Here is a 43,934-nt window from a genome sequence, read left to right on the forward strand (position 1 = left end):
GGGTCGGGCTCCCCACCGTGCGCGTCCCTACCCTTCCCTATCGCGAGAGGCTGACATGGCCAGGGCCCCCCTGTCCCGCTCCGTCACGCCCGCCTCCCCACCAGGGGGCCGGGTGGCCGTATCTCTCCTGCATATCTCGGCCGAGTAGCTCTCTTGTTCCACGCTCAGGGAACCAAGCGAAAAGAGGAGCCGCATCGTGAGAACCGGCTCGTCATGACGGTGCCTCACGGGTTTCATTGTCGCACCAGGACACGCGACGTACGTTGGATGGAATCGGACCAGAGGTTCCGGGTGGTTCGGCTCGCCTGGGACGGCAGCGGCGAGACGGCGGCTCGGTCGACGTCTTGGGAGAAGGCATGGATACGCTGACCCCTCAGGAGCGCAGCGAGCGCATGTCTCGCGTGAAGGGACGGAACACAAAGCCCGAACTTGTCGTCCGCCGCATGGTGACCGCGCTCGGACACCGTTACCGCCTCCACTACGGCAAGGTGCCAGGGAAGCCCGACCTCGCGTTTCCCGGTCGACGCAAGGCCATCTTCGTGCACGGTTGCTTCTGGCACCGGCATCCAGATCCCACATGCCCCCTCGCACGCCTTCCCAAGTCCCGCCTTGATTTCTGGCTCCCCAAGCTAGAAGCGAACCGGGAACGCGATCTGGCGAAGCGCGCGCAGCTCGAGGCCCTGGGATGGTCGGTCCTGGAAATCTGGGAGTGTGAGCTCACCCGCGCTCCACTGCGGTTGACCGAACGGATCATGGACTTCCTGGGACCCGCCCCGCGCACCGCGAAGCACGTTCCCCCGGATCAAGCTGAAGCTCCCGCGGCTGGTGCGTGATCCCGGGCTGTAGCACCACGAGCTGGATCACGGCGTGAACACGGGTGCATCAACTGGTGCGCGGAGCGCACTAGTTAATGGCGTGACCTGGGATTTCGCGGTACCACGCCTCATGCATCGCGGGCTTCTTCGTCAGCCCGACCTTGTATGGACCCACGCATGGACTCGATTGAACTGTTCACGGGCGCGGGTGGCCTGGCATTGGGAACGCACCTGGCGGGCTTCCACCATCGTGGTCTGATGGAATGGAACGACGATGCGTGCGACACCCTCAGACGCAACGCGAAGCTGAACGCCCTGCCCGGCATCAGCGGTTGGCGGGTGCATCAGACCGACGTGCGGATGATGTCCTTCGACCTCTTCGGCGAAGTGGACCTCGTCGCGGGTGGCCCGCCGTGTCAGCCCTTCAGCCTTGGCGGTAAGCACCGCGCCCAGGACGACAGCCGCAACATGTTCCCCGAGTTCGTCCGTGCCGTGCGCGAATTGCAGCCTCGCGCGTTCATCCTGGAGAACGTGAAGGGCCTGCTGCGGCAGAGCTTCAGCAACTACTTCGAGTACATCAAGCTTCAGTTGGAGTACCCGACCATCACCAAGCGGCGCGATGAGGAGTGGACCGACCATCGCAACCGCCTGGAAGAGGTGCGGACGAAAGGTCGCAAGCCGGAGTTGAAGTACAACGTGGTCTCCGAATTGCTGAACGCGGCCGACTACGGGATTCCGCAGACCCGCGAACGCGTCTTCGTCGTGGGCTTCCGTGCCGACACCGAGTTGGAGTGGCATTTCCCCGAACCAACCCACAGCCTAGATGCTCTGAAGTGGGAGCAGTTCGTTACCCAGGAGTACTGGAAGCGTCATCGACTCCGCGCGCCACGTAACGAGCCAGTCGCGTTGAAGCTGAAGCTGAAAGACCTAGAAAAGGATGGTCCCCTAAAGACCAAGCCTTGGCGGACGATTCGTGATGCCATCGTTGGGCTCCCCGAGCCGATCGTGGGACGTGATGCCAAAGACTTCAGCAACCACCGCCTTAATCCTGGTGCCAAGGTCTATCCAGGGCACACAGGCAGCCCCATTGATCTTCCATCGAAGACATTGAAGGCCGGCGTTCATGGCGTGCCTGGCGGCGAAAATATAGTGGCGTACCCTGACGGTTTGGTCCGCTACCTCACGGTGAGAGAAGCCGCACGCGTCCAAACCTTCCCTGACACTTGGCTATTCGAAGGCTCCTGGTCAGAAGCGATGCGACAGTTGGGTAACGCAGTTCCCGTCGATCTGGCAGCGGTAATAGCTAGAAGTGTAGCAGCAAAGCTCGCTGCAAAATCTGAACACTTAAAGCTACGTTCAGCTCCTTGACCGCAAGGTTACTCCTACCCCAGCCCCCACCCTGAGCACTCGTCTCAGGTTAAAGCCAGGGTCATTCGCCAAAGAAAAGCATCGGCGCCCCATGGGCGAGCCCTGTCTCCCAACGAGCAGCGCTCGTCGCTAGCAAGCTTTGAAAAGCGCTGCGCCGTCTCATGCCGCAATCGCGTTGGAAGTACGAGACCTTGCGCTGGGTTCTGGGTCACGACTTCCGATGCGCAGTCTTGTACGCTGCGTAATGAGCACGTGACCCTACGGAAGACACTTCACCGGCGACAACCGCATTCATCGAGTCTTGGTGATGGTTTCGCGGCTGCTTCCACTTCAACACGGCCGGTCCCAGCCCTAGCAAGCCAACGCGATTACTATCGGGTCTGCTAGCAGCGCTCCACCACCGCCAAACAAGCGAATCGCGAAAAACATGAATATACCAACGACGTGCAGGACTCCTCCAACAGGGGTATTTTGCCATCGCCGCGAAAGTGGCAATCTACCATTCTCCCTTAAGTTTCCTACGTTCTAGTTCGTTGGAGGCAAAGATGACGACAGCTCCCGTCGAGCCGCGCCTAGCGAAGTTCAATCTCCAGCCGCACCCACGAATTCTTCCAATGCTCGGGGAAATCAATCTTCCTCAGTGGAGATGCATCGCGGAGCTAATTGATAATTCCATCGATGGATTTCTCCGAGCGCAGCGTGAAGGCGCCCCCATTGCTACGCCTGAAATTCACGTCAGCCTTCCAACAGCCAATGCAGCAGGCTCGAAAGTATCAATCCGGGATAACGGCCCCGGCATGTCAGCCACTACTCTTGAAAACGCCGTGAAGGCCGGCTGGACCAGCAACGACCCAATAAACAATCTCGGCCTATTTGGGATGGGATTCAACATCGCAACCGCCAAACTGGGGCGTGTCACCACAGTTTGGACATCGAGACGTACGGACGGCGAGTGGACAGGCCTCCGCATTGATTTCGACGCACTCTCTCGGAACGGGAATTACATCACTGACGCGCTGACGCGCCCAAAGGTCGACCCGCTAGAGCACGGCACCGAGGTGACAATTGAGTCACTAAAGGTCGACCAAAGACAATGGTTCGCAAAGGCAGCAAATCGTTCACAGCTCGTGAAACACCTGGCCGAAGCATATTCAGCAATGCTCCGGCCCGACGGAAAACCCCTTGAGTTTTCTCTTTCCGTCAATTCAGTCAAAGCACTGGGCCATCAACACTGCGTATGGGGCTCAAACGGCAGTCAACTACGGGAGGCAATCCTGCCGCCGCCGCTCGGCACCGTAGCTGCATTTCAGGCAATTAACGTCACCCTGCCATCGCGGCCTTTTTGCCAATCGTGCTGGCAATGGCTAGCCGCAGCGCTGACCGAGTGCCCCGCTTGTGGCACAACAGGTTCAGTCGTCGACCGGACACGACGGGTCCATGGATGGCTCGGTGTTCAACGCTACTTACACGAGACCGAGTTTGGCATCGACTTCCTCCGCAATGGCAGAAAAATCGAAGTACGCAGCAAAGAACTCTTTGACTGGAACGACATCGATGGATCCCCAGTGAAAGAATATCCTATCGATGACCATCGTCGTCTTGGTCGTCTGGTCGGAGAAATTCACATTGATCACTGCCGAGTAAGCTACATGAAGGATCGGTTTGAGCGAACCGATCCTGCCTGGGAGGAGATGACACTACTTGTTAGAGGACAAGGGCCTCTCCGCCCGGAAGTAGCCAGGGACAAAGGCTATGACCCGACGCTCAACACGTCTCCGCTCTTCAAGCTATATCAAGCATTTAGACGTTCCACCCCTTATAAGAAAGTCCCTGGCTGTTACAAAAAACTGCTCCTCGTCCCACCCGATCTCAATGGCCAAGCCATCAAAATGGGGGAGCAGTTCCGCAGCGGAGACCCTGCTTTCGCAACCGATATGAAGTGGTGGGAGCTTGTGGAAGAGGCAGACAATGCCCTACTCAAAGGCGCAACTCCGCCTGCCCTGCCTCCAGATACAACATCCCCCCCTCCAGATGGTTCCCCGGCAAACCCAACTCCACTTCCAGGCTTCGGCGGACCCGCTCCTTCACCAGGAAAAAACGAGCCTCCTCAAGCCCCTCCCAAGGCCCCGCCACCTGCTCCTCGGTTAGCGATTCATGCTCTTTCACAAGAGTACAGAGAGCCCTCCACTGGTCAAACATTCAAAGTTAGCGCATTCGAGGTAACTTCTGCGGATCCAGATCTCATCAACCCCAAACGGCCTTGGAGATTAAAAGCGGATCCGTCCGGCATATTCCTTTTCCTAGTGAACCCAGCTCACAACGTTTTCCAGTCAGCGACCATGACGCCGCTGGATGCATTGCTAACTCAGCTTGCCCAGGCCGTCATGGACCATCAACGCAGCATCAAAGCGGCCGCTGACTTTGATTTAATACTCGCGAATCTGCGTGAAGCCTATGGCTCACCCAATAGGCTTGATCCGGTCGCGCTGTCCCTGAACGCGGTCAATATCCTCGCCACTATCGGTGGCAAAGTATCCAAAGGCCTTGACGCATCGGAGGGTTCGGCTCTCTTCAATGAGCTTTCTGAATCGGACCGGAGCGAAATCATCGCCAAGATGGTTACGCGCCAAGTGAATTCCCCTAAGACCCTTATTGGCGAGGGACGATTCCTTGAGTTCGCCTCGCGGCAAACTCTAATCAAAATTTTCGGTCGATTCCCGGAACTATTTTTTGACGGCCGATGCTGGGACGCGTCGTTTAGTGAACTTGATTTGCCGACAACCGCAGCGACTGAACAAGCTAAAGGTGAGCGGGTACGTTATTACTCGGGCCTTCTCTTAGATGCACTTTGGCTTGCAGAGTGCGATCCTCTGTCGCTGGCGGAAGCGTCGCGGCCACGTTTGCTCCGAAGCGCGCTTGCACTAGAGCTGCTTGCTCCCGATGAGGATTAGATGCTGGACTTATCCAAGGGCTTCCTTGATGAACGCCGGCTGATCAATGGGCCGTGGCAAATGCTCGAACGAGACGTTGCCCGGCTCATGCTCGCGAACGGATTCGACGATGTTCGCATTGTAGCCGGGAGCGGCGATCAAGGTGGCGACGTCTTAGGCATTAAAGCTGAACAGCTATGGGTATTTCAATGCAAACACACCACTACTCAGGCTCCACCCAAGGCGGCACTTACTGAAGTCGCCAACGCTGCACGTCATTACGGCGCTCAAAGGATGGTAGTCGCGGCCTCGCGGCAACCAGGTGATGCATTCCGCGAGGAGCAAGAGCGCTACCGCCAGCTCGGCCTTAACATTGAGGTGGTGGGCCCACGAGAATTGCTGCAGCTTATGGCGGCGACGCCTGAATATGCGTTTCACCAACGGCACCTCAGGAAGTATCAGGAATCTGCGACTGACCTCCTAAGGACAGCCCTGGTTGACCGTGGCAGAGGCCAGCTCGTCATGGCGACTGGCCTGGGTAAGACCATCGTCATGGCGGAGGTGACCGCAGGGCTTCTGAGAGATGGATTGGTTGAGAATGACCGCGTACTTGTTCTCGCGCACACTCGAGATTTAGTTGAGCAACTTCACCGAAGCTTTTGGCTACAACTGCCTCGGTGGGTCCCAACCCATCACTTAAGTGATGGCGAAAAGCCAGCGTTTTGGGAGGGAATCACCTTCGCTACGGTACAGAGCGTAGTCCCACGCCTTGAGAACTTACCGAGGTTCGGCCTTGTAATTATCGACGAGGCGCATCACATAGGAGCTGAGATGTTCCAACGAACTCTCGCCTGTCTTGCCCCGCCAATGATTGGAGGAGCAACAGCAACGCCCTGGCGCGGGGACTCCTATGATCTCGACCAATTGCTCGGCGAGCCCGTTTTTCGCATGGGCATAGCGGAAGGACTCGCAAAGGGTTTTCTCGCGGAAGTAGACTATCGCCTACTCGCGGACAATATTGACTGGAATTTCGTTCAAACACAGTCAAAATATCGATATTCCCTCGCACAGCTCAACCGACGCTTAATCATTCCGACACGAGACGAAGAAGCTGCGCGTCAGATCCGTGCGGCATTTGATCTTGAACGCCGCCGAGCCGGAATCGTCTTCTGTCCAACGATTGAGCATGCTAATAATTTCGTGGCAGCCTTGAGGAAATACGAATTCAAAAGCGAGGTCATCTCCTCCGAAACTCCAGCAAGAGAACGAGATGTTCTCATGTCAAAGTTTCGCACTGGGAAAATCGAAATCCTCGCCACCGTGGACCTTTTCAACGAAGGAGTCGACGTTCCCGATGTAGACTTGGTGGTCTTCATGCGAGCGACTCACAGTCGGCGTATTTTTGTTCAACAGCTAGGCCGTGGACTCCGCATAAGCAAGACCAAGGACAAGGTCATCGTCCTAGACTTCGTGACGGATCTCCGACGTATAGCAGAAGTCTTAGAACTTGACCGCGCAACACGACGTGAGTCGATTGAGCGGCTTAGTCTGGGTGCTCAGTTAATCAATTTCAATGACTACTCAGCTGGCAGTTTCCTACGCGAGTGGGTCCTTGATCAAGCAAACCTACTGAGCCGCGAAGGGAATGCTACGCTTGAACTTCCTGAATTCGATTTTCCAAATCCACTTCCTCCAGGAGGAATCCAGTGACAATTCCTCTCGACGTTAAGACTGAAGTACGCAATCGCGTTTGGGCGCGAGCCGACGAGCTCGATTGGGCTGTACTCCCCATGCCACAACGGGCGGCACAATACGCACTATGGACCGACGATCCTGAAATTGGAGGGATCTTAAGCAGGTACATCGCAAAAGGGAAAGTTCGCGTCTACATTAAAGACACGCTACTCAAATCCTATATTCGGACGCATCATGGTGACGCCAAACGGCCGCTGCGAATCCTCCGAATAAATCCGGACACCCCTATCGTTGAAGAGTTCATCAAGCCTCATGGGCTGGTTCTCGACAATGGATTGACAGTTTGCTGGGCTCGGGCGGCTGACTGGCGTCATGTCTTGATGTCACTCCACGAGCGAACTTTCAACCGCCCCGGGCGAATTGCCCACGGGGCCGTGCTCCTTCAGTCAACCGGGAAATTCGCGGGCCCTGAATTCCGAGCAATGGTTCTCGACGCAGCTCAGAAACTAGGCATTAAGAACCTAGTCTGGGTCTAGTTATTGGTATTCTTGCCTCAGTGCACCGGAGCGGGCTGTGACGTCGGCAGCTCCGGGCGCGCGGGAGGAGGAGGCAGGGCGGGTGCCTGGCGGGGTGCCCTCAGGGCGGGCATGCGCTTGGAGACGTTGTTGGTGATGAGCCGCATGTTCCGGCCGCCCTGGGTGAAGAACGTGTAGCCCCAGTTGAGCATCACGAAGAGGCGGTTGCGGAAGCCGATGAGGTAGGCGATGTGCACTCCCGCCCAGACACACCACGCGGGCAGCCCCTTCATGCGCCACTTGTCGTAGAGCACGCCCACCGCGTAGCCGCGGCCAATCACCGCGAAGCTGCCCTTGTCATGATAGCGGAAGGGCCGCAGCGGCTTGTTCGCCAGGCGGTCACGGAGGGTCTTCGCCACGTGCCGCCCCATCTGCATCGCCGCCGGCGCGATGCCCGGCACGGGCTTGCCGTCCTGCGTCGCCGCCGCCACGTCGCCAATCACATACACGTCGTCCAGGCCCGGCGCCGTCAACTGAGGCGTCACCTGCACACGGCCCGCGCGGTCCAGCGGCACCTCCAGCGAGCGCACCAGCGGAGACGCCGCCACGCCCGCGCCCCACAGCACCGTGCGCGTGGCGATGTGCTCGTCCCCGAACGTGACGCCCGCTTCGTCGATGGCCGTCACCAGCGCGCCGGTGCGCACCTCGACGTGCAGCTTCTCCAGGTCGCGCCTCGCCGCCTCCGACAGCTCCTCCGGGTACGCGCTCAGCACGCGCGGCAGACCCTCCAGCAGGACCACCCGCGCCTGGCGCGTGTCGATGTTCCGGAAGTCCTTGGGCAGCGAGTGCCGCGTCATGTACGCGAGCGCCCCCGCCAGCTCCACGCCCGTGGGCCCCGCGCCGATGATGACGAAGGTCATCCACTCGCGCTGGCGCACCGGGTCCGGCTCGCGCTCCGCCGCCTCGAAGGCCGTGAGGATGCGCTCGCGGATGCGGACCGCGTCCTCCAGCGTCTTCAGGCCCGGCGCCACCTGCGCCCACTCCGGGTGCTTGAAGTACGAGTGCGTCGCGCCCGTGGCCACCACCAGCGAGTCGTAGGCAATCTCCCCGCCCTCCACGACGAGCACCTTGCGGCGCGCGTCCACCGACTTCGCCTCCGCCAGCAGCACCTCCGTGTTGCGCGAGTGCAGCACGCTGCGGATGGGCGCGGAGATGTCCGCGGTGTTCAGCACCGACGTCGCCACCTGGTAGAGCAGCGGCTGGAAGAGGTGGTGGTTGTAGCGGTCCACCACCGTCACCCGCACGTTGTCCGCCTTGCCCAGCGCCTTCGCGGCCTCGAGCCCGCCGAAGCCCGCCCCCACGATGACCACGTGATGCCTGCTGTCCTGATCGCGTTCCATGGCGGGAAGGTGCGGACGCATGACGCGCCCGGCCAGCGCTTGCCTTCCCCCGCCTGCCCGAGGGCCCCCCCGGACGCCCGGCTACCCCACGGGCAGGCCCGCGGGGTCCAGGACACGGGCGCCTCTAGCCCGCCTTCGCGGTGCCCTTCGCCTGGTGCCAGGCCGCGAGCACCTCCTTCTCCCTCTCAGGAGACAGGCCCGAGCGCAGCTGGGCCTGACGGTCCGCCGGCAGCCCGTGGAACCAGGTCAGCGTGTCGCGCACGGTGTCCGCGAGCGGCCGGGTGACGAGCCCCGCCTGCGTGGCGCGCGCGATGCTCACCGCGCCAATGCCGCTCTCCGGCCCGGTGCGCGGCACCCACGCGGGCATGTCCGCGAAGGCCGTCACCTTCTGCGCATCCAGGAAGGCCGTGTCCACCCAGGTGAAGCGCGCGTCGCTCCCGGTGGCCTTCTGGATGTCCTCCAGCATGCCCTTCATGTTCATGGGCTTCAGCGGGCCGGTGACGTTGAAGATGCCCGCGGTGCGGTGCTCCACGTTGCGGATGATGAACGCGGCCAGGTCGCGCGCGTCGATGATCTGCACCGGGTCCTCGCCGTCGCCGGGGGCCAGCACCTCGCCGCCCTTCGCCACGCGCAGCGGCCAGTAGGTGAAGCGGTCGGAGCCGTCATCCGGGCCCACGATGAGGCCGGGGCGGACGTTGAGCGTGCGGCCGGGCAGCGCGGCCTCGGCGGCCTTCTCACAGAGCGCCTTGAGCGGGCCGTAGCTCGTCTCGCCCACCTCCTCCGTCGTCTCGTCCGGAATCGTGCCCACGGCGTCGGACTCGTTGAGGTCCTTCTTCGTCATGTCCTTGTAGACGGACACGCTGGAGACGAAGACGTACTGGCCCACGTTGGGCGCGAGCAGCTCCGCGGACGCCTTCACGATGCGCGGCACGTAGCCGGACGTGTCGATGACCGCGTCCCACTTGCGGCCCTGCAGCGCCTTCAGGCCCTCGCCCTTGTTGGGGTCGCGGTCGCCCTGCAGCTTCTCCACGTCCGGGAAGAGGCCGGGGTTGGACTTGCCGCGGTTGAAGAGCGTGAGCGTGTGGCCGCGCGCCTGCGCCACCTGCACCAGCGCGGGGCCCAGGAACCGGGTGCCGCCCAGGATGAGGATGTTCAGCGGCTTGCCCGGGGCCTCCCCCTTGTCATCACCGGTGGCGGGGCCCGCCTTGGGAGACGATGCACAGCCCAGCACCTGGACCGCGCTCAACGCGGCCGCCGCTTGAATCACGCCTCTTCGGGTCAGCTTCATGCCGTGGTTCCTCCAGGAAGGGTCGTCTGCGTCTGCGGAATGCTTTCAGCGGCGCGCGTGCGCTGCTGGCGCGCCAGGTACAGGGCCACCGCCAGCCACAGCGCGGCCACGGGCACGGCCGCCAAGGACAGGCCCGTCATGCCCAGGCCCAATGCCGTCAAGCCGCCCTGCAGCCACGCGCTCAGCGTGTCGCTGCCGCGGTACACCACCGTGTCGATGAAGCTCTTGGACTTGTAGCGGGCCTCGCGGTCCACCGTGGTGAACAGGATTTCGCGCGACGGGCGCTCCAGCGCGTAGTGGCTCGCGCCCCGCAGCGACTTGACGGCGATGAGCACCGCCAGCACCGGCGCGAACGCCAGCACGCCAAAGCCCACCAGCGTGAGCACCGGCGCCACCGCCATGGCCACGCCCAATCCCAGACGGGAGATGACCCGCCCGGTGACGAGCGTCTGGATGGCCAGCGTCAGCACCTGCACCCAGAAGTCGATGTCCGCGAACGCCGCCGTGCGCGCCGCCGCGTCCTTCGCCAGCGACGCGACCAGCTGCACCTCCTGGTAGTACAGGAACGTGGAGGTCGCCGCGTACAGCAGCACTTGCAGCCCCAGCGCGAGCAGGAACGGCGACGTCACCAGGAGCCGCAGGCCCGCGAGCATCCCGCCGCCCACCGGCCCCTCGCGCGTCGCGGGCTGGTGCTGCACGTCCCTGGCCCAGTGGCCCAGGCGGCCCACGCACTGCGCGCTCACCTCCAGCATCACCGCGGACACGAGGATGAGGTTCACCGGCCCCACCGGCTCGGCGAGTCTGCCCACCAGGAACGGGCCGACAATCATGCCCGTGGTGCCGCCCGCGGCGATGAAGCCGAAGAGCCGCTTGCCCTGGTCGCTGGCGAACACGTCCGCCATGAAGCTCCAGAAGATGGAGACGACGAACAGGTTGTAGACGCTCAGCCAGACGTAGAAGGCGCGCGCCACGGTCTCCTTCGCCACGCCCCACTTGAGCAGCGCGAAGAAGGCCAGCAGGTTCAAGAGGAAGAAGCGGTAGACGCGCGGCACCACCACGCGCCGGGGGTAGCGCGCCACCAGCGCGGAGAAGGCCGGCACCGCCAACAGCATCACCACGAAGGTGACGGTGAAGAGCCAGGGCAGGTGCTTCACGTCGCCCGCGGTGCCCATCTCGTTGCGGATGGGCCGCAGGATGGCGTAGCCGCACATCAGCGTGAAGAAGTAGACGAACGCCCCGAGGACCGCCCCCACCTCCTCGTCCCGGACGTCCACGAAGCGCTTGAGCATGATGGCGGCGCCCTCAACGCCACGGCTGGCAGGCTATTCCCTGCCTGCCAGCCTGTGGAGGAAAGTGGCTACCGGGCCGCGAGGATTTCCCGCACGGTGGCCTCCACGCGGGGCAGCGCCTCTTCGATTTCGGCCACGGAGGTGGCGCCCACGGAGAGGCGGAACCAGCCGGTGTCCTCGGCCAGGCCGAACGCCTGGAAGGGCACCACGGCGAAGCGGGCCTTCTCCAGCAGGCGCTTGCGGATGGCGTCGTTGGTGGCGAGCCCGTCCTTGCCCACCACGTCGAAGCGCACCGTGAGGTAGATGGCGCCCTGCGGCGCGATGGCCTCCACCGGCAGGCCCGCGTCCTTCATGCGCTGGAAGCCCTTGTAGAGGGCCTCCAGGCGCACGTCGACGCGCTGGCGCATCGTCGTCAGGAAGGACTCGGTGGCCTGGGTGTCGTCCAGGTAGCGCGCGGTGGCCAGCTGTTCAGCCTTGGGGGCCCAGGCGCCCACGTGGCCCAGCACGTCGCGCATGCGGGAGATAATGGTGGGCGCGCCCACGCCCCAGCCCACGCGCACGCCGGTGGCGGCGAAGGCCTTGCTGATGCCGTCCACGAACACGGTGTACGGCGCCATCTCCGGCACCAGCGCCACGGGCGTGACGTGCTTCTTGCCGAAGCTCAGCACCCAGTAGATGTGGTCGTACATCAGGATGAGGGGCTTCTGGCCGCGGCCCTCGCGCGCGCGGTTCTCCTCCACGATGCGCTGGCAGATGGCGCGCAGGGCCTCCGGGTCGATCATCGTGCCGGTGGGGTTGAGCGGGCTGCACAGGCACAACAGGCGCGCGGTGGACAGGTGCGGCTCCAGCTGCGCCAGCGTGGGCATGAAGCCCGCTGCCGCGTCCGTCGTGACGACCACGCTCTTCGCGCCCAGCATGTGGGCGTAGTGGTTGTTGTTCCACGACGGGACCGGGTAGATGACGACGTCCCCCGGGTCGAGCACCGCGCGGAAGATGGCGTAGATGACCGGCCGCGCGCCGCCCGCGATGGTGATGCCCTCCAGCGGGTACTTCAGCCCCAGGGAGCGCTCGTAGAAGCGCTGCACGGCCTGGCGCAGGTCCAGCACGCCGTCGGACGGCGGGTAGTTCGTCTCACCGGCCTGGAGCGCGGCGCCAATCTGGTCGCGCAGGCCGTCCGGGATGGGGAACTCCTTCGGGCTGAAGTCCCCCACGGTGAGGTTGCACACCTTGTTGCCCTTGGCCACGAGCTCGCGGATCTCCGCCGCGATGCGGAGGATTTCGCTGCCCACGAGCCCACGCGCCATGGTGCTCACGGTGGTGTCGTCGCGAGAGGGACGCGGGAGGGAGGTCAGGTCGATGGCCATGGTGCGGATCTCTCCAGTGCACGAAGGGGGGCCAGGGGACTGTGGCCGGGCGGACGCTATACGCAACGGCGCGGGTAAGGCGCATCTTCCATGGTCCCGGACCGCTGGGTGTGCAAGGACACGGGGAGTCCCCGGGTGACGGGGTTTGATGGGAGGAACCGGATGCGCCTGCGACAAGGGATGTACGCGCTGGGAATGGCGTTGGGACTGCTGGGCCAGGGCTGCCAGAAGCAGGAGCCCCAGACCGTCCCCATGGACGTGCCGGCCGTGGCCCCGCCGCCCAGCACCGTGCCGCGCGAGGGCCCGGCGGCCACCGCCCCCGTGGTCCATCAGGTGCTGGACGTGAAGCCGGATGCGGGTGGGAACCCCGGGGTCGTGGACGCGGCGTGGAACACCGCGACGGTCCAGAAGCCTCGCAACGAGCCCCCGTCCATCACGCTGCGCTCGGTGCGCACCGGGACGCACGCGGACTACGACCGGACGGTGTTCGAGTTCGAGGGGCCGCGCCTGCCGGGCTACCAGCTGGGATACGTGAAGGCGCCGGTGCAGCAGTGCGGCTCCGGTGACGACGTGAAGATGCCGGGCGAGGCCGTGCTGGAGGTGCGCTTCACGCTGGCTCGGGCCCATGACGACCAGGGGCAGGCCACGGTGGCGCAGCGCTCGCTCAAGCCCGCGCTGCCGTCCGTGCTGGCGCTGGAGCGCGTGTGCGACTTCGAGGGCGAGGTGACGTGGGTGCTGGGCACCGCCCGCCGTGCCCCGTTCCGCGTGCTGGAGCTGTCCAACCCCACGCGCCTCGTGCTGGACGTCCAGCACTGAGGCGCGAGGGAAGCGGCTACGACTTCTTCGGCGGCTGGAGGCGCTTCTTCGCGATGAGCTCGCGCGCCTCCTTCTCCGAGTCCGCGAAGTCCACGTCCACCGTCCACTTGCCGGTGAAGTAGAGCGCGAGCATCAGCGCCTTGGCGCCCGCGCGCTGGAGCGGGCCGGTGCCCAGGTAGACGTGGCCGCGGAACCACTCGGCCTTCGCCTGCGCCACCAGCAGCTCGCGCGATTCCTTCTCGATGCTGGAGGTGGACACGTCGGAGATGACGAAGATGGGTCCGTTCTTCGCCGCCTCCTGGCAGATCTCCAGCACCTTCTTCGAATCCTCCAGCTTCGAGGGCCCGTTGAACTTCAGCACCAACAGGTCCGGCTCCTCGAAGTACGCGCGATGCGCCCCGAACTCCCACTCACGATGTTTCGCCACGCGGTCGTGCCTCGTCCTGATCAAGAATTGCGCAGACCCGATAGCACCGCGAACGGGGATTTCCAAGGAGACTCAGGAGACCCGCTCTGTCCTCACTGACCCGGGTCGAGCACGCGCGCGCCAGGCGGAAGGGGTGACGCCGAAGCGGGTGCGGAAGCGGCGCACGAACTCGGACAGGTCTCCGAAGCCGCATGCGAAGGCGACGTCCGCGATGCGCTGCGTCCCGTCCGTCCGCAGGTGCTCGGCGGCGAGTGTCAGGCGGCGGCCCAGGATGTAGCTGTAGGGACTCTCTCCCACCACCTTGCGGAAGGTGCGCAGCAGGTGGTGGCGGCCCATGCCCAGCTCGCTGGCGAGCGCGCCCAGGGACAGGGGCTCCACGAGCCGGGCCTCCAGCCAGCGCACGGCGTCCGCCATGCGGCGCTCTTCCGTGGCGGTGACGGGGCGGGCGCTGCCTTCATGGATGCCGCTCAGCGCGGCACCCGCCATCCGCAGCGCCAGCTCCTCCGCGCCGCGCGAGCCTGGCTGCTCCGCCAGCGCCTGCACGTCCGCGATGAGCGGTGCGAGCCGCTGGAGGGGAGGCAACCGATGCGTGGGGAAGTCCGTCCGAGTCACCCCGGACAGGTCCCGGGCCACCTCTTCCATGAGCGCGGGCTCGAACGAGAAGGCGACGCAGCGGTCGCCCACGCCGTGCTCATGGCCACAGCAGAAGGACGCCTGCCGTTCCCCGAGCAGCACCGAGCCGGGCGTCAGCAGCACGCGTCCGTTCCGGGAGCGATAGGTGAAGCTGCCGGAGAGCACGGCGGAGACGGACACCGCGGCGTGCTGTTCCTCGAAAATGGGGTCCTTCGGGCCGGAGCGGCAGAGGATCTCCCGCACGCGCCACCCGTCCCCGGAAGCGAGCAGGCGCGCCGAGGTCAGGTCCACTTTCCCCAAGCCGGCCACGGTGCACACCTTCCATCCTGCCCGCATGTCCAAACGGGGTGACGGCATCATGGCGACGGAGGCAACGACAGTCACGCGGGAGCTCATCTGGCGGCGCGTGATGGATGAACTGAGCTTCGAGCATGCACGCATGCGGCGCGGCCCGGAGGGCGTGGAGCTCTCCGGACTGATTCTCGTCGTGGAGGAGGGAGCACCGCTGCGGGCGGAGTACGCCATCGTCTGCGATGGTGCATGGCGCACGCGCCGGGTGCGCGTGACGCAGGCGTGGCGCGGCGAGCACCGGACGCTCACGCTGGAGCATGACGGGGAAGGCCTCTGGCGGAAGAACGGGCAGGTCGCGGAGGAACTGAAGGGCTGCACGGACGTGGACCTGGGCCTGACTCCCGCCACCAACGCGCTGCCCATCCAGCGGCTGCGGATCCAAGAAGGCAGCAGCGTGGAGCTCCGCGCGGCCTGGGTGAAGTTTCCCGCGCTGGAGGTCGTGCCCGCGAGACAGGGCTACACGCGCGTGGGCCCCGCGCGCTACCGCTACGAGAGCCTGGAGAGCGGCTTCAACGCGATGCTGGACGTGGACGCGGACGGGCTGCCCATCGACTACGCCGGCATCTGGCGCAGGGTCGCGGACGGCCCCGCCGCACCGGGGTCCGTGACCCAGGCGTTCGTGGAGGCCCTGGTGAGCCCGGGCCCGTCGAGCGAACTGGGCGACGCGGCGGCCACCTTCGGGTGGTTGGTGGGCGGCTGGGCCGGGACCATCCAGGACCATGACGCGGACGGAAGCGTCCGTGAGAGTCAGGGCGAGTGGTGGTTCCACTGGGTGCTGGACGGACGGGCCCTGCAGGACGTGTTCATCGTGCCTTCGAGGCACGCGCCTCCGCAGTCAGGTCCCGGTGCGAACCAGCGCTACGGCACCACGGTGCGCACGTTCGACCGGGCCGCGGACAAGTGGCAGATCACCTGGGTCAGTCCCACGGGCGGCGCCATCAACCGGCTCGCGGGAGGACGCGACGGGGACCGGCTCGTCCTGCTGGGCGAGCACCACGGGAAGCCCATCCGCTGGAGCTTCTCCGACGTCAGACCGGACCGCTTCACCTGGCGCGGCGAGGTGCAGGAAGCCGACGGTCACTGGAAGCTCCAGTCGCGCTTCGACATGCGGCGCATCGCCTGAGCCTCCAGCCACGAGCGTTCAAAACCTGTCCGACTGTCGGACAGGTTTTTCGGCACGCTGCACCGGAGGTCATTCACTTCGCAGCCGGGCAGCGGCGGCGTCCAGCCGGGTCAGCAGGTCCGCGTGGCGGGTTCGTGACTCGGATCCGCCCGCGCGCAGCGCCATGGCCAAGACTTGCGGCAGGTTGAGCGCGGCCCCCGAGCGCAGCCGCTGCTGGTAGTGCGCGGCCCAGTCCGTGGGGATGCGCAGCGACCAGTTGCGCGCGTCCACGGAGCCCGGCGCGTTGTACGTGTCCGGCATGCCCAGCAGGTCCGCGAAGAACACCATCACGCTGCGCGCCCGGCTGGCGAACAGGTCCGCGAACTTCGCCTGCGCGAGCAGCCCCGGGTCCTCCGCCAGCTCCCGTGCGAACGCCTCGCGTCCCTCCACTTCGGGATGCAGGCGCTCGGCGAGGTAATCCGCCTGGGCGCGCAGGCCGTGCTTCCACTGCCACTCGGACACGAGCCGCCAGAGCGACTTCGTGTCGTGGTTGCCCACCATCACCCAGTCCTCGGGGGCCACGTTCTCGCTGCGGTACACGTCCGCCGGGTTCTTCAGGTCCGCCTTCTGCGTGACGCGGAAGCGGCCCAGGCCATCGCGCGCCATCACCCGTGACAGCTCGTACGGCAGCGTGCTCAGCACCTCGCACAGCACGTCCTCGCGGGCCCGGCCGTGCGCGCGCGCCGTGCGCACCACGGAGTCGAAGAGGATGGCGTACCGGGCCACCTGCGCCTCCGTGAGTCCCCTCACCCAGCCATCCGCGTGGCGCGGCACGGACCGGTCCAACTGCTCCGGCGCAACGATGGAGTACCGCGCCAGCTCCGGGTGGTCCGGCAGGTCCGGCGAGGAGAACAGCCGCGCCCCACCCTGCACCGCCCGCAGCGGATCCACCGAGCCCGCGCGGTACACCCACGGGCACACCAGCCCGTGCGGATGGTCGATGCGCAGCCCGTCGTACTCGGACAGCATCTTGCCCAGCCGCGCGTCCAGGTAGCGCAGCACGGGCCCGGGACCGGAGCCGTCCGGCGCGACGTACTGCTCGGGGTCCAGCACCGGGTAGTTCCACGGCTGGCCCTCCGGGTTGGTGCGGCTGGGAGGCGCGCCCATGAGGTACGCCCCCAGGAACAGCCCCTGCCGCGCCCACGTGTCCTGGGGCGAGAAGCCAATCTGGAGGTCCCCGTACAACTTGAGGCCCCAGGCCCCCGCGCGCTCGCGAAGCAGCCCGTGCTGCTCGTGCACGAGGAACTGGCGGAAGGCGTACTGCTCCACCGCGTCGGCTTCGGAGAGGAGCAGCTCGCGGATGCGCGCCTCCGCCTGCATGACCTCACCGGCACGCGGCGCGAACAGGCGCCCGTCCAACGAATCCGCCCAACCTCGCCAGTCATCCGGCGTGTGATGCCGGGCGGCGAGCACATCGAAGAGCGCATCCCGCTCCAGCCACTCGCGGTGCTCCAGGCGGAAGTCCGCGAAGCGGCGGATGAGCGCGAGGATGGACGCGGGAGCATCCACGCGGTCCCGCTCACGCCGGAAGGTGTCCCACGCCTCCTGGAGCGCAAGCGTCTGGCCCCGGCACGCGGCGGAGTAGCGGGCCTCCGGTCCCTTGTCCCCGGGCATTTCGGAGACGAGCCGCGCCAGGGTGTCCGTGGACAGCAGCGCGCCCCACGGCCCGTGCGGATCCGTGAGCGGCGCGAGCGCCACGTTCAGCGTGTTGCGAGAGAACAGCGTGCCGTCATACGGCGACGGGTTGTGCGCGGTGGTCTGCCCCTGCGGCCCCAACTGGATGCCGGTGAAGCCCAGGTCCCGAGCGAAGGCGAGGAAGCGAGCGGCCCCCTCGGAGTACGGCGAGCCCCGCCCCAGGTCCTCTCCGGGGAGCCCGGGGAAGCTGGGGTCATGGATGCTCAGGACCCAGCGGGTGACCCCCAGCGCCTCCAGGGCTTCGGTGATGAGCGAGCGGTGCGAATCGGGCAGCGGTGACAGGAGCTCCACACTCCCGACCCTATGGCCCCGAGCCCCATGCGCCAACCGTTCCTTGAGGGTGACGCGAGCATCCGGTCCGCGTCAGTCCTGCCGGGCCTGCGGCTGGGGCCGGGGCTCGCCGCCACCGTGCGACGCGCCGTGTGTCTGCCCGTTCCCCTTGAACACTCGGCGCAGCTTGCCGCCCATCCACGCACGGGCATCCGACAGGATTTCATACACCGTCGGAATCACCAGCAGCGTGAGCAGCGTGGACGTGATGACGCCGCCAATCACCGCGCGGCCCAGCGGCGCGCGGAAGTCACCGCCCTCGCCGTGTCCCAGCGCCACCGGCACCATGCCCGCGATGAGCGCGAAGGTCGTCATGATGATGGGCCGCAAGCGGATGCGTCCCGCTTCAATCAGCGCCTCGCGCAACGGCATGCCCTTCTCGTGCTGCCACTTGGCGAAGTCGATGAGCAGGATGGCGTTCTTCGCCACGATGCCCATCAGCAGGATGACGCCGATGAGGCTCATGATGTTCAGCGTGTCCCCTGTCACCACCAATGCCAGCACCACGCCAATCAGCGACAGCGGCAGCGACACCAGGATGGCCAGCGGATCCAGGAACGAACCGAACTGGATGACGAGGATGAGGTACATCAGCATCACCGCCACGCCCAGCGCCAGGAACACCCGGCCGAACACCTCCTGCTGATCCGCGGACTCGCCGCCGGTGGACAGCTCGTAGCCCGGCGGCAGCTTCACCGCCTTGAGCCGCGTCTGGATGTCGTTCGTCACCTCCGACAGCGACCGCCCCGCCACGTTCGCCTGCACGTTGATGACCTTCTCGCGGTTGAGGTGGTCAATCTGCGCCGGGCCCACGGTCTGCTTCACGGACGCCACCTGTCCCAGCGGCACCGTCACCGGCGTGCCCGTGGGACTCGTGCCCACCACCAGGGGCAGCTGCGCCAGCTGGGACGGGTTCTCCCGGAACTGCGGCGCCAGGCGCACCATCACGTCGCGCGTCTCGCCAATGGGGTCCACCCAGTCACCGGAGTCCAGGCCCGCGAAGGCCGGCCGCAGGGACTGCGCCACCTGCCCCACCGTCACGTTGAGCTGGCCCGCGACGCCCCGGTTGAGCTCCACCTCCAGCTCCGGCTTCTCACCGCGCGTGGACAGCCCCACGTCCACCGCGCCCGGCACCTGCTTCACCTCCTTCATCACCTGCTGCGCCAGCTGGTTGAGCCCCTTGGACTCCGGCCCGCGCAGCTCCAGCTGGATGGACTTGATGGCCCCGCCAAAGCCGCTGGTGAACACGGACGTGTTCGCGCCGCCCACCGCGAGCAGCTCCTGGCGCAGCGTCTTGCCCAGCACCTCCTGGCTCGCCTTGCGCTCCGTCTTGGGCTTGAGCCGCACGTACACCAGCGCCTGGTCCACGCCCGGCGAGCGCAAGGGCAGCGGCACGCCAATGGTCGTGTACGTGTACGCGACCTCCGGGTGCTGCCGCGTGATGCGGGACACCTCCTCCACCTTGCGCCGCGTGTAGTCCAGGCTGGAGCCCGCGGGCGTCTCCACCAGCATCTCAATCTCCGCGCGGTCGCTCACCGGCACGAAGCCCGCGCCGCCGAAGAGGCCCTGCAGCGCCACCGCGCCCACCAGCGAGCCCACCGCCAGCAGCACCATCGCGAGCCGGTGGTCCAGCGCCCAGGCGATGATGCCCTTGTAGCGGTCCGCCTGCCGGTCGAACCAGTGGTTGAAGCGCTCCAGCCCGCGCGAGATGAAGTTGCGCCGCTCGCCCTTCTCCACCTGCGGGTCGGGCCAGTACGCGCTGAGCATGGGGTCCAGCGAGAAGCTCACGAACAGCGACACCAGCACCGAGCACGCGATGGTGAGCGCGAACGGCTTGAACCACTGCCCGGCCACGCCGTACATGAACGCCACCGGGACGAACACCGCCACGATGGAGAACGTCGTCGCCGCCACCGCGAGGCCAATCTCGCTGGTGCCCTCACGAGACGCCGTGTAGTGGTCCTTCCCCATCTCCACGTGCCGCACGATGTTCTCGCGCACCACGATGGCGTCGTCGATGAGGATGCCAATGGCCAGCGTCAGGCCCAACAGCGACATCGTGTTGAGCGTGAAGCCGAACGCCCACACGCTCACGAACGACGCCAGCACGGACACCGGCAGCGCCAGGCCGGTGATGACCGTGGAGCGCCACGAGTTGAGGAACAGGAACACCACCAGCACCGTGAGCAGCGCGCCCTCAATCAGCGCCTGCTGCACGTTGACCACCGAGTTCTCCACGCGCGTGCCCGCGTCGCGGACAATCTCCAGCTTCGCGTTGGCGGGCAGCCGCTGCTGGAGCATCTTCACCCGCTCGCGCACGCCGTCCGCGACCTCCGTGGTGCTGTAGCCCTTGGTCTTGATGACCTCGATGCCCACCGCCTGCGCGCCGTTGTAGAGCGACAGGGTGCGAGGCTCCTCCGTGCCCGCGAACACGTCCGCCACTTCACCCAGCCGCAGCGCGCGGCCGTTGCGCTCCGCGATGGGCACCTGCGCGAAGTCCTCCGGCGTCTCCAGGCGGCCCTTGAGCCGGATGGTCTTCTCCTGCAGCTCGGTGTTGAGCCGGCCCACCGGCGCCGCCAGGTTCTGCGCCTGGAGCGCGGCCACCACCTGCGCCACCGACAGGCCCGCCGCCTGGAGCGACGCGGGCCGCACCTGCACCGTCATCTCGCGGTCCACGCCGCCCACCACCGTGGCCTGCGCCACGCCGGGCACCGAGCGCAAATCCCCCACCACCATGGGGTCCGCGATGAGCGTCAGCGCGGGCACGTCCAGCGCGTCCGACGTCAGCACCAGCGACACGATGGGCTGATCCGCCGGGTCGAAGCGCGTGAGGATGGGCTCCTCCATCTCCTGCGGCAGGTCCGCGCGCTTGCTGGAGATGGCGTCGCGGATGTCCTGGGACGCCTCCTGGATGTCCTTCTCGAAGTCGAAGAAGACCGTGAAGTTCGCCAGGCTGTCCGTGGAGCTGGACGTGGTCTTCTTCCCGTCCACGCCGGAGATGGCGAAGATGGCGTCCTCGATGGGCTCCACGATTTCGCGCTCCACCGTGTCGGGTGATGCGCCCGGGTACGCGATGGTGACGTTGATGACCGGCTGCTGAACGTCCGGGAACTCGTCCGTCTCCAGGTTGATGAGCGCGACGATGCCGAACACGACGAGCGCCACCATCGCCGTGATGGTGATGATGGGGCGCTTGATGGCGAAGTCGGAGATGAACACGGACGACTCCTGCGGTGCTGCTTCAAGAAGTGGAGACGCCTCGCGGCTACTTCGCGGGAGCCTGTGCGGGAGGCGTGGCCGTCCCCGCCGCCGCCGGAGCCTTCACCGGAGCCTGGGGCCCACTGCCGCCCACGCCCTGCTGGGCCTCCGGAGGTGAGACGGACCGGGGCTGCTTCTTCGGCGCTTGCGGCGCGGCGGTGAGCTTCACGGGCGTGCCGGCCGTCAGGTCGCGCGCGGAGCCGAGCAGCACCACGTCCCCGGCCTTCAGCCCCGACCTCACCTCCACCGCCTGCGCCACGTCGTCGCGCAGGCCCAGTGTCACCGCCACCTGCTCCACCTTGCCGTTGGAGACGCGCTGCACGGTGGGCGGCTCCTGGCGCGTGTCCAGCGCGTCCACCGGCACGGCCAGCGCCTCCTTCGCCTGGGACGCCACGCGCCCCTCCGCGAAGAGTCCGGCCAGCAGCGCCTGTTCGGTGTTGGGGATGTTCACGTAGATGCGCACCTGGCCCGTGGCGGGGTCCACCGCCGGGTTGATGCGCTCCACCTGCCCCTTGAAGGCGCGGTCCGCGAAGCCGTTCACGCGGAAGTCCACGGACGTGCCCACCTGCACCTGGCCCAGCTGCGCCGCGGGCACGGAGGCCTCCAGCCGCAGCGTGGCGGGGTCCACCACCGTGAAGAGCGGCGCGCCCGGCTGGACGATGTCGCCCGCGTGCACCTGCCGCTCGCTCACCACGCCCGCGAAGGGCGCCGTCACCTTCGTGCGCCCCAGCTGGTCCTGCGCCAGCTTCAGCCGAGCCTGCGCGTCCGCCAGCTGTCCCTCCGCCTGCGTCCGGGCCAGCTGCGCGCGCTCGAAGTCGCGGCGGGTGATGACGCCCTGCCGGACGAGGATTTGATTGCGCCGCTCATCCGCCCGCGCCACCTGCAAGGCATTGCGCGCCACGCGCACGGTGGAGCTGGCCGCCTGCACCTGCTCGCGCAGCGTGCCCTCGTCCACGCGCGCCAGCAGCTCGCCCTCCTTCACCGCCTGCCCCTGGTCCGCGTGCACGTCCAGGATGCTGCCCCCCACCTCCGCGCGGACGCTGGCCAGCCGCTGCGCCTGGAGCGACCCGGAGATGACGGGGCCGCTCTCCAGCTTCATCGGCTCCACGCGCACCACGTTCTCCGGCCCCAGCGACACGACGGTGGGCTCGGTGGGCGCGACCTCCTCGGAGCGCTGTCCGCAGGCACCCGCCAGCCAGACGGCCGTCAACACGGCCCCCAGCCGCCGTCCCGCGCGGCGGCCCGTTGTCCTCTTGGTGCGTGCCACGGCCTGCCTCCCCGGCTCTCCAAGGCGGACGGCCTCGGAAGCTCAACCCGGGGTGGTCCCCAGGGCCGGGTAAACGTGGTGCTGGCCCCCCGGCCGGGGAAGTCGTGCCACCACCGGCCGTGAACCTGGAGAACACACCCGGCCCGTCCCCCAGGCAGGCGGGAAGGCAGGCGGACGACGGCTGGAACGACGACGGCCTCCGTCCCCGCGTGAGGGAACGGAGGCCGCGCGTGCTCCACACCGTGGGGAGGCTCTAGTGGACGCTCGGCGCAGCGGTCACGAACGCCGAGGTGAGGCAGCTCTGGTTCGCCATCTGGTCCAGGAACGTCTGGCGCGCCAGCACCTCGTTGAAGGTGCGCACGGGCGTGCCATCCGCGCGGTCCGGCACGGTGAGCGCGCCGGAGAGGAACGGCGACAGCGCGCCGGTCCAGCTCACGTGGGTGAAGTTCGTGCCCAGTTCGTCACCATGGCAGCCGTCGCAGGTGTTGAGCGAGAAGACGTGCCGCGCCTGGCGGTTGGGGATGATGGACGCCGGCTGGCTCCAGAACGGCGGGATGGCCGTGGGGTTCGTCACCACGGCGCGGCCCGCGCGGAAGGTGCCGCTGGTCAGCAGCGGGACGGAGTACGTGCCCGCGACGATGGCCGGCGCGGTGGCGTTCACGTAGGCCGGGAACAGCGTCGTCTGCCGGATGCGGTCCGGCGTCTGCGCCACGGTGTGGCTGCTGAGCATCGACGGCACCGGCGGCGGCGTGGTGGAGAACGAGTTCGGGTTGATGGTGCTGTTCCAGAGGCGGAACTCCCGCAGCTCCCAGGGGCTGGCCAGCCACTCGTCGTTGGTGCGCACCTGGTTGATGGAGCTGCGGTTGGGCTTGCGCGGGGACAGGTCGCGCCTGGCGAACTGCTCCGTCAGGGCCTCCAGCGCCGCGTTGTACGTCGCGCTGCCCAGCGCCATCCCGGACAGGGCCTGCCACTGCTGCGCGTAGGCCTTGATGTCCGTGCAGCCGTTCTTGTCCACCCCGTACTCCAGGATGACCAGGAAGGGCACCGTGTAGCAGCTGCTCCCTACGCCCGTGGTGGCCGCGAAGATGAAGCGGCCCTCACCCGCGCTGCCGGAGCCGTAGGCCGGGTTGCTGCCCGCCAGGTCCAGCCGGTTCACGATGGCGATGAGCTTGAACGGCGACCTCGCCAGGTTCAGCTCACCGGAGGCCAGCTTCGGCCACGGGCCGATGAGGTTCGCCGCGATGGACGTGCGCGGCGGGTTCACGAAGCCGTTGATGGTGCGCGGCTGCTCCCACTGCCGCAGCCACTCGCGCACGAAGGTGGTGGGGGCCACGCCCGTGAAGGGCTGGTTGGCCATCTCCGTCATCAGGTAGTTGAACGTCCACTTGCCGTTCGGGTTGCCCGCGCCGGTGCACGGGTCATACGTGCGCGTCACGTCGTTCACGACGGCGGGCGCGCGGATGATGAGCGAGCGCGCGGGGTCCACCAGCGACGCCAGGCCAATGGGCTGGATGGGCACGGGCTGGCCCACCGGGAACTGCGTGCTCAGCGCCGTCACCGGCACGGTGCGCACCAGCTGGCGGTTCTCGAACACGGCCGTGGTCAGCTGCGTCTGCGACTGGGACTGCGCCTGCGCGATGCGCTGCTGCTGGGCCTGGAGCGCCACGAAGTCGAACGTGCCGGAGGCCGTGAAGAGCAGGTCCCCCGCCACCGCGTCGCCGCCCTGGCCGTCGTCGCGGAACGTCAGCTGCTGCGTGCCTTCCGCCATTGTCAGCGTGCCGCCGCGGAACGCCTCGTTCTCCGCGCGGTTGTCCTTGAGCCTCAGCTGGAACACCGTCGCCGTGGACTTGCTGGCCGCGCCCTGCGGAATCGCGAACAGGGACTCCACCACCGGGCGCGCCGCGTCCCCTTCCAGGGCCTGCAGGGCCGTGCCGAGCGCCGCCTCCACCTGGGGCGCGGAGGGCGCGGGGGATTCGGACGGCTCCGGGGCGGGCTGACCACAGCCCACCGCCAGCGACGAGGCCAGGAGCGCGAACGGCAGACGCTTCCGGGAGTGCTTCCACAGCAATGACAGCTCAGGCTTCATGGGGTGTGCTCCACTCACGACGGGGTTACCGCGACGACAACCTCGCGATGGGGCACCCTCCCCTTCCCTGAACGCGGAAAACGCCCCACCCCCTCCGGTCCTTGCGACGCGGAGGCGAATGGAGCGTTCTCATACCACGGGACACTGATTTTTATCGACTTCCAGACTTTGTAACCTAATCCGTTACAAGCCTGGGATTGCTGTAACCTGTCAGGCTACAGGCCGCTGGCGCCGTAGGGCGACTCGCTGATGAGGCGGGTGCCGGACTGGAAGTGGCTGGTGCTGCCGCAGTCCGGGATGGGGCTGACGCCCTGGCACGTGACGGGCACGTGGGCGCGGGTCTCCGAGGTGAAGCAGCGCGCGCCGGTCTCGTTCCACTCGGCCTCCACGCTCCAGGACTCGGTGTCCGTCTGCACGCCCACGCCGTCGTAGAGGTTGACCCACTGGCCGTCGGTGGTGTGCGAATTGCCGTCGCCGCAGAAGTCCGCGCGCACCATGCGGGTGCAGGCCTGGTGGTGGCCCGCGAGGCTCTCGCCGTTGGCGGCGGTGGCCCAGGGCTTGTAACCAAAGTGCATGCACTTCGCGATGGCGGCGCCCTCGCAGGCGAAGGTGAAGGCGGTGGCGTCTTCAATCTTGTCGCCGCCACCGGCCACGCCCTGGAGGTAGTTCCAGCGGCCGGCCACGGCGATGGCGGAGACCGGAGCGCCGTTGGAGTCCTGGCACACGGAGCGCCAGCTGCCGTCGGAGCCCTGGTAGGAGACCTGGTAGGACCACAGGTCGCTGTCGGCGCCGCTGCCCTGGGTGATGTCGTCCACGCGCAGGTGCAGGGTGCTGCCGTCACCCATCTTCCCGACGAAGCGCGCCCCGGTGAAGCCCAGGCCCGACACGGGGGTGGAGCCGTCCAGGCCGGCGAAGGCCGAGCCCTCCAGGTGCACGTTGCTCAGCGGCCTGCCGAAGGCGGAGTGGGCGCCCGCGTACGCCACGGACACCAGCATGCCGCCCAGTTCGCTGTTGTTGAGGTTGCGGCCATTGAGGTTGCGGCCGTTGAGGTTGCGGCCGTTGGGAGAGACGACCTCCGCCACTTGCGTGCGCAGGGAGGGAGCCTCGGGCTCCGACGATTCCATGCCACAGCCCACCGCCACGACGGCGAAACACGCCGCGACCACTCGCTGCAACGTCCTCATCTGGATGCCCCTTCCCTGCCCCGACCCCGACCCGCACCGTTCTCTCAGGGAACAAGGTCAGTCCGGGGGACAGGAGCGGCAACCGCGCGACACCCGTCCGGGCACTTGCAGCGTCCAGTGGCGTCCAGTTGGGAGCGACCCCGGGGTGAGGTCAGCGGTTCCCGGGGCTTTGAGTGTCCGGTGGTGCTCAGCCGCCGGACACGGGCGCGTCCGCGCAGACGCGCAGGCCCACCGTGACGTCACGCAGCGAGGCCTCCGGCAGCTCCCGGTTGGAGGAGCGCGCGCTCGTCACGTTGAAGGTGAAGCTGCCCCCTCGGGCCACCGGGCGGCCGGGCTCCAGCCACGAGCGCGTCCATTCCCAGACGTTGCCCGCCATGTCATCCGCGCCGAAGGGGCTGCGGGACGCGGGGTGGCTGCCCACTGCGTCCGGGCCGAAGCCGCCCGGGTCCTTGCCGTAGGTGACGTCCACGTTGGCCTCGTCCGGGCCCAGCCGGTTGCCGTGGGGGTACTCGCGGCCGTCCACGCCGCGAGCGGCGCGCTCCCACTCCAGCTCCGAGCACAGCCGCGCCCCCGGCACCCGCCCGGACGTGGACAGCCACGTCACGTAGGCCTCCGCGTCCGCGAAGCTGATGCCGCTGACCGGGAACTGGCGCCAGTCCTGCGCCGTGCGCTGCGAGCGTCGCGCATACCGCACGGGCTCGCCCGTCCGCGCCGTGTAGCGCACGCCGCCGGGCTGGAAGCGCAGCCGCCAGCCGTTGCCCTCCGGCTCCAGCGACAGGCCTCCGGCGTAGCCACCCGTGCCCACGCGGGGCTGGCGCGAGGCGCGCTCGTCGGGGGGCAGGGCCGCCAGGTACTCGAGCCAGTCCGCGTACGTCGTCTCGTGGCGGGCGATGAGGAAGCCCTGCACGGGCACCGTGTGCAGCGGGGTGGCGTTGAAGAAGTCGCGCACGCTGGACTCGGCTGCGCTGCCGAAGCGCACGTCGCCCGGGGGCACGTACACGAACCCTGGCGGCAGCGAGCCCGTGCGCACCAGCGGCAGGACGACGCGCCGGGACTCCCCGCGCGTCAGGAGCAGCGGCTGCACCGACTCCTCGTGGCCCGGGGCGCGCACGGTGAGCTGGTACGCCCCCGGAGGCACGGTGAGGCCGGTCCACGGGAGCGCGCCCGGAGAAGGCAGGGGCTCGCCCACGACCTCCGGCGCGCCGGGCTCGCGCGTCACGGGGCGCAGCTCCGCGGAGGCGCCGGGGGCATCCACCTGGAGGGACAGCTGCGCGGGCGAGTTCCAGCGCGCCCAGCGCACGCCGTCGGGGTCGTAGAGGCGCAGGCGCTGGAGCAGCGCGGGCAGCACGGGCTCGCGCTCGCTTTCGGCCCACAGGGCGCGCTCGTAGAGGAAGTCCGCCAGCGCGTCGCGCACGTCGGTGCGCGTGGGGGCCAGCGCCAGCGCGCGCTCCAGCCGGTCCGCCACGGCGTCGAAGTGGTGGGCCAGCTGAGCGGCATGTCCCGCGGCCTTCGCCCAGCCCCGGTCGCCGTCCGCCTTGTGGCCGGTGTCGTAGAGCCCGAAGGCCTCCGCGCGCTCGGCCTGGAGCGCGTCGCGTTCGCGGCGCACGGCCTCCAGCTCCGACCCGGCCAAGGCCAGCTCCAAGCGCACGCGCGCGTCGAGCACGCGGCGCTCGCGCCACTGGAGGCCCGCGTACACGAGCGCCAGCGACACGAGGAAGCCCAGCGCCAGGCCCACCTTCATGCGGCGGCTGCGCACGCCCGTGCGGCGCGAGGCGTGGAGGAAGGACTGCTCGCGCTGGGTGAGCTCGGAGGGCTCCAGGAGCGCCGTCTCCGCCAGTTGGCGAGGGCCCCACAGCGACTCGCGCGCGTGGCCCAGGCGCTCCCACTGCGCGGCGGCGGCCTCCAGCCGGGCCTGCACCTCGCGGCGCTCGCCCGCCTCCACCAGCCAGCGCGCCAGCGTGGCCCATCCCGTGAGGAGCGCTTCGTGGGCCAGCTCGTACGCGGTGCCGCCCTCCCCTTCGCGAGCCACGAGCAGGCGCGCGCGCACCAGGGCCTCCAGCGCGGCGCGGTAGCGGGGGTCGTCGCCCACGAGCTCGCGGTCCGTCTTGCGCGCGCGCGTGCCGTCCGCCGTCACCAGGCGCAGCATCACCCCGCGCGCAGCCGAGCGCTGGTCGGGCAACAGGCGCGCCACCGCGGCGTCCGCATGCCGGGCGAGCGCGCCCGTCACCCCGCCCAGCGAATCCAGCGCCGCCTGGGTCATCACGCCCCGGGACTCGTCGCGCGCGTCCCACAGCTCCGCCAGCGCGAACTGGAGCAGCGGCAGGCCGCCATCGGACGCGGCCGTGGAGGCCACGAGCGCGTCCACCACGGCCTCGGACTCGAAGCGCACGCCCTTCACGCGGGCGGGGCCGACGATGGCCTCGCGAGTCTCCTCCGGGGTGAGCGCGCGCAGCAGGTACAGCGCGTGCGGCACCTCCGGCCCCAGGCCAGGCACGGCGGTGAGGCGGGTGAGGAAGTCGCTGCGGCCGGTGGCGAGCAGCCTCAAGCCCCCAGCGGCCTCCGTGAGCGACCCCAGCGCGGCGCCCGCGAGCGCGGCCTCCTCCGGCGGGGACAGCGTCACCAGCTCTTCCAGTTGGTCCATGTAGACGAGCAGCCCGCCCTGCGTGCCCAGCTTCGCGCGCAGCCTGCGGCCGAGCGACGTGGGGTCCTGGCGCAGCGTCTCCGCGAGCGGCTCCTCGTCCACCTCCAGCACCGGCGCGAGCGCCGCGGCCAGCGCGGACACGGGCCTGCGCCCGGGGACGAGCCGCGTGGTGCGCCAGCGCCGGCCGTCCTCCAGCGCGCCGTCCGCCACGGCGGGGAGGATGCCCGCCAGGCACAGGGACGACTTGCCCACGCCCGAGTCGCCCGTCATCAGCAGGAAGGCCTCCGCCTTGAGCCGCTCCAGCACGGCGCGCTGCTCGCGGCGGCGGCCGAAGAAGAGGGCGCGGTGCTCGGCCTCGAAGGCGCGGAGGCCCCGGTAGGGATTGCCCTCCGGAATGACGGCCGGCAATTCCTCGCGCGTCAGCGCCTCCAGCGCGTCGAGCAGCTGCGCGGCGGACGCGTGGCGCTGGGCCGGGTCGCGCTTGAGGCACTTGTCGATGGCGGCCGCGAAGCCGGGGTCCACCGACGGGGCCACCTCCAGCAGGGGGCGCACGTCGCGGGTGCGCACGGCCTCGGACAGCTCGCGCCAGGGCACGTCGCGGAAGGGGCCCTTGCCCGCGCACAGCTCATAGAGCACGACGCCCAGCGAGTACACGTCGCTGCGCGCGGTGAGCTCCTCGCCGGCCCAGGCCTCCGGGGACATGTAGTAGGGCGTGCCCACCAGCGCGCCGCGCGGCAGGGACGGCAGGAAGACGCCGTCCAGCGAGCGGGCGCCCAGGGCCGGGCTGGACTCCGGGTCCCAGTCCGCGGGCAGCTCCGGCGGCGGCAGGGGCGCGCGCGGCGGGGTGGGCTCACTGGACTCGGCGCGGTCGAGCAGCTTGGCCAGGCCGAAGTCGAGCAGCTTCACCTCGCCGCTCTCCGTGAGGACGGCGTTGCCGGGCTTGATGTCACGGTGGAGCACGCCCCGGCGGTGCGCGGCGCCCAGCCCCCGGGCCAGGTCCCGGCCAATGCCCAGCGCGCGCTCCCAGGGCACGGGCCGGGCCAGCCGGTCCAGGCTGACGCCCCGGATGAATTCGGAGATGAGGTACGGCTGATCCTCCAGCTGCCCCACCCGGTACAGGGTGACGACGTTGGGGTGCTGGATGCGGGCGGCGGCGCGGGCCTCCACGAGGAAGCGCGCCAGCGCGTTGGAGCCCAGCGCCGGGATGAACTTCACCGCGACCGGACGCTCCAGCAGCGTGTCGTGCGCCAGGTACACCCGGCCCGTGCGCCCCCGTCCGAGCGGCCGCACGATGCGGTACTCGTCGAACTCCTCGGGAGGAGTCCACGCGTCGGGAGGTGGGGACGAGGCGGGAGAGCCCACCAGGATTGCCTACGTTTCCCGCGTCCGTGGGTCAACCGGGGGGCCGGCGGGAGCCTGCCCCGGCGCAGGGTGCCGCACCCGAGTGTCCACCCCTGGACACCGCGGGCAGGCAGCCTTGGGTTACTCCTGACCCGAGCGGGGCTTCGCCTTGCTGGGTTTGAGCATGTTGCGGATCTTGTTCTCCAGGTCCTGGGGCAGGCAGGGCTTGGCGACGAACTCGTCCGCGCCCACGGACAGGGCGTGCTCGGCGTTGCCGGCGAGCACGTGGCCGGTGAGGGCCATCACGGGGATGTCGCGGGTGCGGGTGTCCTGCTTGATGCGCCGCGTCGCCTCCCAGCCATCCATGACGGGGAGGGACAGGTCCATGAGGATGATGTCCGGCTCCCCCTCCTGGGCCTTCTCCACGGCTTCGAGGCCGTTCTTCGCGGTGTCCACCTCAAACCCGCAGAACTCCAGGTATTCGGCGTACATCTCGCGGGCGTCGTCGAAGTCGTCGACGACGAGGACGCGCTGCTTGGCGGAGTTCACGGGAGCGGGCCCGCCGCTCACGGTTGGCTCACCCTCTGGAGATGTCAGGACCGCGTTCTTCATGGAGCAGAGGCCTCGCATGCAGGGGAGGGGCGGATCGAATCTAAACACGTCCACCCAAAAGCGCCCGTTCTCGCCAGATTTCCCTGGACGGCTCCCAGGGTAGGTCCGTTGTCCGCTGTGCGACAGGGACACAGCGGATGACAGTGTAGGTGGCTGGAGGGACTGGGAGTAGGGGTTCCGACAGGAGCCCCGGCCGTCAGCGGGTTCAGTCGTTGGGGCGGAAGACGTGGAGCTTGGACTGGGTGGGGTCCTGCTCTTCGGCCTCAAGCCACGCGAGGAAGATGCGCCCGTTCTTGTCCAGGGCGAGCTGGGACTTCTTCACCGTCGTGGCCCCCGGGTTGGCGCTCAGCGGACCGCCAACCTGTTCCCAGTGGTCCGCGTCCCAACGATGGAGGTAACCGCTGTGGATGAAAGGAGCGTCCTTGCTCTCGGGTTCCCGCGAGAGCAACAGCAGCCGACCTTGCTGATCAACCTTGAGCGCCTCTGCGTAGACATCTGTCTTGCCTGGAGCGCCGCCATACGGCGTCGCAAACTGCGACCACCTTCCATCCGGCCCGCGCCTCGAGATGGAAACCGCGTGCGTTTCATCATTCGTGGGAACAGCCATATACAGACTGCCATCCGATGCCCCCGTCAATGCCATCAATGGCCGGGGCGCCATATCAGACAACACAATCCCGGACGTCACATAGTTTCCAGTTCCGACCCAGGTCCCTGCCCAGTGTTGCCATCCGCCACTCGGCCACCCTTGGCTCCAAACGGCGAAGAGTTCGTACAAACCAAATTCGATGCGAACGGACGCAATATTCCCAAGCCCGGAAAGCTGCTCACGCCCCATTGGCCCCCACCCCCCGCCCTGAAAAGTAAACACACTAATCCCTGAGTTGGAGGAGCCCAGTTCCTTGAATGCGAGCACTGGAGCACTCCGTTCCACTCGCAGGCTCAAGTCGCTGAGTGCCGCCTGAGCCAACTGCGGAGAGATCGGCGCCCCCCAAGTCAACCACTCTGTTCCGTTCCATCGCCGGACATGGACTTCGCGGCTTCCATCTTTCCTTGGCTGGATCCATGCGACCTGCGGAATATCCAGTGCATCAACGCCCAGAGCACATTCAGTCGCATTCAGGCTATCCGGCTCCGGCCTGAGCGGGCTCCCAAGCGCCTCCCACGACAGCCCGTTCCAGCGCCGGACATGGGCCCCCAGGGTCTCGTCTTCCACCCACGCCACGATTGGGTTCCCAGCCTTATCAAGCTGGAATGAAAAGTCCCTGACATGCGCCCCCATCTGAGCTGAGAGGGACTGGCTCATCGAAATGAAGGATGGGACGAACCAGGAGAGTCCCTGGGTGGGGAGTTCCAGTGGATTTCCCACCGCGTCCGTCACAGTGCCTGAAAGCACCAACTCAACGGTGGCATCAAGTGGGAGCGGGTTCACCGGCCGCAACGTCAGGCCCTTCCCGTCTTGGGACAGAACCACGTCCACAGGGAACGTGGACTCGCCGTTCCGCAATGCGAAAGACTGGCCAACCACTGTCGCAGCAACAACCGGCTCCGACAGGGTGAGCTCAATCGTTGGCTTCACCCTCATCTGTACCGAGCCGTTTTCTGGCGACACCGTCATGAGTCGAGGGCCTGTCCGATCGATCGTAATCCTTCGCGGCGCACTCACGACCTCGCGCCCGCATCGGCGTGCGCGCACCGTCAACTCATGCATCCCTTCGCCGGTCGAACTCGTATCCCAATCAAGCGCGTAGGGCTCTGACAGGACGCTGACGGGTGACCCGTCGACGAGCAATTCAACAGTTGATGGCGCAGGCCCTGTGAGCTCGACCTGAACATTCAATCGGTCGCGTGTGGCGCTTCCATCGTTGGGGGACATCCAGCGAAGCAGGATAGACGCATCGCCTTCTACACCTGCGCAGGCAGACTCCTTGATTTCCGGAACCTCGATACACCCGGTTCCAAGTAGCGCTATCGCCCACAGCAGGGATCTGAGGTTTTTCATGTTCATGCAGTCCAGCAAGCCAGGTTCCAGGCAACGCACACGCGCAGACCCGCTGAATTCCTAGGACTTCATCGCAGCCCGTCCTGCGAGCAAGTCCAGAGCAGGGACTCGGATCTCACTCATGGACTGTGTCCATCATCACAAATGACAGGGCCCCGAACGAGAGACCTCGCAGCCCCAGAAACGCGGACGCCCTCGCGAGGTATCACTCGCGAGGGCGCTCGATTCAGCCATCAAGTGAAGTCAGGGCCTCACAGGGCACTGACCCGCTCAATTGTTCCAGGTCATGCGCCTACTAGGGATTCGGATTCCTCGGCTGAATGACCATTCCCGTGCCATTGACATCCTCATTCAGGGGCTGGCCCCAAATGGTTTCGTAGGCATCAGTGGCCCCCTGCTGAATCAGCTTGCTGAACTCGACCTTGAACTTCAGGCTGCTGATCTGCTGCTGGCTGAAGAAATTCGCGCCGCTATAGGTGAAGGAATAGCGGGTGCTGTAGGTCGAGGGGATGATGCCGAAGACAGGCTTCTCGGCGGGGGTACTGACCACGTAAGGAGCCACAGGTTCAGCTGAGGAGAGAAGGAACCCTGATGCATTTCCGACCTCACCCTGGACGTTGCCGAGGCCGCCGTTACCATCAAGGTCCTCGTTGAAGAAGACCTGCACAGTCGAGCCAAGCAGTGCCTTGATAGGCGCCGAGAACGTCACATAGACGGTCTCACCGCTGTTGAGCTGAGTGGAGGCCGGCGCAATCGAGGAGGTCTCCTGATAGCGGACGTCCGTGATGGATACCGACCGCGGAGCAGTCTGGTCACCGCCGAAGAAGAAGCCCGTCTGGCTGATGTTGGTGCCACCCTCAGCGGACACCGCACGGACGAAGATGTTGTACTCCTTCCCCTCCTGCACGATGCCGCTGGCCGGGTTGATGGTTACCGAGTAGCCACCCACGTTCACCGAGGCAGTCACCGGCAGGGACTCCTTCGCGTACTCGTCCGTCAGGCGCACGAGCAGCGAGCCCGGCTGCACCGGCTGGTTGAAGTACACGTAGATGGGCTCGCCCGGACGCACCATGTTCCGGAGCGGATCAGTCTCACCCCTCAGGCTGCCCACGTTGCCGCCCATGATGGACAGGTTCCCCGTGCCCGACGGCTTCGAGTAGGCCAGCTGCGCGAGGTACGTGGACTGGGTCGTCACGATGGTGCTGCCCGAGTAGCTCTGGGAATAGCCGCCCGTGTCCACGACGCCGTCGCCGTTGGAGTCCATCGGCGCGATCCACAGGTTGTACGTGCCGTTCAGGCGCGCCAGCTCGATGCCCGCGGGGATGCCGTTGAAGGTCATCACGCCGTTGGCGTCCGCCGTGGCCTCCACGTAGACCTTGCTCACCACGGAGTTGGCCTGGTCGTAGTTGCTCAGGATGACCGAGCCGGCCTTGTCCACTTCCAGCACGCCCTTCGCGCCCACCGCCGGGCGGCCCTGCGGCGTCACCACGGTCACGCTCAGCGAGCCGTTCAGCTGCGTCAGCGTCACCGGGCCGAAGCTCGCGTTGCCGTTGTTGATGGGGACCGTGCCCGCGGAGGACGGGACCGTGGACGTCGCGCGCAGCGTCGAGTAGCCGCTCTTGCTGAACGTCAGCAGCACCTGCGCGCCCGCCGGCACGTCCGTCATCACGAAGTTGCCGCTGGCGTCCGTCGTCGCCGACTTGCCCGTCGGCTGGCTGCCAATCGTCATCGCGACCTGCACGTCCGCGATCGGCTGCAGCGTCGTGCTCAGCACCTGGCCGGACACCGTGCCCTTCGGCGTGGAAGGCACCACCACCGACACGTTGTTCGGATCACGGATGCCGTCCGCGACACCATCGTTGTCCGCGTCAGTCGGGTCACCGCACCCCCAAACCATTAGCGGCAACACGGCCATCAGCACTTGCTTCTTCATCGTCCCCACCTTGAATTTATGACGGAATTTTCACGCCCCAGCTGCTCCCAAAGGGCGGAAATCGGACACTCCCCGACCCGGGCCCACGCAGTCAAGGTGGGGTGAATTCTACCCAAGGGCGTCCAAGCGCCCCGAATCAGGATGACTCGCCATGTCAGACGTCAACGACCCCTGTCTGGGCTGCGCCATCGTTCGCGGAGAGGTCCACCCACCGGGTGGCGTGCTCGCGCGGGCGCCCGGACTCGTCCTCCACGGGGTGGCCTCCCCCAGCCCCGTGCCCGGCTGGGTGGTGCTCACCAGCGATCAGCACGTGCGCGGCTGGTATGACCTGGACGAAACGGCCTCCAGGGAACTGGGCCCGTTCGCCGCGAGGGTGATGCGCGCCCAGCGCGAGGTGCTGGGCGCCGAGCACGTCTACGCCTTCGCCATCGGCGACGTGCTCCGCCACTTCCACCTGCACCTCGTCCCCCGCTTCGCGGACACCCCATCCCACCTCCGGGGTCGGGGCGCCTTCGACGCGGCCCCGGCGGAGCACCTTGCGCCCGAAGCACTGGAAGCCGCGGCCCGGCGGCTGGCGGCGGCGCTCGCCCGCTGACCCGCGCCCGGCGTGCAGGCGCCGGGTGTCGTGGACCTGACACCGTATCGGGGCGAGAATGCACGCGTCCTCATGCGTGCGTTCCCCCTCGGCCCCTGGCTGCTGTCTCTCTGGCTCCTCACCGCCGGTCCTGCCTTCGCGGACAACAACGCGGACGAAGCGGACATCGCCTTCGAGCTGGGCAACGACGCGTACTCCCGCGGCAACTACACGGAGGCGCTGCGCTCGTACTTCACCAGCTACCGGCTGGTCCCCAACCGCAACGTGCTCTTCAACATCGCGCGCTGCTTCGAGGCCCTGGGCAAGTTCAACGAGGCGTACCGCTACTACAACGACCTCACCAGCGAGGACCTGCCGGCCGAGGACGCTTCCGAGGTCTCCCGCTCGCTGGAGCGGCTGCGCCCCAAGGTCGCCCTGGTGCGCGTCACCACCAACCCCCGGGGCGCGGACGTCTTCGTGGACCGCACGGACCTGGGCAGCCGGGGACGCTCGCCGCAGACGCTCGCGCTGTCGCCGGGCCGCCACAAGGTGCTGGTCCAGAAGTCCGGCTACCGCCCCACCGAGGCCACCGTCACCCTCGTCCGGGGACGGGAGGTGCCGGTGGACCTGGACCTGGGCCTCATCACCGGCATGGTGGAAGTCACCGGCTCCCCCGAGGGCGCGGAGATACGGGACAACCCCACCGGCCCCGTGCTGGGCCGCATCCCCGCGAAGCTTCGCCTGTCCCCGGGCCAGCGCGTGCTGCACGTGCGCGCGGCGGGACATGCGCCCGGCCAGTACGTCATCGATGTGCCCGCCGAAGGCACCCTGCCGCTCGCTGTCACGCTGAACGCCCAGACGGCGCCCAGCGGCCGCGTCGTCGTCACCGCCAACCACGACGGCGCCACCGTGCGCGTGGACGGCCGGCCCGCGGGCTTCACCCCCACCGTCGTCACCCTGCCGCAGGGCGAGCACGTCCTGGAGGTGGAGAGCCGCGACGTGCGCCCCGTGCGCCAGAAGGTCACCGTCGTCCCCGACCAGGAGGTGAAGGTCCACGCCACCCTGCGCTACGAGCCGCCTCCGGTGCGCGCCGCGTCCAAGCGCCTTCTGGCCGTGGACGAGGCCCCCGCCTCCACCACCGTGCTCACGCCGGAGGAACTGCGCGCGTTCGGCTGGCGCACCCTGGCGGAGGCGCTGGCGGGCGTGCGCGGCTTCTTCCTCACCGACGACCGGACGTACACGTACCTGGGCGTGCGCGGCTTCTCCCCGCCGGGCGACCTCAACACGCGCATCCTCATCCTCTGGGACGGCCACGCGATGAACGACGTGTGGGCCGGCCAGGGCTACGCGGCGCACGACCTCAGCGTGGACCTGGAGGAGGTGGAGCGCATCGAGGTCGTGCGCGGCCCGGGCAGCGCGCTGTACGGCACGGGCGCGTTCTTCGGCGTCATCAACGTGGTGCCGCGTGAGTCGCTGGGCCTGGACCGGCGGCTGGAGGTCACCGGCGCGGTGGGCGCGCTGGGCTCCACGCTCGTGCACGCCACCACGTCGTGGGAGGACCCCACGCGCTCCATCCTCTTCAGCCTGGCGGGCATGAAGTCCCACGGCGCGGACACCACCCGCCTGGGCGACCCGGGCCCCATCGTCACCGGCCTGGATGGCGAGAAGGCCGGCACCGGTTCGCTGCGCGCGCGCGTGGGCAACCTGTCCCTGGTGGCCCAGCTGCACGGGCGCAGCAAGGACGTGCCCACCGCGCCGTACGGCACCGTGGTGGGCGCGCAGGGCACGCGCGTGCAGGACGTGCGCGGCTTCGCCGAGGCGAAGTACGAGCGCCCCCTCTCCGAGCGCTTCGTGCTGTCCGTGCGCGGCGCGCTGGACCTGAGCCGCTACAAGGGCCACTGGAACTACGACGGCGGTGACAGCTCGGCGACGAACACCGACTCCGGCGCGGCGGACTGGCTCACCGGCGAGGCGCGCCTGCTGTCGGTCCTGTCCGACGCGAACCGCCTCACCGTGGGCGTGGAGGGCCAGGCCCAGCTGCGCGTGGACCAGAAGAGCGTGGGCCCCGCGGTGGCCGCGCCGCTGGACACGCGCACGCGCTCGCTCGTGTCCGTGTACGCGCTGGACGAGTGGCGCCTGCACCCGCGCCTGAGCCTGTCGCTGGGCCTGCGCGTGGACAAGTACTCCGACCTGGACTCGCTGCCGCTCACGCCGCGGCTGGCGGTCATCGGGCGGCCGTATGAGCAGGGCCTCACCAAGCTCGTCATCGGCCGCGCGTTCCGCGCCCCCAACGTCTACGAGCTGTTCTACCAGGACAACCTCCTCACCCAGCGCCCCGCGGAGCAGCTGAACCCGGAGACCATCACCACCTTCGAGGTGGAGCACTCGCACGACCTGACGCACGAGCTGCGCCTGACGGTCGCCGGCTACCACAACCGCATCTCCCAGCTCATCACGCTCAACACCGAGTCCGCGGCCACGCCCGGCTGCGGCACCACGAGCGCGCCCACCCAGTGCCTCGTCTACGCGAACAACTCCGGCGAGACGCTCGCGTGGGGCGCGGAGGCGGGGCTGCACTGGCAGCCGGGGCGCTGGCTGCTGGTGGACCTGAGCTATTCGTACGTGACGCTGCGCAACGCCTCGCAGGACGTGGTGGAGGCCGCGCCCGCGCACCTGGCCTCCGGGCGTTTCCTGCTGCCCGTGGGCAACGGCGACATGCGCATCGCCACGCAGGCCACCTACCAGAGCGCGCGGGTGCCCGGCGTCGCGGGCGCGGACAGCGGCGAGGCGCTGCTCGTGGGCTTCGGCGTGTCCGGCGACTACGGCCGGCTGCGCTACTTCGCGGGCGTGAACAACCTGCTCGACTCGCGCTACGCCTTCGTCGTGAGCGACGACGTGTCCGCCGGCCCCGTGCCCCAGTACGGCCGCACCTTCAACCTCCAGCTGACCGGCAGCTTCTGACAGACTCCCGCGCCATGACTGACCTCCGCTTCGACTTCATCGACCCGCGCCACCCGCTCTATGAGGGCGAGCTGGAGCTGCGCTTCCGCGTGCTGCGCGAGCCCCTGGGCCATGCCCGCGAGGACGTGAAGTTCCCCTTCGAGGACGACAGCCTCCACCTGGTGGCCCACGCGAACGGCATCGTGCAGGGCTGCGTGCTCTTCCATCCCGAGGACTCGCACGGCGGCCGGCTCTTCCAGATGGCGGTGCTGCCATCCCTGCAGGGCAAGGGCCTGGGCGCGAAGCTGGTGCGCATGCTGGAAGAGGAGCTGCGCAGGCGCGGCTTCCGCCACGTGCACCTGCATGCGCGCGCCCCCGTCGTCCCCTTCTACGAACGCCTGGGCTACGCGCAGTACGGCGAGCTCTACGAAGAGGTGGGCATCCCCCACCGGAACATGCAGCGCGACATCTGAAGCTCAGGTCGCCGGGGCGTGGGCCGCCGACAGGCGGCGGCTCCCCCAGAGCACCGCCACCAACGCCGTGAGCGACATGGCCGCGCCCACCGCGCACACGCCCGGCCAGCCCGCGCGCGTCCACGCCGCCATGCCCGCCCACGCGCCCGCGGCGCCGCCCACGAAGTAGGTCACCATGTAGAGGGTGTTGAGCCGGCTCCGGGCATCCGGCCGCAGCGAGTACACCCGCGCCTGGTTGGCGATCTGGTTCCCCTGCGCGCCCAGGTCCAGCAGCACCACGCCCAGCGCGATGCCCCACAGCGAGTGCCCCCACAGCCACAGCACGCCGAAGGACGCCAGCAGCACGGCGATGGCCAGCGCGTTGATGCGCCGCCCGGCGCCCCGGTCGGCGAAGCGCCCCACCAGCGGCGCGATGAGCGCGCCCGCCACGCCCACCACGCCGAAGAGGCCCGCCACCTGCGCGTCGTAGTGCCCGGGCAGTGAGCGCAGGTAGAGCGCCAGCGTGGCCCAGAAGGCGCTGAACGCGCCGAAGGTCAGCCCGCCCAACAGCGCGTGCAGCCGCAGCACCGGCTCCGTGCGGGCCAGGTGGATGAGCGACCGCATCAGCTGGGGATAGGGCATGGCGGCCACCGGCGGCGCGGCGGGCAGCGTGAAGCGCAGCACCCCGCCCGTGACGACCATCAGGCCCGCGGCCGCGAAGAACATGGTGCGCCAGCCCAGGTGCGTGCCCACGAAGCCCGCCGCCGTGCGCGACAACAGGATGCCGATGAGCAGCCCGCTCATCACCATGCCCACCACGCGCCCGCGCTCCGAGGGCGCCGCCAGCTGCGCCGCGAACGGGATGATCATCTGCGGCACCACCGTGGTGACGCCAATGGCGAAGCTCGCCGCGACGAGCACGTTCAGGCTGGGGGCGAGCCCCGCCGCCACCAGCGCCACGCCCACGCAGCCACACAAGAGGAGGATGACCTTGCGGCGCTCCAGGCTGTCCCCCAGCGGCACCAGGAACAGCATGCCCACCGCGTAGCCCACCTGCGTCAGCGTGGGCACCAGGCCCAGCGCGCTCCCGTCCGCACCCAGCGTCCGGCCGATGTCTCCCAGCAGGGGCTGGTTGTAATAGAGGTTCGCGACGGTGACGGCGCCGGCCACCGCCATCAACCAGACGAGCGAGGGACGAAGCGAAGCGGAAGGTGCGGGTCCGGAAGGCGTCTGCATGGCGGGCGGCGCAACGGATAAGCCCCCCATGGACGCGCTTCAAGCAGGACTTCCCCACGGGGCCCGCGCACGGCAGGCTTGCGGGCCATGCTTCGTCCCCTTCTGATGTGCGCGATGCTGGCCCTGGCCGGCTGTGGTGATTCCGATTCCTCCTCCGGTGACCCCGCGAAGGTGACCTACGCCGACTCCCTGGGCGTGGACCTGTCCGCGATGAACAAGAGCGAGTCCGGGCTCTATACGCAGGACCTGGTCGTGGGCACCGGCAAGGAGGCCGTCGTCGGCAGCCGCGCGCAGGTGCACTACACGGGCTGGCTGCCGGATGGCTCCGTGTTCGACAGCAGCCTCCCGCGCGGCGAGGCCTTCACGTTCGACCTGGGCGCGGGAAGGGTCATCCAGGGCTGGGACGAGGGCGTCGTCGGCATGCGCGTGGGCGGCAAGCGCAAGCTCGTCATCCCCTCCGACCTGGGCTACGGCTCGCGCGGCTCCCCGCCCGTCATCCCCAGTGACGCCGTGCTCGTCTTCGACGTGGAATTGCTGAACGTCTACTGACGCCTGGCTCCGGTGGACCCCGGCGCTGGACTCAGGCGCCGGGCGTTCCGCCGGACACGGGCGGCGCGGGGGGCGAGCGCTTCTTCGGAATCGTGGAGCGGCCCTTGGGGCCCTTCAGCGCCACGCCCAGCAGCATCGTCGCGGGCAGCATCATGCCCAGCCCCTGCGTGAGGTCCGCCGGCGGATGGGTCACCACGCCCAGCACCATTCCGGCGAAGAGCAGGCCGCACACGATGCGGAGGATGAGGGCGTTCACGTTCGAAGGCTCCCAGGCGGGCAGTGCCCGGTCACGGGCGGCCGGAGCATAGCGCGCGGCGCCCCGCCGCGCCGTCCGTTAAGGTGGCCGGGTGAGCCCCCTCGAACGCTTCCAGCCCGGCCAAGAACCGCCCGCCCGCTCGCGTGACTCCGCGCTCCTGTTCGCCGCGCGCGGCATGGACCTGCTCGTGTCCGAACACGACGGCCGCATCGACCTGCCCCGGGGCTCGGCCCTGCCGGAGGCCGCGGCCAGCGCCCACTTCCTGGGCGTGCTCGGCGAAACGGACTGCTACGCCGCGCCCGTGCCCAAGGACTTCACCCCACCGGAGGGGCTGAAGTTCGTGCCCGCCCGCACGCTCTACAAGCAGGTGGACGAGGCGACGTTCGCCGTGGCGGGCCGCGCGCTCTCCATCGCCGAGTGGGACCTGAACCACCGCTTCTGCGGCAGGTGCGGCACGGCCACGCAGCTGATCTCCGGCGAGCGCGCGCGCCGCTGCCCGGTGGACCACACGCCGTTCTACCCGCGCATCTCGCCGGCGGTCATCGTCCTCATCACCCGGGGCGACGAGATGCTGCTCGCGCGCAACGCGACCTTCCCGGAGCCCTTCTTCAGCACCGTGGCCGGCTTCGTGGACCCCGGCGAGTCGCTGGAGGAGACCGTGCGGCGCGAGGTGAAGGAGGAGGTGGGCGTGGAGCTGAAGAACGTCACCTACTTCGGCAGCCAGCCGTGGCCGTTCGGCCGCTCGCTGATGGTGGGCTTCATGGCCGAGTACTCGGGCGGCGACATCACCGTGGACGGCAAGGAGATCGCCGAGGCGCGCTGGTTCGGCGTGGACGACCTGCCGCGCATCCCGCCCCGCCTGAGCATCGCGCGACACCTCATCGACACCTTCATCGACCGGGTGAAGGCCCGCCGGACTTGACCCCCTCCCCCCAAGGGTGCGCTTGATGCGCCCCCTTCGCACCGCACGCCATGCCTGCCGCACGCCCGCACATCGAGCCCCGCCGCGTCCCCACCGCTGACTCCGTCGTGGTGAAGGAACTCTATCTCTCGCTCCAGGGCGAGTCCTCCCACGCCGGCATGCTGTGCGGCTTCATCCGCCTCACCGGCTGCCACCTGCGCTGCTCGTACTGCGACAGCGAGTTCGCCTTCCACGGCGGCAGCCGGATGAAGATTCCGGAGATCGTCGAGAAGGCGCTGGCCTGGAACACGCCCACCGTGGAGGTGACGGGCGGCGAGCCCCTGCTCCAGCCCGGCGTGTATCCGCTGATGGAGGCGCTGCTGGACGCGGGCCTCAAGGTGCTGCTGGAGACGAGCGGCGCCATCGACGTGCGGCTGGTGCCTCCGGCCGTCCACAAAATCGTGGACATGAAGACGCCGTCGTCCGGCGAGTGCGACCGCAACGACTACCGCAACCTCACGTCCATGAACGCCAACGACGAGCTCAAGATCGTCATCGGCTCACGCGTGGACTACGAGTGGGCGCGCGCGCTCGTGCAGGAGCACCAGCTGGGCAAGAAGCCCTACAGCGTCCTGTTCTCCACCATCTTCGACAAGCTCCACCCGCGCCAGCTGGCGGAGTGGATCATCGAGGACCGGCTGCCGGTGCGCTTCCAGCTCCAGATGCACAAGTACCTCTGGGACCCGAACGAACGCGGCGTGTGACGCGCCGCACAGGAAGCCACCGCAGCGCGCGCAGAGGGCCACCGCGGCCGCGTCCGGGTGCTGGCCACAGCGGGCGCCGGTGGGGCTGGAGGTCATGCTCCCTCAAGCCTAGAAGCCGGGAGGCGGCGTGCGGGCCATCACCGCCGCGATGCCATGCGCGCCCATGCCCAGGAACACCGCCGTCAGCACGGTGCTGGCCACGAAGCCCGCGACGATGAGGTTCTTGCGCGGGTGCTCGAACTGGCTGAACGCGTAGACGAGCATGTAGCAGGGGATGAGCAGCACCATCACGCCCGTGCCCACACTGCGGCGGAAGGCGTGCGTCAGCAGGAGGGCCGCGCACACGAGCGAGACGACCCCGAACAGGATGGCGAGTGGCAGGAGCGGCACACCCGCCCCCTTAGCACGCCTTCGCCCCTTTCGCGGCGGGCGTGCACATACTAAGGACGGCCCGCCGCTCACCCTCCGAGGAGGTCCCCGCCCATGGCCATGCTCAAGACGTTCCTCATCTTCATCCTGGCCGGCACGCTGCTGGGCACCGTCATCGCGTCGTGGGCGGCCCCCTCCTACATCGAGTGGAACAACAGCACGCCGCTCGCCTCGCAGACCATGTGCAACCTGCCGGAGGTGGTGCGCAGCGTGACGGCGTCGCTGATGCACTCGCAGCTGATGGGCGCGGCCATTGGCGCGGGCGTGGGCCTGGTGGCCGCCATCCTCTTCGCCGTGCGCGCCCGGAGCCGCGCGAAGCAGCGTCCGGGTTCGCCGCCGCCCGCGGCCACCGCCGCCTGAGGCGCGCGCTACTGCTGCTTCGGCAGCACGTAGATGTCCGGCGACTGGCCCAGCAGCACGCCGCCGTTGTGGTCCTGCACCTCCACCAGCAGGAAGATGGGCTGGTTGGGGTCCTCCGGCGGCGGTGGCACCGTCCAGGTGGGCGTGGCGATGTTCGGGTCGCTGAACACGCCGGCCGGCTGCGCCGGCTGCTGTGACCAGCGGTAGAAGATTTCGTCGTTGTCCTCGTCCGTCGCCTCCAGCTGCAGCTGGATGACCGTCCCCTCCTCGAACTTGAGCCCGCCCGGCGTATAGGGCGAGCCCAGCGGGCGCGGTCCGGCGTGGATGACGGGCTGGTGGTTGGGCCCGGAGCAACCCGCGGCACCCAGACCCAACGCGAGCAAGACGAACATGAACGAGCGAGAACGCGACATGGACTTCCCCCTGCCAGGAACGCCGACACCCTAATTCGACACCCGGCGTTCCGTACACCCACCCGGAGGCCCCGGCTGTTTCATCAGCAGGCGATGAAGCACCCGCGAGCGCCTCGCCAACTGTCGGGCGGCGCGCACTCCGGCCTCCAGAGGGCAATCCCTTCCACAAACAAGCCGGCGGGACGTGCGTCAGCGGCGTTTCGCGGTCCGAGCGAACAGCCGCAGCTTGTCCGCGCGCGTCAGCCGCTTGATGGCGGCCTCGCGGCGCAGGGCGGCGCTCCGGTCCAGGGCGGGCTCGCTCCACACCAGCGTCACCGGCAGGCGGGCCCGCGTGTACGCGGCGCCCTTGCCCCGGCCATGCGTGGCCAGGCGGCGCTCCAGGTTGTTGGTGGCACCCGTGTAGAGCGTGCCGTCCCGGCAGCGCAGCATGTACACGGTCCAGGCGGTGGAGGGGGCTTCCGACACGGCGGGCCCCACTCTACCGCCAGGACCGCGCCCCTCAGGAAGGCTTCTGCCCGGCCCCACGCTTGCCGTGCAGCCGCGCCAGCCGCCGCTTCTGGCTGCGGACCGCCTGCGTCTTGAGCACGCGCGCCATCACGTCCGACACCTGCGCCAGCGGATCCGTCCGCCACCCGGCCAGGACCTGCGTCTCGTGCAC

The 43,934-nt window shown here is 68.1% G+C and carries 33 protein-coding genes; 13 read left to right on the top strand and 20 right to left on the bottom strand.

What is annotated here, in order from left to right:
• Positions 1–356: 356 nt before the first annotated feature.
• The 4 genes from D7X55_RS03205 to D7X55_RS03225 all read left to right on the top strand — a co-directional run bounded on the left by D7X55_RS03205 (position 357) and on the right by D7X55_RS03225 (position 6,823).
• The gene (locus D7X55_RS03205; protein WP_121722192.1) at positions 357–833 is read left to right on the top strand and encodes a very short patch repair endonuclease; all 477 of its coding nucleotides are present in this window, start codon (positions 357–359) and stop codon (positions 831–833) included.
• A 159-nt stretch (positions 834–992) separates the two neighbouring features.
• Positions 993–2,183: a DNA cytosine methyltransferase gene (locus D7X55_RS03210; protein WP_121722193.1), complete on the top strand. Its 1,191-nt coding sequence runs from the start codon at positions 993–995 to the stop codon at positions 2,181–2,183.
• A 545-nt stretch (positions 2,184–2,728) separates the two neighbouring features.
• Positions 2,729–5,134 (top strand): ATP-binding protein, encoded by a 2,406-nt coding sequence (locus D7X55_RS42810; protein WP_147470017.1) that lies wholly within the window; start codon positions 2,729–2,731, stop codon positions 5,132–5,134.
• A complete protein-coding gene (locus D7X55_RS03225; protein WP_121722195.1) occupies positions 5,135–6,823 on the top strand; it encodes a DEAD/DEAH box helicase family protein in 1,689 nt (562 codons plus the stop codon).
• Between the two features lie 538 nt (positions 6,824–7,361).
• On the opposite strand, the gene D7X55_RS03230 is transcribed toward D7X55_RS03225, so the two are convergent.
• From D7X55_RS03230 to D7X55_RS03245, 4 genes are all read right to left on the bottom strand, one after another.
• Positions 7,362–8,693, bottom strand: coding sequence for an NAD(P)/FAD-dependent oxidoreductase (locus D7X55_RS03230; RefSeq protein WP_121722196.1), 1,332 nt, complete (start codon positions 8,691–8,693; stop codon positions 7,362–7,364).
• A gap of 154 nt (positions 8,694–8,847) precedes the next feature.
• Complete coding sequence (locus D7X55_RS03235; protein WP_121722197.1) at positions 8,848–10,011, bottom strand: NAD-dependent epimerase/dehydratase family protein; 1,164 nt, start codon at positions 10,009–10,011, stop codon at positions 8,848–8,850.
• Complete coding sequence (locus D7X55_RS03240; RefSeq protein ID WP_120550159.1) at positions 10,008–11,300, bottom strand: NTP/NDP exchange transporter; 1,293 nt, start codon at positions 11,298–11,300, stop codon at positions 10,008–10,010. The genes D7X55_RS03235 and D7X55_RS03240 overlap by 4 nt, the downstream gene beginning before the upstream one ends.
• A gap of 68 nt (positions 11,301–11,368) precedes the next feature.
• Positions 11,369–12,664, bottom strand: coding sequence for a pyridoxal phosphate-dependent aminotransferase (locus tag D7X55_RS03245; RefSeq protein ID WP_120550158.1), 1,296 nt, complete (start codon positions 12,662–12,664; stop codon positions 11,369–11,371).
• A gap of 162 nt (positions 12,665–12,826) precedes the next feature.
• Between D7X55_RS03245 and D7X55_RS03250 the strand changes: the two genes are divergently transcribed.
• Positions 12,827–13,480, top strand: coding sequence for a hypothetical protein (locus D7X55_RS03250; RefSeq protein ID WP_233609543.1), 654 nt, complete (start codon positions 12,827–12,829; stop codon positions 13,478–13,480).
• A 16-nt stretch (positions 13,481–13,496) separates the two neighbouring features.
• Here D7X55_RS03250 and D7X55_RS03255 read toward each other — a convergent pair whose 3' ends face one another.
• Together D7X55_RS03255 and D7X55_RS03260 are read right to left on the bottom strand one after the other, a co-directional pair.
• Positions 13,497–13,907: a hypothetical protein gene (locus tag D7X55_RS03255; RefSeq protein WP_120550156.1), complete on the bottom strand. Its 411-nt coding sequence runs from the start codon at positions 13,905–13,907 to the stop codon at positions 13,497–13,499.
• Positions 13,908–13,979: 72 nt separating this feature from the next.
• Positions 13,980–14,849, bottom strand: coding sequence for a helix-turn-helix domain-containing protein (locus D7X55_RS03260; protein WP_158626308.1), 870 nt, complete (start codon positions 14,847–14,849; stop codon positions 13,980–13,982).
• A 49-nt stretch (positions 14,850–14,898) separates the two neighbouring features.
• Between D7X55_RS03260 and D7X55_RS03265 the strand changes: the two genes are divergently transcribed.
• Positions 14,899–16,014: a putative glycolipid-binding domain-containing protein gene (locus D7X55_RS03265; protein WP_121722209.1), complete on the top strand. Its 1,116-nt coding sequence runs from the start codon at positions 14,899–14,901 to the stop codon at positions 16,012–16,014.
• A 69-nt stretch (positions 16,015–16,083) separates the two neighbouring features.
• Here D7X55_RS03265 and D7X55_RS03270 read toward each other — a convergent pair whose 3' ends face one another.
• The 9 genes from D7X55_RS03270 to D7X55_RS03310 form a co-directional block, all read right to left on the bottom strand.
• Positions 16,084–18,039: a 4-alpha-glucanotransferase gene (locus tag D7X55_RS03270; protein ID WP_199746844.1), complete on the bottom strand. Its 1,956-nt coding sequence runs from the start codon at positions 18,037–18,039 to the stop codon at positions 16,084–16,086.
• A gap of 72 nt (positions 18,040–18,111) precedes the next feature.
• Positions 18,112–21,297, bottom strand: a complete 3,186-nt coding sequence (locus D7X55_RS03275) for an efflux RND transporter permease subunit (RefSeq protein WP_121722198.1) — start codon at positions 21,295–21,297, stop codon at positions 18,112–18,114.
• 46 nt (positions 21,298–21,343) lie between these two features.
• Entirely contained in the window at positions 21,344–22,603 is a 1,260-nt protein-coding gene (locus D7X55_RS03280; RefSeq protein WP_199746845.1) for an efflux RND transporter periplasmic adaptor subunit, read from the bottom strand.
• Positions 22,604–22,856: 253 nt separating this feature from the next.
• Positions 22,857–24,689: a hypothetical protein gene (locus D7X55_RS03285; protein WP_121722199.1), complete on the bottom strand. Its 1,833-nt coding sequence runs from the start codon at positions 24,687–24,689 to the stop codon at positions 22,857–22,859.
• Between the two features lie 215 nt (positions 24,690–24,904).
• Positions 24,905–25,873 carry an ADYC domain-containing protein gene (locus D7X55_RS03290; RefSeq protein WP_120550151.1) on the bottom strand — a complete coding sequence of 323 codons (969 nt, stop codon included), beginning with the start codon at positions 25,871–25,873 and terminating at the stop codon, positions 24,905–24,907.
• Positions 25,874–26,060: 187 nt separating this feature from the next.
• The gene (locus D7X55_RS03295) at positions 26,061–29,876 is read right to left on the bottom strand and encodes a bifunctional serine/threonine-protein kinase/formylglycine-generating enzyme family protein (protein WP_121722200.1); all 3,816 of its coding nucleotides are present in this window, start codon (positions 29,874–29,876) and stop codon (positions 26,061–26,063) included.
• A gap of 120 nt (positions 29,877–29,996) precedes the next feature.
• Positions 29,997–30,467, bottom strand: coding sequence for a response regulator (locus tag D7X55_RS03300; protein ID WP_199746846.1), 471 nt, complete (start codon positions 30,465–30,467; stop codon positions 29,997–29,999).
• A 205-nt stretch (positions 30,468–30,672) separates the two neighbouring features.
• A complete protein-coding gene (locus D7X55_RS03305; protein WP_121722202.1) occupies positions 30,673–32,487 on the bottom strand; it encodes an Ig-like domain-containing protein in 1,815 nt (604 codons plus the stop codon).
• Between the two features lie 277 nt (positions 32,488–32,764).
• Positions 32,765–34,402: a carboxypeptidase-like regulatory domain-containing protein gene (locus D7X55_RS03310; protein ID WP_121722203.1), complete on the bottom strand. Its 1,638-nt coding sequence runs from the start codon at positions 34,400–34,402 to the stop codon at positions 32,765–32,767.
• Positions 34,403–34,553: 151 nt separating this feature from the next.
• Here D7X55_RS03310 and D7X55_RS03315 point away from each other — a divergent pair, with 151 nt between their 5' ends.
• From D7X55_RS03315 to D7X55_RS03325, 3 genes are all read left to right on the top strand, one after another.
• Positions 34,554–34,997: an HIT family protein gene (locus tag D7X55_RS03315; protein WP_121722204.1), complete on the top strand. Its 444-nt coding sequence runs from the start codon at positions 34,554–34,556 to the stop codon at positions 34,995–34,997.
• Between the two features lie 72 nt (positions 34,998–35,069).
• A complete protein-coding gene (locus D7X55_RS03320; RefSeq protein WP_233609545.1) occupies positions 35,070–37,937 on the top strand; it encodes a TonB-dependent receptor domain-containing protein in 2,868 nt (955 codons plus the stop codon).
• Positions 37,938–37,951: 14 nt separating this feature from the next.
• A complete protein-coding gene (locus tag D7X55_RS03325) occupies positions 37,952–38,389 on the top strand; it encodes a GNAT family N-acetyltransferase (RefSeq protein WP_121722205.1) in 438 nt (145 codons plus the stop codon).
• Positions 38,390–38,392: 3 nt separating this feature from the next.
• Here D7X55_RS03325 and D7X55_RS03330 read toward each other — a convergent pair whose 3' ends face one another.
• Positions 38,393–39,604: an MFS transporter gene (locus D7X55_RS03330; RefSeq protein ID WP_121722206.1), complete on the bottom strand. Its 1,212-nt coding sequence runs from the start codon at positions 39,602–39,604 to the stop codon at positions 38,393–38,395.
• An 87-nt stretch (positions 39,605–39,691) separates the two neighbouring features.
• Here D7X55_RS03330 and D7X55_RS03335 point away from each other — a divergent pair, with 87 nt between their 5' ends.
• Positions 39,692–40,153 carry an FKBP-type peptidyl-prolyl cis-trans isomerase gene (locus D7X55_RS03335; RefSeq protein ID WP_120550162.1) on the top strand — a complete coding sequence of 154 codons (462 nt, stop codon included), beginning with the start codon at positions 39,692–39,694 and terminating at the stop codon, positions 40,151–40,153.
• A gap of 31 nt (positions 40,154–40,184) precedes the next feature.
• Here D7X55_RS03335 and D7X55_RS03340 read toward each other — a convergent pair whose 3' ends face one another.
• Positions 40,185–40,409, bottom strand: coding sequence for a hypothetical protein (locus tag D7X55_RS03340; protein ID WP_120550144.1), 225 nt, complete (start codon positions 40,407–40,409; stop codon positions 40,185–40,187).
• Positions 40,410–40,500: 91 nt separating this feature from the next.
• Between D7X55_RS03340 and nudC the strand changes: the two genes are divergently transcribed.
• Positions 40,501–41,331, top strand: coding sequence for an NAD(+) diphosphatase (nudC, locus tag D7X55_RS03345; protein WP_121722207.1), 831 nt, complete (start codon positions 40,501–40,503; stop codon positions 41,329–41,331).
• A gap of 50 nt (positions 41,332–41,381) precedes the next feature.
• A complete protein-coding gene (locus D7X55_RS03350) occupies positions 41,382–42,074 on the top strand; it encodes a radical SAM protein (protein ID WP_120550142.1) in 693 nt (230 codons plus the stop codon).
• 108 nt (positions 42,075–42,182) lie between these two features.
• On the opposite strand, the gene D7X55_RS03355 is transcribed toward D7X55_RS03350, so the two are convergent.
• Positions 42,183–42,464: a hypothetical protein gene (locus D7X55_RS03355; protein WP_120550141.1), complete on the bottom strand. Its 282-nt coding sequence runs from the start codon at positions 42,462–42,464 to the stop codon at positions 42,183–42,185.
• Between the two features lie 93 nt (positions 42,465–42,557).
• On the opposite strand from D7X55_RS03355, the gene D7X55_RS03360 reads away from it, so the two are divergent.
• Positions 42,558–42,863: a hypothetical protein gene (locus tag D7X55_RS03360; protein ID WP_120550140.1), complete on the top strand. Its 306-nt coding sequence runs from the start codon at positions 42,558–42,560 to the stop codon at positions 42,861–42,863.
• A gap of 8 nt (positions 42,864–42,871) precedes the next feature.
• Here D7X55_RS03360 and D7X55_RS03365 read toward each other — a convergent pair whose 3' ends face one another.
• Both D7X55_RS03365 and D7X55_RS03370 read right to left on the bottom strand, forming a co-directional pair.
• Positions 42,872–43,276 (bottom strand): hypothetical protein, encoded by a 405-nt coding sequence (locus tag D7X55_RS03365; RefSeq protein ID WP_147442829.1) that lies wholly within the window; start codon positions 43,274–43,276, stop codon positions 42,872–42,874.
• Positions 43,277–43,465: 189 nt separating this feature from the next.
• The gene (locus D7X55_RS03370) at positions 43,466–43,705 is read right to left on the bottom strand and encodes a GIY-YIG nuclease family protein (protein WP_120550161.1); all 240 of its coding nucleotides are present in this window, start codon (positions 43,703–43,705) and stop codon (positions 43,466–43,468) included.
• Between the last annotated feature and the right edge of the window lie 229 nt (positions 43,706–43,934).

This window comes from Corallococcus sp. AB049A (assembly GCF_003668885.1).
Lineage (GTDB): Bacteria > Myxococcota > Myxococcia > Myxococcales > Myxococcaceae > Corallococcus > Corallococcus interemptor.

Excerpts from the sequence above, each read along its gene's own strand:
- D7X55_RS03205 (WP_121722192.1), top strand. The coding sequence starts at position 357 with ATGGATACGCTGACCCCTCAGGAGCGCAGCGAGCGCATGTCTCGCGTG.
- D7X55_RS03210 (WP_121722193.1), top strand. The coding sequence starts at position 993 with ATGGACTCGATTGAACTGTTCACGGGCGCGGGTGGCCTGGCATTGGGA.
- D7X55_RS42810 (WP_147470017.1), top strand. The coding sequence starts at position 2,729 with ATGACGACAGCTCCCGTCGAGCCGCGCCTAGCGAAGTTCAATCTCCAG.
- D7X55_RS03225 (WP_121722195.1), top strand. The coding sequence starts at position 5,135 with ATGCTGGACTTATCCAAGGGCTTCCTTGATGAACGCCGGCTGATCAAT.
- D7X55_RS03235 (WP_121722197.1), bottom strand. The coding sequence starts at position 10,011 with ATGAAGCTGACCCGAAGAGGCGTGATTCAAGCGGCGGCCGCGTTGAGC.
- D7X55_RS03240 (WP_120550159.1), bottom strand. The coding sequence starts at position 11,300 with ATGCTCAAGCGCTTCGTGGACGTCCGGGACGAGGAGGTGGGGGCGGTC.
- D7X55_RS03245 (WP_120550158.1), bottom strand. The coding sequence starts at position 12,664 with ATGGCCATCGACCTGACCTCCCTCCCGCGTCCCTCTCGCGACGACACC.
- D7X55_RS03250 (WP_233609543.1), top strand. The coding sequence starts at position 12,827 with ATGCGCCTGCGACAAGGGATGTACGCGCTGGGAATGGCGTTGGGACTG.
- D7X55_RS03265 (WP_121722209.1), top strand. The coding sequence starts at position 14,899 with ATGGCGACGGAGGCAACGACAGTCACGCGGGAGCTCATCTGGCGGCGC.
- D7X55_RS03285 (WP_121722199.1), bottom strand. The coding sequence starts at position 24,689 with ATGAAGCCTGAGCTGTCATTGCTGTGGAAGCACTCCCGGAAGCGTCTG.
- D7X55_RS03290 (WP_120550151.1), bottom strand. The coding sequence starts at position 25,873 with ATGAGGACGTTGCAGCGAGTGGTCGCGGCGTGTTTCGCCGTCGTGGCG.
- D7X55_RS03300 (WP_199746846.1), bottom strand. The coding sequence starts at position 30,467 with ATGAAGAACGCGGTCCTGACATCTCCAGAGGGTGAGCCAACCGTGAGC.
- D7X55_RS03310 (WP_121722203.1), bottom strand. The coding sequence starts at position 34,402 with ATGAAGAAGCAAGTGCTGATGGCCGTGTTGCCGCTAATGGTTTGGGGG.
- D7X55_RS03315 (WP_121722204.1), top strand. The coding sequence starts at position 34,554 with ATGTCAGACGTCAACGACCCCTGTCTGGGCTGCGCCATCGTTCGCGGA.
- D7X55_RS03320 (WP_233609545.1), top strand. The coding sequence starts at position 35,070 with ATGCGTGCGTTCCCCCTCGGCCCCTGGCTGCTGTCTCTCTGGCTCCTC.
- D7X55_RS03325 (WP_121722205.1), top strand. The coding sequence starts at position 37,952 with ATGACTGACCTCCGCTTCGACTTCATCGACCCGCGCCACCCGCTCTAT.
- D7X55_RS03330 (WP_121722206.1), bottom strand. The coding sequence starts at position 39,604 with ATGCAGACGCCTTCCGGACCCGCACCTTCCGCTTCGCTTCGTCCCTCG.
- D7X55_RS03335 (WP_120550162.1), top strand. The coding sequence starts at position 39,692 with ATGCTTCGTCCCCTTCTGATGTGCGCGATGCTGGCCCTGGCCGGCTGT.
- D7X55_RS03350 (WP_120550142.1), top strand. The coding sequence starts at position 41,382 with ATGCCTGCCGCACGCCCGCACATCGAGCCCCGCCGCGTCCCCACCGCT.
- D7X55_RS03360 (WP_120550140.1), top strand. The coding sequence starts at position 42,558 with ATGGCCATGCTCAAGACGTTCCTCATCTTCATCCTGGCCGGCACGCTG.
- D7X55_RS03365 (WP_147442829.1), bottom strand. The coding sequence starts at position 43,276 with ATGTCGCGTTCTCGCTCGTTCATGTTCGTCTTGCTCGCGTTGGGTCTG.
- D7X55_RS03370 (WP_120550161.1), bottom strand. The coding sequence starts at position 43,705 with ATGCTGCGCTGCCGGGACGGCACGCTCTACACGGGTGCCACCAACAAC.